Raw genomic sequence first — 57,671 nt, forward strand, 5'->3', positions numbered from 1 at the left:
TGGCGCTACCGCACCAACAAGTACAGGCGCAGCAGGCGAGACTAATGGCGCATATAGTGGTGATCTCGTCATGTTATTTGAACCATCTGCATAGAAATAAGGTTATTATCTAGTGAATTAGTAGGCACAAATCAAATTATGTTTAATGTTATTATTACAGAGTCAGAAATATGGCGTTATAAATTTAAGATGTGCCTACTAGCTATTTATGTCGGTTTATATAGCCATGGCGTAAAAGCGGATAGCACATCTTTAGTATTTAAAACTCCTCCGGGTTTTGAAAATATCAACGTGGGAAAAGCGTCAGGTTTTTTAGTAACCTATAATGGTAATGCTTTACCAGGTTATGCTACTTACAATTTAAGTACTAAAATATTATCTATTGATAGTAGACGCTATAAGGAAAATGCTTTTAATTCTAAGGATGTTAAAAATGTAAACGAAATACTGAAACGTATTAATTTTGAAAAATGTGAACGAGGTTGTGAGATTCAAGTAGATAATAACGATGTATCTATTGATAAATTAAATCAAACCATATCTATTTTTGATAAAAATTCAAAATATATTACACCTCAAACTGATTTTAGCTTAGTGCATAATCAGACTATAGATATTAAGGGTAATAATGATGGTTATCGGAGTGCTAATATATCAGGGAATGGTTATATTGGTCTTCCATCACAAATGTATGGCTATTTTAATTGGTATTATAATAATCGTACCTATCAAAATACTCAATCTAGTAACTCTGCGATATCAACTTATTACCTTCAGAAAAATTTTGATAAATACTATGTAAGAGCGGGAAAACAAAATTCACTTGATTATTATGCAGGGGCTATAAATTCTGTTATTTCGCCAAGTTATAATAGTTTTTTGACTGTAGGAAGTCAGGATAATTTCAGCCGTGAAACTAAGCAGAATGGCGCAGATGTATTAACCTTTTTTGCCATGAGCGAAGGTAGCGTTGATATTGAGCGAGATGGACGAGTATTGCTCAATCGTTCCTCTAGTGTTGGTAAAAATGAAATTGATTACCGCATGCTTCCTAGTGGTTATTATCCTGTAGAGATAATTTACTTTGATAAAAACGGTCGAGAAATAGGTCGTGAAAGCCAGATGATCAATAATGTTAATTATGGCAATCAGGGTGATAATTGGCATATTACAGCGGGGAAACAATTATACGATGATAGTAATATTTTGGAAGTTGGTGTCGGTCACGATATGCAAGGTTATTATGGTAACCTACTGGCATTAGCCGCTGATAATGGCAAATGGACGACTGATATTAATATTAACAAACCATTATTATTTGATGAGCAAGTGTTTCAGCCTACAATAGGGTTCCGAGCGGGTGAAAAAGGAATCGGTGGATATGCTAGTTTGGCTGTCGGTAATAGCGAACTTGGTAGCATTACGGCATCTTATTATCAGCAAGATGATGTATCTGATGCATATTATACGGCCAATAGCAGCTCTATTAGCTATTCTCGTAACTTTGGTGCCAATTTAGTTTCATATTCATATGGTCGTTTCTATAGCAGTGATTATCAGCAACTCCAAATTAGCCGTTTGTTTACCGGCGAGACATTTTATGCAAATACATCATTAGGTGTTAAGAGACAAACAAATTTTGGGGATGGAGTTTACCTGAATCTAACTCTATCCTATAAAGATAGTCAGACGCGCTTAAATATTTATAACTCGAGTGGTGATATTGCTTATTCAGCGAGTTATCAAAAAGAGTGGATTGATCAGTTCGGCTCTACGACTGCGAATATTGATTATGGGCATAATAAAGACAACGATAGTATTACTTTAAGTGCAGGGCGATCTGGGTCTTTAGGTGAGTTAAATACTTCAGTTGGTTTTGATCGTAATAACACTCAGAGTAGTATTTATTATCGTGGTGGATTATCTGTCAGTAAATATGGTGTTTATCCTGGCCGTTATAATAATAGTGGTTCAGTATTATTAGTAGATACCCCTGCTAATGATGGCGGTAGCTATTATGGGTTTAATGTATTTGGCAACCCTGTGAAGAGTGGGCTAATATATTCAGTTCCAATTAATAGTTATAAGCCAATCGGTTATGCATCGGTTTCAAATAATAATGCAGAAGATATTGATATGCAAATTGAGGTTCCTGTTAATGTACTTAAGAGTCATCCTGGGCAGGTTTATTACTCTAAGGCTTTAGTTAATATCAATCAAATATATAGCGGATTTATGCGTAATAAACTGGGTGAGCCTATATCCGGAACGCTTAGCAATGGGGAACCCGTTTACCGAAATGGATTATTTTCTTTCAACTCAGAAAAATTAATTAAAGATATATCTTTAATTCATGGTGACGTTAATTATAAATGTGATTTGACGTTAAAAAAAGATAATGGTTATGTTTGTATTCCACTGTAAATAGGCTATAAGGGCACGATATGCTGAGGTTATTTCTGTTATGTATTTTATTCGTTCAATTTGGCAATGCTTGGGCGGTCGGACAATTATTAGTTACACCAGCAAGTACAACTGTTGCATCAAAACAATCACGTATTATAACGATTAGAAATACAGGTGATGCGCCAATATATGTAGATGTATCGCTATTTCATGTTGAGAATCCAGGCCTGACTCCTGAGATTAAAACGTCGATTCAGGAAATGTTAGAACCAAATATTATCGCTTCACCTACTAAGATATCACTTGGTCCAGGGCAAAGTCGTGAAGTTAAGTTAGTTGGTCTAAACGCTCCAGTAAAAGAGACTGTATATCGATTATATGTACTTCCAGTCTCATCTTTTAATGTTATTGGAGGCAAGGAGGCTAATAAAAAAATTTCCGCACCCACTGTAATTTCTGTAGGTTATGGCGTTTTAGTACGGGTATTACCCGATGGTGAAGTACATCAAGAACTAACATATGAATGTAAATCGGATGGAATGTTGTTAATTAATAATGGCAACACTCGAGCAGATTTAATGAATGTGACTACAGATGATAGTAAGCAGAAGGCAATATCTCGTCTTAGTGTTTATCCGTCTACACCCGTACATTTTTCTTATAAGAGTTTTGTGGCTAAATTTAAAGGTAAAGAATTTTCTGCCTCTTGTAAATAATGGTGGTGAAAATGAGTTTTAATAAATTAGCATTATTGTTGATATTTATTAGTTTTATTTCTCAAGCGGAAGTTACTATTCACGGAAATAAAAGTATTGAAATAATAGGTGAAGTTGTAGAGGAAGACAATTTTGAAGTCACGGATGGAAATGGAGGTTGGTATAACGAGCTTGAGTTAAAGCAGCAAGAGATAAATTCTCCGTATCAAGTTGACGCACGGGTTCATGTATTATCAACCAACCCAAATTTTATGGTTACTCTGCAAAATATTGTTGTTTTAAGAAATGATTCAAAAGGTTTATCTTTTGCACCAGCTGAAGTTATTTTTTCGAGTATTCAGGGTGAGACTAAAAAATTAAAGCCAATGGAAAGTCAGAGTTTTACTAATCCGGATGTACCGGTTGGTGCTGATAGTGAAGGCGAGTATACACTTAGTATATCGGCGAATGCTCCAATCGGTAGTAATCAAGATATCTCAGGTGCTTATGTTGGTGAGATTGCACTTATTTTTGAACCTTCAGCTTCGGATTAGTTTATATATGAAATTACGATCTTATCGTTTAGTTGCAGTATTTATTTTTTTATATTCATTTAAAGTATGGTCTGCAATAGATGTCGTGCCTAAAGTATTGGAATTAACTGGTGATAGTGATCGTATTGCAATAATTAATAATGGTGAGAAAACAGAATTTATTAATATAAAACTTAAGAAGATAACTAACCCAGGAATTGATTATTCTTTTGAGGATTATATTGATATAAAAGAAGATGACGATCCGAAAATATATTATTCACCCTTTAGGATTGCGTTATCACCTAAGCAAAAAAAATATCTTACCGTAAAAAGGGTAAAGGAAGTTTTATTTGAGGAGGTTTATCGTATTGATATAATGCCTAGCCTACTTCCGGTTTCTAATGGCAATGATTCCGCTGTTATTATTAATATTGGTTTCAGTTCTATTATTCGAAATTACCCTAAGGTTATCAGAAAAGAGTTTGAGTTTAATTGCGGAAATACACAGGATGTGGCCATAAACAAAGGTAATACTCATATAACTGCAAGGTATATAAGTGGTGATTTAAAAGGTGAGGCTATCAATATTTATCCCGGTCAAAAGAAATATTTTCCTCATAAAGACGTTGTTGTGGAAAATCAAACTTGTAGGTTATAGGTATTTAGATGAAAATTAATATTCTTTGTGTTTGCTTGTATCTCATTGTCATTACACTTTTTGAATCCACTTCGGCCTGGGCAGCTTCTGTGTATCCTAAAAGGGTGGGGAACTACTATAGCTGTAGATTAGAAGATAATGGGAATAATACTAGCAAGGCAACACTTAGCATAGATTATATGGCATACCGAGGGGATTACTCCTTAACTTCACGTGCTATTGCAGTGGTATTTTATAATTTCAGTGGTAAGCCTATCGGAAGGAACCTTCAACCTAGTAGTGTGATCCTCGATGGCGTTAAGGCAACAACAGTTCATACTATCCGAGAAGTACAATATTATCGAGCGAGTCTCAGTAAGGTATGGAAAAATACCGATTATTTTGCAGCCGAAATTGTTATTGATAATATCAGTAATAAGTATTTTAAAGACTGGCCAGCTATGTCGGTTGGGCTTGCGGATCAAGATTCTAGAGGTGACTTTTATGTCAATAATACTGGGGTCGCATATCTTACTTTTGATAAAACAACGGACAGCTGCTGGCTTGTAGAACCTGAAGATCCACCTCCTCCAGAACAACAAATTACTTTTAATTTTGATTTACCGCAGCGCTGGGACTTAAAAACCATTAAACCGGGGAAGTCAGTCATCAATTTAAGTGGCACTGGGAATAACCCATTTTGTATAAATTATAACGGTATGGAAACTGCAGATAATAAATTTATTTTAATGGTTAATAGTGATAGTGAAAAAAATAATACATTTAATTTACGTAATCAAAATGATGTTTCTAAAGAGATACAGTATCAACTACGACTCAACAATGGAAGTAATGTATTAAGATTTCCTGCAATTGCAGGCCGAAGTTATTCTTTTGATAAAAATGCCACCCAAGTTTGCTTTTTGCCAATTTTTGATATTGACGCAGGAAGCAGTCCACAAGCAGGTAATTATAAAGATGTTCTTAACTTTAATATTATTGTAAAACCATAAGGAGTTTTTATGCCAAATAATTTAATGCTTAGCACAAAGGCTATTATTCTTGATGCAAGAAAGCCAGAAAATAAAATAAAAGATTTAGTGATTACTGTAGAGAATGAGTCAGGTGAACCAGTTATTGGTCTTGATGTTACTTTAACACGGCATAGAATTATAAAGTTTCCTGATGTGCCGAATAGTGATGATCCTGCAGTACCAGTGGTGGTTAAAACTGATCAAGAGGGTAGGTATACACTTAAGGTATCAATGGATTTAGACCCTGGGTTAGCTTGGGCAAGTGAAGGCTTTATTAATGTATCAGTGGTTGCAGATGACGGTAATGTTGAAAATGTCATAACATCCACAGTAAAAGTATTTTATGGTACTCGTCCAGAAACTTATTTCCTTAATATTAAAACAGACCCAGTTTCGGGGGATTTAGAGTATGACCGTTATGAGAAAGAAGATACTACATTCGTAATTGTTTATGGTACTCCACAGCCACCGGAAGCAACCTTGACTCTTAGATTATACTTAGATGGTAATATGCATGAACGGTTTCTGCCAGATCCTGTAAAACAGACAGCTATTGATTTGAGGGCTGTTTTTGATAAGAAAAGCTTTGTAGATGGTGAGCATCACCTTTATTATACTTTGTCTGGTGAGCCCGGGAATATTGCAACTTCTTTTGACCTACCATTCAAGATTAGCCGTGGGTCGACAGTCAGAGAATTGAAGTCTATCTCTATTCCAGACTTGTATAATGGTTATATTAATCAGGCCCATTGGTATGATGGTATTAGCTATGATTTTTCTGAATTGTGTAAGAGTGTCGTTTTTGATGATATTGATGCAACAGTAGAAACGCCTTTAGTGCTTCGATTCTTACCTTTCAATACTGCCGGTGATGAAGTAGAGCTTACAGCCCCTAATGAGGTCAAATTGAGTCTTGAACAAATTCAGGCAATATATGATGATCCAAAACATTTATATGTAGGCCCTCCGGGTTCTCAAGATGATATTTTCTATGCATTACAGCAAGGTTCTTTGCATATTGACTACCTTTTGAAAATAAAAAGAATTGAATATCCAAAACTTTCAGCTGTATATCGAGTCTTAGTTGATCTCTTACCGCCTGCAGTTAGAAATAAATTAATTAATAACTAATAATTAATATGCCGCATTTAAATATAATACTGAGACTGAAATATTTAAGGTTAAATGTTTTGAGATTTTAAATTAATTAAAAAGTATTTTAAGCCTGATTCATTGCTGATTTATAAAGCATGACTATTATATTATATTATATTCAGAACCTACTTGACTGGTTAGATTCAGGTATTTGAATGCGGTTTTTTTTTTACATTGGTTGGTGATTCTATGTTTAAATATTATGGCTTGTTTCCTCCTTATCTTCCACAAATGAATAATGGGATAATTAATGAGGATGATCTTTCAGTTGATAATAAAATATATGTAGAAATAGCAGAGTATCAACGGGCTGATGTTGCTGATGAAATTAGAGTTAATTTTGATAAAATTAGTTCAAAACTAAAAGTTATAACTGATCCGAGACACGAATTTCCTGTGCAAATGGTCTTTGATGCAAATATCATCCCAGACGGTGTTTATAAAATAGATTATTCTGTCACTGATTTTGCAGGAAATACCAGTGAATCACCATTTACGTTTGCCATTGTAGATAGACGGGATAGCGGAACATTGCCAGCACCTATTTTTATTGATGCTGATATTAATAATATTATTAACAATAATGATGTTATTTCTAACTTTGGAACACATATTCACGTTCCAATATATCCGAATATGTCTATTGGCGATGAAGTGGTTCTTTCATTTTGGATTATTGATGATGAAACTAATTTAGTTGCTCCCGGGTCGTCTTATACGATTAAACATCTTATTGTCGGCCAAGATATCACTGATGGTTTTGTCACTTTGGTTCCTGAAATCAATATACTCTTAGTTAAACGCGGGAAGGCTAAAGCACGCTATCAGTCAATTGATGCTAGTCAGCATGTTGAAACGTCTAAAATTGCCACTGCCATACTCGAATTAGATATCAGTGTTTCTCTTCCGGCTCCTGTGTTTATTGATAATATTCACGGATGGTTAACATCGACACAGTTGAGTAAGGGTATTAGAACAAGATGCAGTTATGATGATATGGCTATAGGTGATATTGTTACTTTGTATATTCGTGGTTATACCATGGATAATATCCCGATTAATGGGACGAGTGCCAATATCATTCACACTGTAACTTTATTTGATGTTGATGACGGTTATTTACTTCTTACCTTTTTGAAAGAAATTGCTGAAAAATTAAATTTTGGCTATTTTACTGCTTACTATAAAGTTTTCCGTGCGAATAGAACCAGATACTCCTATTTTAGCAACGTTAAAGTTGATTTGGTGCATATGAACCCATTGAGTGCGCCGGTGTTCATGCAAGCAGAAAATGGTGTTATCTATATTTCTGATATAGAAATGGACGATGGTGCTATTGTCCGAGTGTCGTATCCTGAGATGGCCTTAAATGATACCTTATCAATTTACATCCATGGAACCGATGAGAATGGTCATTTTATTAATAACTCTGGATATCAGAATGTTGTTATTTTAAATACAGGTGATGTCGCTAATCAGTATTACGACTTTATAGATCCCAAAGAAAAAGCATTACTTGTTCCTAAGAATGGGAAATTACATGCTTACTTCACCGTTATTTATGCTGATGATGGAGGGTTTTCCTATTCCGAGCAGTCTGATGTCGTTGTTGATAGCAAAATAAGCGATGTTATTACAAATAATGCTGCGCCTTATGATTATAATGTCGTACATGTCCGTCCTTATAATTACGCAAGAGTTATTGACGAGCCGGGTACAATATTAAAGCTTTCTTCACCTATTTATACTCAGTTCGTTGAATCAGGTACGAATACTCATCAGGTAACAATTAATCTAGAAGGTGAAGGACGCTTTAGATTATTATCTTCACATTCAGGTGATGCAAGGATTTCTATTGTACAAGCAGCTAACCCCATTATTAGTCGAAGTTTGATGACCCATTTTGGTAATTATATTCTTACCGACGGAAATATTGATTTTTATAATAATTCAACCAATGCATTAAGTGATGGCGTTATGCCATGCTGTATATATTTAAGAACCGCCCCTAAAGATAATATAAGTAATGTAAATATTACTAAGGTGTTTGTTCAGGTTGATGGCAATGCAAAGATTGTGGGTTCTACTGCGATTGGTGGTCAATCTGCAACAATTAATCTTAATGATGACTTTTCATGTGAAATTCAGGTTGTTAATACTGTTTCTGAATCAATCTCAGCCATAATTACTTTGCCTGAGAGTCCAGGTACGTTACTTATTTTAAATTTACTATTTCAATAGAATTTATTACACGACGAATTTTTTATTTAGAGGTTATTATGGCCCTTTCTGTAACTATTACAGCAACATCAGGAGCAGCCGCAGATGGTATTGCTGAAAATGCTGCTTTTGCTGTGTTACATGATGGTAGCATTTTAATTGATAACAAAATCTTAATTTTTACTCTTAGTGGCTCTGCTATTTTTACAGATAGTCTTACCAATACAACCAGCCGTGTGACTTCTGTTATTGGTTCTGCCAGTGTTAGTTTTACCGATCTTGTTGGTGAGACAGTTATTATTACTGCAGCTTATCAGGATGACCCTTTAGTAAGTGGTTACACTGAGTCTACTTTTGTTGATATACCACTGGTGTTAGAACCACCCTATATTGAACCATCATTTGGTAATATTATCGATTATTCAGTGATTGAAAATACTATCGATTTCATCGTGCCACCTTGGGCCAATATGAAGGTAGGTGATATTGTCCATGCTTATATTGGAAATATTACAGCATGGGATGCGATATATCGTGTGGAACAAAATGATATTGGTAATTCTATTCGAATTGTTATTAACAATGCAAAAGATTTACTTTTTCAGTATATCGATAAAACATTAGTTGCATATTATAAGGTTGGGGATATTCAATCTCCTGACGCATTATATTATGTTGTTAATGCTTATATTAGGAATGTTTCTATTATTGGCAACCGTGATAGTGATGGTTCCGCTTTACATTTATGTGCCTTTAATTCATTGACAGGAAATCCAATAAAGGTGAGGTGGCAGTATTACCTCGAAGATACTTGGCAAGAGTCTGCTCGTTTTACTGATCGACATCCGTTGAAAGAACTTCATGTTTCTCTTGCTAATCAATCAGGGTCAATCACTATTTATCCAATGAATACGGCTGCAGTAGGGGATAGTAATAATAGTATTGCTTTTGCGGTTACTTTAGCGGGTAAGCTTGTAACATGGGGAGGCCGTCTGGAATGGGCTGTCCCCCCTAGCAATGTAGCCGCTCTTTCTAACATAACGGCTATTATTGCCTCACCCAATATCGTTGCAGTCCTCGATACAAATAATACGCTTTATTCATGGGGGAATAATGCGGTTGGCGGAAATCTTACCGCTATTGTTGATAATGTTTTAACGGCAATTTGTAATCGAAGTGCGATTTGTGCGATCACTGATGGTGGCCATCTGAATGCTTGGGGCAATATTTATGCAGGCGGAAAACTCCCCATAGGACTGCCTGTTGAGAACGGTTATATGTCAGTATCTGCTGCAAGAGGGGCCTTTTGTGCAGTAAATCGACAAGGATTCGCTGTGGCTTGGGGAGAGAATAACTTCGGAGGTAATATGCCGAAGGATATACAGAATATTAATAATATTGTTGATGTTTTTGCTACAGATGGTGCTTTTGCGGTGCTTACTGATATTGGTGTTGTCAGAGCTTGGGGTAATGGTGATTATGGCGGTACATTACATAAGTCTATTAACAATGCTATAGCGATTGCATCATCGAGCAAAGCCTTCGCTGTACTCCGAAGTGATAATACTGTGACTGCTTGGGGGAATGGTTTATATGGTGGGATCGTCCCTGCAAATATCGCAGCCCTCAGGAATATAATAGCTATAAGTTCTACTGATGGTGCTTTCTGTGTGCTTTGTGACAATGGAAAAATCTATACTTGGGGAAGCAAGGAATATGCGGGCGTGATCCCGCCTGATATTGTTAATAAAGATATTTTAACTGTTTCCGGAATTAGTGGAGCATTTTCATATATCACGAATAAAGGTTCTGTATCTGGTTGGGCTAATTCAGGAACCTTCAATACAGTGAGCGACCATTTTTACAGAACAGCATATCGCTTAACGCGTAATACACCAATTAATACTTTTTTATGTATGGATTTAGATGGAAATATAGTTTCTATAGGCGATAAAGGCAGTGTTGGTAATTTACCTCCAGGAATTAATAATATGCTTCGTTATAGTGAGTTTAAATTTTAATATATAGGAGAATTAAATGATTGAAATGAAATATGCCATTAATGTTTCTGTTAAAAATAATAACGCACCTGCAGATGGTGAAAGTTTTAATAGTGTTAGTGTGATTTGTTTGGATAATAGGGACTTCAAACCCGTTGCAGGTTTGGAAGTTATTCTTAGCGCATTAAGTATTGGAGGAACGGCTTTTTTTAAAGAAACTGACACTACAGTGTATCCTGCAATTACTAATAGTATAGGCCTAGTAACCGCCGATATCGCGGATACAGTCGCAGAGAACATCGTCATTAAATGTCATGTTAAATCTGACCCTATTAGTCAGCACACCGCTGCATTAACATTCCGTAAGCCAACAAAAACGTTTGAAATCACCAGAGCAGCAAATCTTAACCGAACTTTCTTATATGGTGAGCCTACAGTATCTTGGGCAGGTGCAGAGTTTACTCTCTATACAGACGGTGGTAGTGGCGATATCGAATGGTCGACAAATAATATTACTTCTGAAGTAACTATTCGCCCTAATGCTAATCAATCGGCATCGATTATGATAAATGCAGATCCTGGGAAAAATATTCGCATTATAGCGAAAGATAGGGTTACTGGTGAGTCAGATGCTTATTCATTCTACCTTCATTCATTTATTCAGTCAGATCGTCAAAAGCATACTTTTTCAGAGGCTAAGGAAAAATTTGGCGACTATCTGTTACCTGTGAGTACTTATGAAAACGTATTTTCACAATGGGGTAACCTCATGGTTTATTACATTTGGTCAACAGCTGTTGATGACACCTATTGGACTAGAGAGTTAATTCCTAATAGTAAGCAGGCCGGTGAAAACGTAACTGATGAAGTTGAATCTCGTAACTTTGAACGTGTTATTGTTTTTGATGTTAAAACGGGTGTTAAATCAATAGCCAATACTTTATTTAATAAAAAGTATTTCATGTATGCTATTAATTAATTATTTCCACTTCAGATGGCAGGTGAGCTCAGGAATAAGACATTATTTTCTCTATATTATTGAAAATGATCCAACTGGTTTTTTATCTGTGGCTGAGCTTTCTATATATTAGCGAACGTTTATTTTACTGGGGATATTATTTATATAACTAGTTGTACAACATATTCGTTAATAATGATTTTTTATTGTTAGTCTGCTCAATAATATGGGGTAATTATATGGCTGATAATCAGTATTTAGTAAATATAAATGTGGTCAATAATAATGCTCAAGCTGACGGTAAGAGCTTTAATCAAGTAAAAGTAATTTGTATGGATTCAATTGATCTTCGACCCGCAGTTGGCTTAGAAGTCGTTTTTACTGCGATCAGTGTACGTGGAACCGCTTTTTTTCGGGAAAACAATGCTGCAGTATACCCCAGTGTGACTGATGGTATTGGTGTTGCTTCTGCAAATATCGGGGATACTATTGCTGAAGATATTGTGCTCAAATGCCATGTTAAATCGGATAATACCAGTCAAAGTTCTGTGTCACTGACCTTCAGAGCAGCAACGGGTAAATTTGAAATTACGAATGCATCTAATATTAATGCGACTTTCTCTCCTGGTGAACCAACCATTGCATGGGGAGGTGCTGAGTTTGTTATTGATACTCAAGGGGGGTCTGGGGATGTTGAGTGGTCGATCAATAATATCGTTTCTGAAATCACCATCCGAGAAGGAGCTCAGCAGAATGCATATGTCATCATTGGAGAGGACCCAAGAAAAGAAGTTCGCATCACGGCAAGAGATAGAGTGACTGGTGAATCTGATATGTATACTTTTTATCTGCGTTACTTTATTCGTTCAGATCGACAGAAACATAAATATTCGGACGCTGTGGCGAGTTTCGGTAGTTATATGCTGCCGGTGGCAGTTTATGATCAGCTTTATTCTCAATGGCGTAATCTTGCCATGTACTTTATATGGTCGACTGCTATTGATGAAACCTATTGGACTAAGGATTTGGGGGTCTTTAATTTCAATAGTATCGATGGAGTACCATTGATAGAAGGCGATAAAACTCCTCGCGCTTCATCACGTATTGTTTTTGATGTTAGAACAGGCACTAAATCAAGTAGCTCAACTTCCAGTAAATATAAAAAATATTTTATGTATTCCCTGCCTTAATTTTTCAGGATGTGAATTTTATTAGTTTATTTCAGGAAATGTTGTTATTTCACATTTCCTTTTTATTAACTTAAACTTTTTTGATTAAATTGTGATTCATCAATTTTATAATAAGGTGAAATAATGTCTCTTAATAATTATATAATAAATTTATCTGTCGAATTTAATAATGCGCCGGCTGATGGGATAAATTCTAATGTTGTTAATGTCATTTGCATGAATTCAATAGATAATTCGCCTGCTATTGGGGTTGATATTGTATTCAGTACGTTCAGTATTAAGAACTCAGCTTTTATTAGTGAGTCTGGTAGCTCGGTATATTCAACAGTGACAGATATTACAGGTAAAGCATCGGCAAATATTTGCGATACCCTTGTTGAAGATGTGCTTGCGCGTTGTCATATAAAGTCTGATTTCACTAATCAAGATACTGTATTATTAACCTTTCGTAAGGTAACTGAGAAATTTGCAATCACTAATGCTAGCAATATTAATCGTACTTTTTTAGCAGGAGAACCCACGATTGCTTGGAGTGGTGCTGAGTTTACCTTGTATACTAAAGGGGGTTCTGGTGATGTTGAATGGTCATTTGAACAAAATACTCCGGCTGTTACCCTTCGTCCTGGAGCCAAAGGGGTTGCTTATATATTAATTAAAAATGACCCTAGTAAAGAAGTCCGCATTATAGCGAAAGATAAACTCACCGGTGAGATTGATAGCTATTTCTTTTATTTAAGTAATTTTGTTCGTTCAGATAGGCAGAAGCATACTTTTTTTATGGCTAATGTAGGCTTGGGTAAGTTTATGTTGCCTGTGGTTGTTTATCAGCAGATATTTTCCCAATGGGGCGATCTTACGTATTACTTCATTTGGTCGGAAGCAGTTGATACTCCTTATTGGACAAATGAAGAAGCTCGAGTATTAGTTGAAAAAGAGGGGATGGGAACCGATAACTTTACTACTGAACATGTTGTATTTGATGTTAGAACGGGTGTTACATCAACCAGTCCTGATGGCACAACGTATGAGAAATATTTTATGCATAATCTTTCATTTAAACCAAGTGAGTTGGAATAGTAAATACAATCAAGATAATTATTTTTATTTCATCATTTTACTTTTTTGTAGTTTTTATTTGAGTTATTAAGCCAAGTACGTGAAATGGTGTGGTTTTGGCAACAAGATTATAACCAAAGCCGAACGCACGAAAGCTTAAATCACCTCCCACCATAGGCATATCGTAAACAGTTAGAAAACTCTAAGTTGAAGTGTTTCAATTAATGGGGAGTGGACAGCTCAGCGGCAGGAAATAGATTTAGTTCATAACTAGATGAGAATTATATTTATTTTCATTAGACTCCTTGAGTTGAATTGTTATTAACCTTATTTTAAATGATAGGCTACTATTTTTTTACTCTAATTAAGGGTGGTGGGTAGTTTATTGTTTTTAATTTTGGTTTGTAAATAATTATTTATGTTAACTGTGATAGTGTAGCTTCATTTGAAAACTATAATATCATTTTTTATTTATATCTATTGTGATCGTTAAATATTCAAATACAATAATAACTAATGTGAAATGAGTAAATATTGTATTTTTGATTAATATAATATTAGTTTGAATTATCGCTTTAAAATTATTTATAAATCATATTCTTTGCAAGAATATGAAGGGAGATGAGGTTTTTTAAAATTATAAAAGGTGACCGTTGCACTTTAATTAATTAAGGTATTCCTTATATTTTTCTAATTTTATCTTTGTCATAATTTAATCTGAAATATAATGAAGTTTTTATTAATTAATAACATAAAGGTTAAATTCTTACATGAAAAAAAGAAAGGATACAGTGTATTATATCAGTCAATTAGTTGGTAAATGTCTACAAGAGTACCGGCTAGAGACAGGAATGAGTGGTGAGGAAATCGCCAAAAAATTGGGTGTCAGTCAGCAACAATTATCTCGCTATGAAAGGGGTGAGAATGCATTAACTGTTGATGTTTTATTTAAATTCATTTTAATATTAGGTATTAATTTTCCAGAGTTTTATCAAAGACTATTTTATATAATTGGACAGCATCCTAAGCTTTCTCGCTATATATCTGATTTAAACGGTTTTGGTTGGGAGTTAGATGATTTAAAGTATTATTATACATCTGCTATAGTATAAGGGATTATTTTTATACTATTATGATGTTTTTGATATTTCTCTATAAATAACGAGATTAGCATTTTATTTATCCCTTCTTCATCTATGTGGTACACATACGCTAGAGCATATTTATCGTTGTATTCTATTCGCTGATTATTTTAATAATAATAAACTAATGGCTAGATGTTTATTCTGGATATCTTATTTATCTTAGTTGATAGAATAAGATATTTATTAGCTATTAATTATCAAGACTCGTCAACTAAACTATATTTTATACAAAATTAAATTTTAGGTAGATAGTGAAAATATAGTTTTTCATTGCTATCTAGGCGTTGCTTAGTATCAAACAACGCCTAGTTATCTATAAATTCAGAGAATAAAAATATAGATATGATAGAAATCAGGCGGGATATTTGTAATGGTATAATGTATGGGATAGGCTTTAATCAAATAAGCGATTAGTCACACAGTAACTGACTAATGCTTGGTTGTTATCAACACCAAGTTTTCGCATAGCTGCATTTTTTTGTAAACTAATCGTTTTATCACTTCTATTTAGTAGTTTAGCAATATCAACAATAGATTTTCCTTGGATAAATAACCTTAAGACCTCTAATTCGCGGGGTGATAATGTTTTTACTTTTTCAGGGAGTGTTACTGCATTACGGCTTTTTACTGTCATTACCATATCAGTTACAGGTAGTCGATATTGACGGCCTTGACCCGCTAATGTAATTGCTTTGATAAGATCAGCTAATGGTGCCTCTTTTGATACAACAGCAGAAACTTCAGCATCATAGAGAGATTGAATAATCATAGGATTAGACACCATAGTCAAAACAACCAATGCGATTTGCGGATATTGGCGACGTAAGAAACGTATATAATTCTGACCATCACTTGAATGGGTGTTATTTGGCATCATATAGTCGGTAACGATAACATCGACTTCATTTTTTTTCAAAAAAGTGAGTAATTCAGAGTCGTGAGTAAAGCCGCCTAAAATCTCTAAACTTGTTAATTGAGATAGTGTTTCTTTTAATCCAGATAAAACAATGGGGTGGTCATCAACTAATACTAATCTGAGTTTTTTCATTATCATTACTCGTTATCAGAAGTTCAGTATTCAATATAACACTACGAAAAAAATGTCAACTCGTGGTGTTACTTCTACATAATTAAAAAATATTAGGCTAGGAAACCCAGCCATTATAGATCTTGAGCTATAGTTGTTAATAAGAAACCACGGCCCGTATTGTTTTAGAAAAAGGTCCCGAACTAATTGCACTTCCGGGAATTTTTGTGAGAGTTGCAGTATAGGGTAAATTAACAGTAGCAGAAGGTAATATTTCACCAATATAATAATTTTCATCATAAATTATTTCTCCGTTATTGTCATTTAATACCGTTTGTAAACCATTTCCCATGTCTAAATGAGTGCCATTTATAATTGTATTGTTATTTGGCTCAAAACGAACAGAGATGTTCAAACCTGTCTCACAATCTTGTGAAACTCCCATATTCAAATTAAAAGAACGGCTAATGGCTTCTCCATCGTTCATTTGCTTGGGTGATATTGCTCCAAAGTTAACACTTCCACCATTTGAAGCTGTTACATTAACCGTAGGGCTAGGACAAAGCATTGTTAGATTGCCCACAATTCGAATATAAATAGGTGCGCCAATATTTCTTCCTTGGTAATCGACATGTGATCCTAATAAAAACACACCAGTATCAAATGGTTTTAATTTATTTTCACCTTTTTTAACTGTGAAGGTATACCTAAGGCCAATAGTGGATATTGTTTCATTATTAGGTTTTTCATTCCATGTGCCGACATACATATTAGGGATTGTAGCGTTTGTTATGGTAGCTTCTGATGATCCACCTAATGTATATCGCTGAATAACTTCAACCCCGCTGTTAAGTAAAGTTTCTTTGATTGCGGATGAAGTTGTATTTTTGAAATATACTGCGTTTTGGGTTTCTGATTGCCCAGTAAACTCACAAGTTAAACTAAAAATTGAGCTATTTGTTGTAGCTAGTGTTGCACCTTGTGCTATTGCACTTGAACTATTTGTTATATCAAAACTAACAGATAGATTAATGGAATCAGCACCAGATGAAGAACGGCAATCGTTAACAGCTGAAAATGTTTGAAAACTCAACATCATTAATAAGAACATAGCAATTGAGTTAATTGATATTATTTTTTTATAAAAAGACATCATTACCTCTTATTATTTTCATCTATTAGGTTACAGGACATGCTATGGCAATTATAGGTCAATGATTTTGGCGTACCATAATCATCAATATAGGTAATAGCTATTGATGATAATCCTTGTTGTTTTTCAGATAGTGAATATGTCACTTTATCATTAGGTTTAACTACAATTTCTTGAAAGTTTGGTACCTTTTTTAGGCTATCATTTATATTAATGATGACAACATGATAAGGTGTTGGATTAGTCAATTTTAATGATTTACCTACTTTTTCTAATTTTAATTCTTTTTGCCAATCCCCATTAGGATATTTAGTTAGTCCACTAGGGCGATAAAATAGCTTAAAACGTGATTGAATAACAATTTCAACCGCATTTTCTAATTGTGTTTTTGGCGGAATGCCGAGCACATTGAAATAGAATAATGATTCTTGATTTTTAGGCAGAGCAAGATCATTTTTAGATATGCTAATTCTAACTTGTTTCTTTTGTGCAGGCTCAATCCGTTGTAGTAGCGGAAGTGCAATTAAAGGCTCTGAAATTTTCTGTCCTTGTGAATTTTCTATCCATGATTGCAGCAAATATGGTGCATTTTTATCGATATTTTCGACAACAACACTAACTCCTTTATTAGCTTCATCATATATAATCCTAGTACGGTCAACCGATAAGGAAGCTTGTGTATATGTACTTATTAGTATAAGAGTACTAACTATTAATTTAAGTTTTTTCATCATAATTTATTCTTTATAACAGGTTAAGTTTTTTATGTTTTTAATGTCAATATTATTTGTTATTAATTGACAAGATTGGTTTTTATTCCATTTAACATTTAAGTGTTGGTTTAGTTGAATGCCAGATAAATAAACTTGGCCTTGTTCTGCAATCATTCCTAATAAATCATCTTCATTCTCACCATATACTAGGGCTCCAAACGGTGGTGTCTTACCATCCGGAAAGCTAATTGTTAATAACGCTTTTTCACCCATAATTGTTTTTAATTTTGAATAACCTACAGCACCATCAGTTAAAGCAGACTCAACAACGTTATCATCAATGCTGACATTAGATGGAATATTATTTAAATCCACATACTGAATAGCTCTATAATAGGTTGGAACATTACTTATTCCTGCTAAACCAAAATTATTTGTAATCGATTCGTTCGAGTTAATAGAAATATCTTTTGCTTTATTTGTATCAATAATCATTCTGGCTTGATTCTGGTACACTCTTTTATGTATAACAGGGCCTTGGCTAGTAATTGTCAATGATCCATCTAACGTTCCACTTAGTGAATGGTAGTCTTCACTATATGAACCATTTGTTTGTAACGTGCCATAAGGTGTATCACGATATAATGAAGCATTCATTGCTATATTTTTATAAAAATCCCTAGTAGATAATCCTAGGTCAATATTGTTACCATCATATTTCGTGTGATAATTAACATTATTGCTATATTTTTTATCTATATCGTTATATGAACCATAATATTGAATTCGTGAATCATTACCCTCACCAAATGGAATGCTTAATGAAAGAAATGCTTGCTTAGAACGATTACCTTTTGCATAGCGATTCTCACCAATTGAAAAAGATAATAATGCATTATTCATATAACTATTTTTGATGGTTTTATTAAAAGATATATTAAATGCATTGTTTTTTTCTTTCTCATTCCAATAACTTTCTCTTGAATAACTGAAACTTATATCTGAATTTAAATCAATAATTTGTTGAGTAAATGATGTTGTAAAGACATTTTTTTGTCGGTAATGCGAGTTTTTAGAATTATCTTTGAAATCAATGAAATCATTAACAGACATAAAACCTTCATTAGAAAACTGATATCCTGTTAAGTTTAATCGACTCGAATTTGAAAAACGTTTTGCATAATTAATACGATAACTTTTTCCATTATCTAATTTGGCTTCTTCTAATTTATTTTGAGATTGTGTTATATCAAATGATAATGCACCAAAATTTTCCATGTTAATACCAGTGCCTAGATTATAAGCATGATATTCATTGTTCGCAGTTATGAATGCTCCGCCATACATCGATAAATTATTTAGTAATCCCCATGAGATTTCTGTTGAGATAAAATCATTATTACTATTTTTATACCCCATCGGATTTAACTGCCCAGCATTTAGCTTATATTGCAACATTCCAGGGCGGGTCAAAAATGGGATGTTCGTTGATGATATTTGGTATTCACGAACTGAACCATTTTCTTCTGTTATTTTAACATCAATAGTACCTGATAAAGCAGAGCTTAAGTTATCTATAGAAAAAGGCCCTGGTGCCACTTTAACTTGATCTAATATACGGCCATTTTGGGATATAGTCACAGTCGCATTACTTGTTGCTGTTCCTGTGATGCTTGGTGCATAACCTCTTAAAGATGAAGGTAACATTTTTTCATCTGTAAATATACTTATCCCATTAAAACGTACTGAATCAAAAATTTGACTTGAAGTATAATGTTTACCCATGAAAATTTTTGCTGAAAGAGTTGGTAAGTCTGTAAATAAATATGATTGAATCCATTTAAAATTATTTTGTCGTGTGTTATTAAAATCTTTTTGATATTGGTAATTATTTCGTAGTCGCCAGCGCCCAATATTTGCTCCGACGGAACCAAATGAGCTTATATTATGGCTACTTTCTGTGTTTTTATATTTAACATAATTATCAATAATATTATAGTCAAAAACTAAGGCATTAACTCCTGTTTCCCTAAGCATAGGAGGTACCCAATTACTATCTTCGTAGATAAAATAGGCTTGAGGTATGGATATTAATAGTTCTTGTCTTTCATCATCAAATTGTACTTTAATATTTTCATCTTTAGCTGATAAGTCATAGCATTGCCCCTCACTCCAAAATGGAATGCTTTTAGTGAATTTTTCTTTTAATCCAATGACCTCAATTAATTCTTGAGGGATGCAGGGCTCTATTTTTTCATCTTTCTTTAAAAATTTTATTTGATTGAGAAAATTAATTCTCTTACCATTAATTAGTACATTAGAGAAATAAACTCCTTCAGATCGTGTGTTTTCTTCAAAAGGAGTTAAGTCGATATCTGTATTTCCTAAAATAGATAACGCATCCTCATTAAATTGAACAGACTCAGCATTAACATAGTATGAATAAAATAATATACTAGAAATTAAACTAGTCGCTATGCTTTTTTTTATATTGTTCATTTTATTAGTTGCGTACTCGATAAGTTAAATTTAAAAAATCCAAAGGAACACTTAAAATGCAATACATATATAAATACGCAGCATAGTCCGAGACCTTTGGATTAATTAGGCATTAATAATAATGGGATTTAAATGAATTATATTTTTAGTTTATTGATAATCTAAAACATAAGCGACTGTTGACTTAACTGTACCTGCTTTTGCTGCACCTAGTGCTTGCATACGAGCTGATAAGTTGATGGTATTCGAGCCTGCAAATAAAGTTTGTTCTACATTATCGCCTGAAACTAAATTATTACCTTGTCCATTTTGGAAAAGAACTCCGATATTTTCAGCTGTACCACTATTTGCCCATAAATTGCCTGCTGGTTCCATTTGACCTGTAAATGTTACCTTAACTTTAGAGAAATCAGTTCCACTTGCTTCTGGGTCTAAAATACAGTCTTTAAGTTCTAGGGTAAAATCAGCAGTTGGCCCTTGAGCTCCGGCTGACTGAAGTGATGCTACAGGAACAGAACCTAACTGTACTTCTTTATTAACGGATGTAGGCGCAATAGTACAAGCTCCGGTATTAACTGTGCCTTTAAACTCAATGGTGCCACTACCCAAATCAGCAGCAAATGAAGTTGAAGCAGCAGTGAATGTTAATGCGATAATTGAAGATGCTAATAGCGTCTTTTTCATATTGAAAACCTTATTAATAATATAGTTTATATAAACTAAGAAAGTTTCTTAGTTAGTTAGAATAGCTAAATCGAAATTCACATTATTGATATAGCTAGGATTTATTTTACTTTATGTGTTTTTCACTTTATTAATTGAAGTTACTGGACAACATGTACAATATATTATTCTATTATTTTAATGATAAATATAAGGGGAACCTTAAAAAATTTATCGTTTAAAAATAATGTTACTAGTATAACGTTAGTTACTGGCTAATATATTAATCTATTGTTTTAATGATAAATATAAGGAGAACCTTAAAAAACTTATCGTTTAAAAATAATATTATTAGTTATAACTTTAGTTACTGGACAACATGTACAATATATTATTCTATTATTTTAATTGTAAATATAAGGGGATCCTTAAAACTTATCGTTTAAAATAATATTACTAGTCATAACTTTAGTTAATGGGCATAAGTTACTATTAAATGTACTTATATTGTGTGTTTTGTGATCAATTGATTCAGCAACGGAAATATCTTCAAAAAAATAATGGATACTTGTTTTCAAAAAATCAGCGATAGCAACTAAGGAATCTATGTCTATTCGGTTTGTTCCTCTTTCATAGCGAGAAAACTGTTGCTGGCTAATATTTAAATGCCTAGCTAAATCTGTTCCTGTCAGACCGTATGATTTTCTTATTTTTCTTATTCTACTCCCAACTATTTTGGTAACAGGATATCTAAGCGTCATTTTATTTCCTTTATTAAGTGCATATCTTAAAAATAAATCTTGGTCTTATATGGATAATTGGAGCCAATAAATACTAATTAAATTAGACAAAAATAACAAACACCCATCCGAGTAAAAGATGAAGCTTAATTATTAATTTAGCTTAACAATAATTGATTTTTTCAGTCATAATTATTTGTTTTTTAGTTCTTATCTGCAATTTTATAAAACATTCATTAAAAAAAGCATCGTTTTCCGGATGGGTACTTTGAGTGAATATAGTTAATTGTGATGCTTAACTTGAAAATACATTATTTTATGCTTTACATTAATTACTAATAAATCTCTTGAAGTAAATATATCCTTAAAGGACTCGGATTATTAAGTTTAGTTGTTTAATTTTTAATTATTTTTACTGACAGATACTATCTATAATAATTGCTATTTTTTATCATGCTTTTTTTTGGTGTGAGAAATTAATTTTAATATACTGAATATCGGAAGATTTATTTTGGGGGTAGGGTAGTATGCTAAATTCTTTGGTGGTAAAGGTAAGTCATTACAAGTACATATAGGTTTATATATTAATAGCAGCTCTTAAAGTAACTTTTGTAAAGTAGCAAAAGATAATAAGTAATTTTAGGTTAATCATTACTTATTACCCAGTGTAAATGTAATAGCTGATCTTGCGCAATGAGCTAGGAATTTTCAAGTTTTTCACAATAGCTTATATTTGCGGTGCATTTTGAATATAAAAATCGTAATTTTTACCCTTTAAATTCAATAAGTAACATTTAGTGTTAAAACCCAAGCATGTAGTTCATCTGCTATTTTTCTATATTCATCAGATATTTGATTTAAATTTTTACTTACTATTATTTGTTCTTCTAAAATTCGCAGCTGTGTGGCTACTTCCGTTTGTTGAACGATGACTAATGCCCCTCTTAAACGGTGTGATATTTGGTTAATGCTAGTTTTCTCTTGTTGTTTTATGGCAAGAGATAATTGAGCAATATCATTTTGTAAGTATTGAATGATTTTTTCGCGTTCAGGCCCGTGTAAAGGATTAGTTATTTGTTGAGGGATTAATTTAATGTTTTCCCGTTGGTTTATGGGAAAATAGTGTTCTAATAATTGGATCAATGTAATACGGTCTAATGGTTTGACTAACCAGGCGTTCATTCCCGCAGCTAAGCAATATTCTTCTTCTTCTTTTAGGCCATTTGCAGTCACGCCTATAATTGGGCAAGTAGCACCTTCTTTGCGTAGTTGCTGCGCTAGTTCGTAGCCATTAAGGTATGGCATGTTAACATCCGTAAGTACCATATCAAAATTTACGAGACTGCTATCCCATAAAGCTAAAGCTTCTTCTCCATCATCAGCTAACGTTACCTCACACCCTAACTGCTCTAATTGTTCTTGTAAAACCAATTGGTTAATTGGATTATCTTCAGCAACTAAGATACGAATAGCATATTGCAGGGCATTTACGGGTATGGTGGAGAGAATTTGAGTATTTGGAGCAGGCTTCTTCAATGTAACCAATTGGCTAATAAGTGAAGGTAAATTGACATTTAAGGAAGGAAGTATGATTTGTTCCCCTTTCCAATGCGAGAGGGGTGTTAATGGCGCAAAGGTTAAATAAACAGGATAAGTTTTATTTTCAATCATTTCCTTTTGGGTTAACCAAACATGGGCTCCATAAAGTGTTAACCATTGTTGAAGATGATGTGTTAGCTTTTTATGCGGAGTCTCTAACCAAATATTCATTCCTGTTAAATCAGGTTTTATGACTGCACTCATCGCCAATGGAAGTGGAATACTTATCGTAAATTGGCTTCCTTGTCCTAATTGGCTATTAACATGAATATCCCCGTTCATTAAGGTGACTAAACGTTGGCTAATGACTAAGCCTAGTCCTGTTCCTCCGTATGTGTGTGAGGCTGTATGTGCTTGATAAAAGGGTTCAAAAAGACGTTCTTTTTGAACAGCGGTCAGGCCAATTCCAGTATCATTAACTGAAATAGTGACGCTATTATTTTGAGTTGACCGGACTTGAACAATAATGGAACCTTTCTGAGTAAATTTGATGGCATTGCTAATTAAGTTACCTAAAATTTGTTGTATTCGTAATGGGTCGCCAATGCGTTCAGGGTTTAATTGTGAATCGATACAAGAAAAAAGTAACAATCCTTTTTGGTTTGCTAACTCCATATAGGTTTGAAGAGTGTTATATATAACATCAAGCAGGTTAAGAGGCTGCTGCTGTAGACGTAGTTGTTCTGCGTCAATTTTACTGATATCAAGAATATCACCAATGATATGCATTAATAGTCGTGATACAGAGTCCATTTGCAGTAAATATTGAGTTTGCTTTTCAGTTAAAGTTGTCGATGATAAGAGTTCAAGGGTTCCGATTAAACCGTAGAGTGGGGTACGAATTTCATGACTCATGGTCGCTAAGAAATTTGATTTTACCTGATTAGCTTCTTCTGCCGTTAGTTTTGCTAGCGTTAATTGGCGCTCAATTTCGGCTTGAGCACTGATATCGGTGAATGCACATAAGACAACTTCACTTTGTTGGTAATGGGTATGCGCATAAGCAATATATAACGTATTTTCACCGGAAATAAAGGGTGAGAATGTTTCTTGGTGGGCAAATGGAGTAACGATAGTGAGAAGCTGTTGGTAGATAGGAGAAAGATGAGCTTCTGAAAGTATAGGAACATTTAACCATCGTTGAGCTAATGTATTGATATATAAAATATGTTGGCTTTGTTTTTCTATAACACAAAGCCCTATCGGTGTGGTATCCATTAATACTCGATTAAATGCTTCACTGTCGAGTAATGTATTTTGTGCTTTAACCGCAGGATTTAAAACATATCTCTGGTACCAGTAATGATACCCCCAACCACATAGTAAGCTAAATATGAGTGCGAAAAGTAAACTCGAGGGTAACCAGAGATTATCGTCAAAAAAAGCAGAGTAAGGAATAAGGTAATAGCCAATCCATTGGCCTGTTTTATTATTCTGCTTAAGCAATAACCCTTCTTTTGTATAATGTAGGCCTTCTTCTTCAATATTAGGGACAGGGGATTGTCCTAATAATTGACCATATTCCTTATGAACTAACCAAAATTGATGTGGCAATGTTGGATTAAGAATTCGTTCAAGTACACTAATACGTTCGCGATTGAATAAGGTGACGGCATAAATATCTTTAGGCGATAACTGCTCTCCTCGCCATAAATTATGATCAAACCCCCCAGGTAAAATACCGAGTAAGTTGTTACCTAGTTGGTCGTTATGCAGCCAAATAACTTTGTCCAATCCTTGGTTTTGGTCTTGTTCAAATTGCAATGCTAATTGTGGTAATGCATTTCGTACTGTTTCCGTCACGGTTCGATAGAGCGTGGGAGTAATAGATTCATTCCCTGTTATAGTGCCAACTGAGGGAACACTAATGCTAATGTGGTCATGTGGATTCACAAAAAAGACTGCGGCCGCGGGGAAATATGAACTTCCCCAAAATGTAGAATAATAATCGGCCAAATAGGCACCTAGTGAAAATAGGATACTGGGTACTTTATTGCACTCTAAATGAGTGCCACAGGCTAAGGTAAATGGCATTGCGACTACGGATTCTTTTCCTTCTAGCAACCGTAATGGCCATTTGGATGGTAATTTTTGATATTCGAGAGAATAATTTCGGCTTTCAATTAATTGAGAAAGATTTTGGTTTTGTTTTTTTAAGGCAGCCAAAAAAGTTTCTTGCTCGCGGAGGTAGCCAATAAAAGAGGAAAAATCGACTTGTAGTCGACGTTTTTCTTGATCAATTATTCGCTCTGCACTCCAAAGTAATGTCGCTAGTAAGACCAATAAAAGCGGAAGCGCAACAAATAATAGGCTACTGATGCGATTAGATGTTTTGGTCACTCGAGAAAATGCAGAGGGTAATAGGCTCATAGGCTAACCCGTTATCATTAGTTACACAGTGTTATTCTAGATAAAAATATAAAAATTAGATACCGCTATGCTTTAATCATTGCAAAATCACAATATTAAAGTAAAGGAGTATTGCTATCAGAATCCAGTTTATTGGCTACCTTTTTGCGACTAAATTCTTTTCTTTTTTATTCAATAAACATTCCTTGAATTTGATTCGATTAAAATATAGATGACGAAAGCTATTATGTAAAATTGTATTTTGATAACTTTAAATCATTTTTAGATTGTCGACTATGATGAAACGAATTGGCATGAATAAATTTTCAAAAATTGAATATTATAGCGAGCCGTGTAATGGATTGTTTTTATGAGTGTTATGTATATGATGAAAATAGGAATATAGCTAAAACTATGTAGTGAGGTAGTGTTAGGTTAGTGAAATGATAGACTTGGAGGCGTATTATTTTAGCGAACGCTACAAACAAAAACAGACGTCTATGACGTCTGTTAATAATAAAGTGGTGCCCGGACTCGGAATCGAACCAAGGACACGGGGATTTTCAATCCCCTGCTCTACCGACTGAGCTATCCGGGCAACGGAGCGTATTAAACCTGATTTAAGAGGGTGAGTCAAGGAACATTCTAAAAAACTTAGGTCGGATGCGCTTTTTTTCAACAGGTTAGCTAAATTTTAATCTAAATGAATAAAAAATGTGATAAGAAAACAAATGCCAACGAGAAAAAAGATTATTTTCTCGCTGGCATTTAACGTTAATGCTTATCGATGATTTTTTAACATCATCTCTTTTCAAATTAAGATGTCTTAGCGTAAATAATTTTTCTGTGCTTTATTTACCTTGATAAGGTAATTGCGTGATTCAGCGGCAGGGTGCTTAGTCGATAATGTTTCATAAACCTCACCAGGCTCTAAATTATTAATACGCTGTGCTGCTTGTTTCTTATCACTGTGGAATACGCGCAATACGCTACCAGCACCACCATTATAGGCGGTAATAACCGCGTAGCGGCGAGAGGTTTGATTGCTTACCTCGCCCAAGTAGCTGTTTTGCAAAATAGCTAAATAAGCGGCACCTGTATCGATATTATTTTGTGGGTCAAACAAATAGCTACGACTTGGTACACCTGATTTACCTTGTGAGCGGAAAACATCCTTACCAGCAGTGTTTGGCATGATTTGCATTAAACCAAGCGCATCGGAGCGGCTAACTGCATAAGGGTTAAAGCTCGATTCTATCTGCATAATGGCAAGGATCAGTGATTCATCAACCCCATATTTAGCAGCAGATTTTTTAATATAAGGCAGATATTTATGCGCACGTTTATCAAGATGGTTTGGTACCAGTTGCATGGTGACTGACCAAACGATATTCATGCCTGATTGGCGACGCTGCATTTTGTTAGTAATCAGATAATCTGCAAATTTAGTTGCGCGCCACTCCCAACGAAGGGGTTCACCCGTATTATCTAATACTTGACCAAACAAAAATGGTTCTTTGCTGTAAGGTATATCATTGGTATCAGAATAGAGGTCGATAGAATTAGGATCATCGCCCATCAATAAAGTAGTCACTATGGCTTTTTTGAGATGTTGTGCAGGCTCAATAGCTGAAATTGTTTCGACTGTGATGGTACCTGCGTCAAAGTTAATATGGCTGCGAGTGCGATATTCATCGGTATATTTCACATAGTCTTTAGGACCTGCAATAAGCACTTCTTTGATGCCCCAAATGTTTTCAATATTATGAGCAAATTGTCCCATAAGAATATCGAACCCATTGGTGTCTTTGATAAAGTCAGGGTTATAATCAGTTTTTTGATTGCTAGAACAAGAAACAATCAGTGGTATCAGCAATGTTAGCGCAAATAGTTTTTTCATACGATTCACAGTGTTAATGCAATAGGCCTACCTATAGGTAGATAGGCCAATAAGCGATTATTCAGGTGTATAACCATCAATTTGAATATCATGCCCTTCAAATAAGAATTTGACCATTTCTTGCTCAAGCATTTTACGGTCATCAGGGTTCATGGTGTTGAGTTTCTTTTCATTAATCAGCATGGTTTGTTTTGTCATCCACTGACTCCAAGCTTCTTTTGAAATTTCATTAAAAATACGTTTACCTAATTCACCTGGATATAGCTGAAAATCTTGACCATCAGCATCACGTTGTAAAAAAGTACAAAAAATGGTTCTACTCATTAATTATTTCCTCAAATATCAGGTAGTAAGGCAAGTTGTTTTAATAAACTATCAACCGGTGCTGCCAAGCCGATTGTTGCACCTAAGTGTAAGTTATACCAGAGTCCTTTGCCTTCATCCATGGCAGAATTAAATGCGTTAATATTAACTTTTACAGGAATAATATCTAGATGGAAATGGCTAAAAGTGTGGCGAAACGCAATTAATTGCTCAGGCGTATCATGACCTAGTCCTGAGTTGACAAGCCATTCATTCAATTTTTCGAAAGACTCAAATTGTGGAAAAACAAATAACCCCCCCCAGATGCCGGAAGGTGGCCGTTGTTCTAACCAAACTGAACTTTCTTGCTGCATAATTAAGAACCAAGCGCTTTTTTCAGGGATGGTTTGTTTTGGTTTTTTCCCTGGATAGGTCTGCCATGAATGATTGGCATAGGCTACACAGCCCATATTGAGCGGACACAATTCACATTTTGGTTTGCTACGAGTACAGACCATAGCACCTAAATCCATCATGGCTTGGTTAAAAAATTCGACTTCTATTTTTGGGGTCACTTTGGTGCTGATATCCCAAAGCCGATTTTCAACATCTTTTTTACCCGGCCATCCATCAACTGCATAACAGCGAGCAAGTACGCGTTTTACATTACCATCTAAAATTGGGTAATGCTGCTGTTGAGATAACGACAATATAGCACCAGCAGTGGAGCGTCCAACACCCGATAAAGCAAGAACTTCATCGAAAGTGGTGGGGAATTGCCCGTGGTATTGCGTTGAAACCATTTGAGCCGCTTTATGTAAATTGCGCGCACGTGCGTAATAGCCTAGGCCTGTCCACAAGTGCAAGACTTCATCTAAAGGCGCAGCCGCTAGGGCGTTCACATCGGGAAACCGGTGAATAAATTTTTCAAAATAAGGGATGACGGTGCTGACTTGAGTTTGTTGCAGCATGACTTCCGATAACCAGACGTGATAGGAACTTTTTTCCTGTTGCCATGGTAAGGTTTTTCGTCCGTATTTGTGGTACCAGTCAAGCACTGCACGTGAAAATTGTTGAGCTTCCATTGATATATTATTTTTATTGATATTCCAGTAATGGTGAGGATTGCAACATAGAGCGCGGTGGCTGTAAACCGCTTATTGTGTGGTTTAGTGTAAAGTTATCCAATTATCAACTGCAACTGTGTGAGACTTTTGGTAAACTCCCATACCCGTCATGCTTCAAGTTGTCTGGGTGACGATTACATTCAGCTATCCAAATCACATAAACTTATATGTTTATCGAGATAGCACAACAGTACACAGACCAACAACTCGAACTATTTAGGGTATATTGAGTCGAGTTATATTTAACTTGATTGTTGGTACATTGACTAAATTGGGCAACTAATTCTTAGAACTTTATTATGATCAATAATGTTATCTCCCCCGAATATAATGAAGAAGGGCGGATTATGCGCCGTGTGCGCAGCTTTGTTCGTCGTCAGGGGCGTCTGACTAAAAGACAAGAAGACGCATTAGAAAGCGAATGGGCAGAAATGGGTATCGATTTCATTAACAAGCCCCTTGATTTTGCTAAAGTATTTAAAAATTCAAACCCTGTGGTACTTGAAATTGGGTTTGGTATGGGTACCTCTTTGGTCACCATGGCGTCACAAAATCCAGAGAAAAATTTTTTTGGAATTGAAGTTCATGCGCCAGGTGTTGGTGCGTGCCTCGCTTTTGCTAAAGAAGAGGGTGTGACGAATTTACGTGTGATGTGCCATGATGCAATCGAAGTATTAGATTGCATGATACCGAATGAAAGTTTATCGATGGTTCAGCTATTTTTTCCTGATCCATGGCATAAAATAAAACACAATAAACGCCGAATTGTGCAAGCACCTTTTGCAGAAAAAATACGCAGCAAGCTTGCGGTCGGTGGCGTTTTTCATATGGCGACCGATTGGCAGCCGTATGCAAAACATATGCTTGGGGTGATGAACAGTGTCGATGACTATAAAAATTTATCGTCAACTAATGACTATGTTCCTCGTCCTGAAACAAGACCAGAAACAAAGTTTGAAAAGCGCGGCCAGCGGTTAGGGCACGGTGTATGGGATTTAATGTTTGAGAGGATTAATCATGGCTAAACAACCACGCAGTCGTCGTTTACGTAAAAAAATGCGTATAGATGAATTCCAAGAATTGGGCTTCATCGTAAAATGGAATTTTAAAGAAGGCACGCCGATTGAAGAAGTTGACCGTATGGTTGACCTGTTTATCGCCGAAGCTATTGAACCAAATGGCCTTGCTTTTGAAGCTAGCGGTTATATGAATTGGGAAGGTATTGTTTGCCTACAACAAATTGGTAAATGTACAGAAGAACACCGTCAAATAGTTGAAAACTGGCTAAAATCTAAAGGCATGAGCGATATCGTCGTTTCAGAGCTTTTTGATGTTTGGTGGGAATAACTGATATTGGTTTTCTATAAAGGCATCCTCTTGGATGCCTTTATTTTCTGGAGTGAAAACTTTGAGTTTAATGTTTTCTAATCAATTGCTGAACGATATTCTCGATCAAGTACGTCCAATGGTCGGAAAAGGACAGGTTGCCGCTTATATACCGGCATTAGGCAATGTTTCTCCCCATCATCTCGGTATTGCTGTGATGACCGTAGATGGTGACATATTTACCGCAGGGGATACACAGCAACGTTTTTCAATCCAATCGATTTCAAAAGTCCTTAGTTTAACTTTGGCAATGACGCGTTATGAAGAGAATGAAATTTGGAGTCGTGTCGGTAAAGAACCTTCTGGATTACCCTTTAATTCATTAATTCAAATCGAGATGGAAAAGGGAATTCCACGTAACCCCTTTATTAATGCCGGTGCTATTGTCATTGCTGATATGTTGCAATCACGCCTCAGTGCACCTAAGCAACGAATGCTAGAGTTTGTCCGAAAGCTAGCTTGTGAGCCGGATATTTCTTATGACTCCGCAGTGGCGCGTTCAGAAATGGATCATGCCAGTCGTAATGCGGCTATTGCCTATTTAATGAAGTCATTTAATAATTTTGAAAATGATGTTTTAACAGTACTTGAAACCTATTTTCATTATTGCTCTCTAAGTATGAATTGCGTTGAATTAGCGCGCTGTTTTTCTTATTTGGCATCGCAAGGAATATCGTCTTGTTCCATCGACCCTATCATTACACCTCTGCAATCTAGACAAATAAATGCATTGATGATGACATGTGGGATGTACGACGGTTCTGGTGAATTTGCATTTCGTATAGGTATGCCCGGTAAATCGGGTGTGGGTGGTGGTATTGTTTGTGTGGTACCTAATCAGTTTACCGTGGTTGTGTGGGCGCCTGAATTAGATGCAGCAGGGAACTCTTTAGTCGGTTGTGCTGCCTTAGAATTATTATCGAAACGAATTGGACGTTCGGTTTTCTAATTATCATCAATGATTGAAAGACGCTCTATTAGGAGATTTTATGCTACGTCATACATTAATTGCACTGTCATTATTCGCTTGTGCAGCTAGCCAAGCCGCTGATTACAACTGCGCGGTAACACCCAAAGATGATATTTTTATGACACCTGATAATGTACAGGTGATAGGCCGTAGTGGTGATCTGAATATCACACCAAATGGCGATATGACTCTCAATGGTAAAAACATCGCCGCAACAGATGAGCAAAAGCAACAAGCCATTCGTTACCAAGCCGCTATTCGTAATGATTTGCCGTGGATCAAATTAGAGTCAGAACAAAAATTAGCTACATCAAAGCAAACACTTGATAAAGTAGTGGCTAGGGTGATGGGCAATGACAGTAATGTACGAAATCGCTTAACCAAGCTTGAAAAAGAGCTTAACGGTCAAATAAGCCAAATTATTGAAACGCGTCCAAATGGTTATGTTTTTCATCATGAAGCGATGAAACAAGTCGAAGCAAAAGGTCGTCAGCTAGTCAACGAAAGCCTAGGCGGTATATTGCAAGATAGCATTAATGAAATGGGGCGTAAGCAGCTACTTTCAGGTGGTGATGTAAATCAAGCACTGCAAGGCGTATTAGGCAATCTTGGTGGATTGCAACAAGAGCTGGATACCGAGTGGAAAAAGCAAGAAAAAAGCTTCCAACAATTCGGCCAACAAGTTTGTTCTAAAGTGACCTCTTTAGAACAACAAAGAATTTCATTATTGAACTCAGTTAAAAAATAGTGAATTAACTGAATTTAAAACAGAATAAAGAGCAAAAGTTGGTGGCGAATTAATTTTGTCACCATTTTTTTATGGGTATTTAGGATAAGTGTGATACCGATATCATTAATGAGAATGAAAATGAAATTAATTATCATTTAATTGACATGTTTGAGTCTGACCTTAGAATACAAGGCTGGCTTAATGACTAAATGGTATTGTTTACTATGAAAAAATTCATTCCCGCTGTACTTGCTTCTCTGTTATCGTTCACCGCGCCTTATGCTCTTAGTGCCGAATCAACGACTTTTACTCCTAATGCAATCACTGCTCAAACTGCTGAAAAAGTGACTATAAAGCATCTTTCAGGTGAGACTGAGGTGACTAAAAAGCCACAAAAAGTGGTTCTATTTGACTTTGGTGTCTATGATTCAATGCAAAAATTAGGTCTAGGCGATAAAGTTGTTGCCCTGCCGACTGCAAATGCGCCAGCTTATATTAAAGGTGATATCCCGGCATCAATGGAAAATGCAGGTGGAATGAAGCAGCCTGACTTAGCACAGATCGAGCAATTAAAACCTGATTTAATTGTGATTACAGGGCGTCAAGGTGCATCGTATGAGGCTTTATCAAAAATCGCTCCAACGGTTAACCTCGGTTCTGATAGCCAAAATTATATTGATTCAGTGAAAGCAAATATTAGTTTGATTGGTGAACTTTATGGTAATCAAAAAGCCGTAGAAGCACAGTTAGCTCAGTTAGATAAAACTATTGCCGATGCTCAAAAGAAAGCGGCAGATTCCAATAAAAAAGTATTAGTGCTGCTGCATAACGATGGCAAATTGATGCCAAATAACCAAGCGGTTGTTTATAACGTGGTTAAAGCTCAGCGTGCTGAATTACCCGTACAAGATGGCGCAGATAAATCAAAACGCCGTGTTGTTGATACGAAAACTATTGCACAAGCTAATCCAGATGTGATCTTAATTGTTGATCGCAGTGAAGCGATTGGTGCCGGTAAGTTGGATAAAACCGTATTTGAAGATACTAATATTCAAGAAACTAAAGCTTATAAAGATGGCAAAATCGTTTATCTGCAATCTGATCTTTGGTACTTGTCTGGCGGTGGTTTAGTGAGTTTGACTGAACAAATTGATGCCGTTACAAAGGCGCTGTAGTTAGTTTTGAACTAAATTATTATTACCTCAAGCAAAGCCAGCTCATGTCGCTGGCTTTTTTGTTTGCATAATTTATTGATATAAATTGAGCTGAGGCGAATAAATTAATTTACTGATTAGATATCGCTACTCTTCACCAAGAAACAATTCTAATAATGAGTTAAGAAATAGTTTTCCGTGTTCAGTTATTTGCCATTCATCATGAGTTTCAAGGATATACCCCTTAGAGATAGCTTCGTCTATTGATGCTCTGACAACTGACTCTCCAAGTCCTGTATATTCGGTAAATTCACGTCTTGGCATGGCTTCAAGCAGGCGAAAACGGTTCATGAAATATTCAAATGGCCTATCTTGAGCTTCGACATCATAGGACTGATGTAAATAACGCCCTTCCATATAGCCTCGAGGGTGTTTAGTCTTAATGGTGCGTAGAATTCGCCCATCAGTAAAAGAAATTTTACCGTGGGAACCACAACCAATTCCTAAATAATCACCGAACCGCCAATAATTTAAATTATGTTGGCATTGATATCCCGGTTTTGCATAAGCAGACGTTTCATATTGCTCATAACCCGCGGCCGACAGTAATTTATGACCTTCAGAGTAAATATCCCAAAGGGTATCGTCATCCGGCAATTTGGGTGGACGAGAACCAAATTGGGTATTAGGTTCAATTGTTAACTGGTACCAAGAAAGGTGTGGAGGCGAAAGCTCGATAGCCTGACGTAAATCAGATAAACCTTCATCACGAGTTTGTGACGGAAGTCCATGCATCAAATCGAGATTAAAGCTGCGCAGATTAAGGTTTGTCGCCAAATGAGCGGCACGTTTAGCTTCATTTGGACCGTGGATGCGGCCTAACATGATTAATTTGTCATCACCAAAACTTTGTACACCAATTGATATACGGTTAATTCCTGCTATTTGATAGCCCGCAAAACGTTCAGCTTCAATTGTGCCGGGGTTAGCTTCCATGGTCACTTCAGCTTGGGGATCTAACGTGATGCGTTGACGAACGCCATCCATCAGTGCTTGCATTGATTCAGCGCTGAGTAGGCTTGGCGTACCTCCTCCAATAAAAATAGTTTTTACTGGGCGCGAGCCTATTAATTTTGCATCAATTTCAAGGTCACTAAGCAGGTGCTCAACATACTCTTGTTGAGGAATTTCACCTTTAAGCGTATGTGAGTTGAAATCACAATATGGGCACTTTTGTACACACCAAGGAATGTGAATATATAGGCTCAGAGGTGGAAGCTTAAGCATTTTTTAAGGCATCCAACATCATTGCTAAAGCTTTTCCACGGTGTGAAACCGTTTGTTTTTCAGATTTGCTCAATTCAGCGGAGGTACAATTTAGTTCGGGTACATAGAAGATAGGATCATAGCCGAAACCACCTTGACCTTGGGGTTCTTGGGTTATTATGCCATGCCAACGGCCGTGAAAAACTAGCGGCGTTGGGTCTTCTGCATGACGCATATAGACTAATACGCAGTTGAATTGTGCCTGACGTTTATCCTCAGGCACATTTTTCATTGCATCCAGTAGCTTAAGCAAATTTTGTTCATCAGAAGCATCTTCACCTGCATAACGTGCAGAGTAAATTCCTGGCGCGCCGCCGAGTGCATCAACAGAGATACCGGAATCATCCGCAATAGCGGGCAATCCCGTTTGTGCGGATGCATGACGTGCTTTTAAAATCGCGTTCTCAATAAAAGTAAGACCCGTCTCTTCTGCTGATTCAACACCAAGGGTCGTTTGCGCGACGATATCTAGGCCAAAATCACGCAATAGCTCTGCTAATTCATTCACTTTTCCGGGGTTGCCGGTTGCTAAAACAACTTTTTGCATCGTATCAAACCTGTCTTACATAATACCAATGGAATAGAGCATCGCAGTTAACGATGGGTCAATCATCAAAGAGACATCGACGCGTAAATAGTTAAGTGCAATCAAGATAAACATCACAATCATCGCTGAGAAATCTAATCCACCCATTGCTGGAATAATGCGACGAATTGGTGCCATTAGCGGCTCAGTTAATTGGAAAAGTAAGAAATCAACGGGGTTACGACCTTGGCTTACCCAACTTAGGATGGCACGAATTAAGATCATCCAAAAAATAAGTTTTCCCACATAAGTGAGTAATAAAATAATACCCATTGGTAAAATGGTAATACCTAAAGCGGGTAACATATTAGTTGCCCACATGCCAAAAACGATAGCCGCAAGGGTTAGAACAAATGCAACCAGTAAGGTGGCGGTATCAATAGGGCCAATGGCAGGAATAACGCGGCGCAAAGGGCCAACAATGGGTTGAGTTGCTTTTACAATAAATTGTGAAAATGGATTGTAGAAGTCAGCACGCACGCACTGCATCCAAACCCGCAGCAATAAGACGAAAATATAGAGCTGAATAACTGTTGTAGTGACAAAAACTAAAGTCTGCATGGTTTGTCCCGCGATTAATTAAAAAAGTTTTTCCATTTCTTCTGCGCGATCAATAGCACTTTGCATTGCATTTGCTACGACCTGCTGAAGATTTCCATTATAAAATTGCTCTAAAGCCATCGCGGTAGTACCGCCTTTAGAAGTGACTTGTTCACGCAGTGTTGAAAAGGCGATGTCCCCTTGAGATTTAGCAAGGGCAACTGAGCCCTCTATGGCATTGAGGACAAGTTCACGTGCTTGTTTCTCATCATATCCGAGTTGCTGCGCTTTTTGTTGCATGACTTCCATAAAGAGAAAGACATATGCAGGAGAACTGCCAGTGATAGCGATGATATTATTGATTTCTTGCTCTTTTTTACACCAAATTGTAGAACCTACACTTTGCATCAGTTCTTGAGCAAATTGTTTATCTTCAGTGGTGACAGATTCTTGAGCAAATAGACCACTGACGCCTTTACCGACAAGGGAAGGTGTATTTGGCATAATGCGTACTAAGTTAATCTCATGAGCGAAATAATCATTATAGCGCTGTGCAGGGATCCCTGCGGCAATCGATAATATGAGTTTTTGACTAAAATCGGCTTGATTCTGTAGTGCTTCGCAAACCTCTTTCATCATTTGCGGTTTTACCGCTAACATAATCACATCAGCTTGTTTTACCGCTGTAATATTATCACTGGTGCTTATTATGCCATATTGTTCGGCAAGTTTGTCTCGGCGTACCGGCGTAGGAGAACATACGGTTATCATGGTAGCTGGATAACCATGACTAACGAGACCTGCAATAATGGCATGAGCCATATTACCGGCGCCAATGAAGGCAATTTTACGATGTTGCATATTGTTCTCCTCTATTGATCATTTTTCAGGTTGAGCATCATACTGGCGTGCACCAAAAATGGCTGTGCCGATACGGACAAGTGTTGAACCACAATGAATGGCAGCACGCATATCATCTGTCATTCCCATGGAAAGCGTATCAACACTAGGGTAAATTTTTTGCAATTGCTTAAATGCACTTTCCATTTTATGAAATGCTACGCATTGTTTTTCATAATCAGTTTCTGGTGCAGGGATCGTCATCAAACCACGTAAAACTAAATTTGGCATTAGCGATATTTGCTGTGCCAATGGTTCCAGTTCTTCTAGTTTGATCCCAGATTTGCTGTTTTCATCACTGATATTGATTTGAATAAGCACATTTAATGGGGCTTTATCACTAGGGCGTTGATCATTTAAACGCTGAGCGATTTTTGCTCTATCTAAGGTATGAAACCAATCAAAGTATTCTGCCACTAGGCGGCTTTTATTCGACTGTAATGGGCCGATAAAATGCCATATTAGGTCATTTCTATCAGCAAAAAATTGAATTTTTTCGACACCTTCTTGTACATAATTTTCACCAAATTGGCGTTGTCCTGCCTCAATAGCGTCCAAAATGGCTTCACAAGGTTTAGTTTTACTCACAGCCAACAGTGTAATGTCTTGTGGTGAACGATGACACTCTGTTGCGGCAAGATTAATGCGAGCGATTACATCAGAGATATTATTTTGAATGGTCATTGTTTTATTCAATATAGTTTTATTCAATACAATTATGTTCAATTACATTGGGTGAATATTTAATGTTGATACTTAGTGTAAAGCAAATTGCGTGATAACGGCACCTTTGCATAGGTTGAAGGTGAAAAATAATCATAAAAATGGCTAAAAACCACGATTTTGATGATACTTTTTCGGTTATGTCATGTTTTTAACTGTTTTGTTATTTAATTTTTAACGATGTTCTTAACTCTATTTTTAACTATGCTGCTCAAACCAGCTTTCGAGAATAACGACAGCAGAAGCTGAGTCCACTTTGCCTTTACTCAATGCGCGATAACCGCCTTGTTCAAATAGCCCTGATTTTGCTTCCACAGTTGATAGCCTTTCATCATGTAATTCAACTTTAACGCCGAATCGCCCATGTATACGATTGGCAAAATTACGCGCTTGGCTAGTGACTAGTTGCTCTGTGCCATCCATATTCAGCGGTAAACCGACTACCACTAATTGTGGTTGCCATTCTTTGAGTAGTTTTTCAATTTGTAACCAGTCAGGTCGACCATCGTGCGCTTTTAATGATGTGAGGGCACGTGCTGTTCCTGTGATCTCTTGGCCAACAGCGACACCAATACTTTTAGTGCCAAAATCAAAGCCAAGTAATGTACGGCTAGACATTATGCATGCCCCGCTTGCATTGATATGGTTTGAATATTAATCCCTAAAAGATTTGCCGCCGCTTTCCAGCGTTCATTAATTGGCGTATGAAAAATTAATTTAGGATCGGCTTCAACGGTGAGCCAACTATTTTCCATAATTTCACTTTCAAGTTGACCAGGTTCCCAACTTGCATAGCCTAGCGCGACTAAAGAATAAGTAGGGCATTGTTCGCTGCCGAGTGTTTCTAAGATATCTTTTGATGTGGTTACCATCACATCGTCGTTCAGATGCAAGCTAGAAGAAAATCCAGAAATCGGGGTATGAAGGATAAATCCATGCTCTTCAGCGACGGGGCCACCGGCAATGACCATTCTTTCTAAATTACGAGTATCAATTTTATCTGAAATAGTAATATCAAGTTTTGTTAGCATGGTACTGACTGAAAAATCTTCAATCGGTTTATTAATAACTAATCCCATCGCGCCGTTTTCGTTATGTTCACACACATAAACCACAGACTGTTCAAAATAGGGATCTGTTAAGGATGGCATAGCAATTAAAAAATGGTTTTGTAGATTCAAACTCAAATTCCCCTCAAATTTTATTTTGTGCAGATTATATTTACGGCTTAACTCGCTTACTTTTAAATAATAGCTTTCAAATAATTTGTTTCAAACAAAGAGTTAAAAGGCCTACAAGAGGCCCTTTAATCAATGACAGAAGGCTTGTTTAGCGAGCTTGCTTTAAACGACGTTCAATGGCATCCATTAGCATGCCTGTAATTGAAATATCAAAAGCAGCTTCAATTTCACGTGCACAGGTTGGACTTGTAACGTTAATTTCAGTCAACCTATCGCCGATGATATCAAGGCCAACAAAAAGCAGACCTTTTTCTTTCAATATTGGCGCAACTGCTCGGGCTATTGCCCAGTCACTTTCACTGAGCGGCCTTGCTTCACCACGTCCACCGGCAGCGAGGTTACCACGAGTTTCACCTTGAGCTGGAATACGCGCTAAGCAGTAAGGAACTGGCTCACCGTCAACAACAAGTACACGCTTATCACCGTCCTTGATAGCAGGAAGGAAATTTTGCGCCATACAAAAGCGAGAGCCATGCTCAGTTAAGGTTTCAATAATAACCCCAACGTTAGGATCGTCCTGTTTTAAACGGAAAATGGAAGCACCACCCATGCCATCAAGGGGTTTAAAAATTACATCCCCGTGTTTTTGATGAAATGCTCTTAGTTGTTTCGCGTTTCGCGTCACTAAGGTATCTGGTGTTAATTCAGGGAACCAAGCCGTAAATAATTTTTCGTTGCAGTCGCGTAAACTTTGCGGTTTATTCGCGACTAAAGCACCGGCTTGCTCCGCTCTTTCCAGAATATAGGTTGCGTAGATAAATTCAGTATCAAACGGTGGGTCTTTACGCATTAAAATCGCATCGAGATCGCCTAAAGCGATATCTTGCTCACTGTGGAATTCATACCATTTGTTTGGGTTTTCTTCGACAGTGATAATTTTAGTTTGTGCGCGCGCTTCGCCCTGATGTAAATAGAGGTCATTCATTTCCATATAATGGATTTCATAACCACGACGTTGAGCTTCTAGCATCATAGCAAAACTAGTGTCTTTCTTGATTTTAATGGACGAAATAGGGTCCATGACTATACCGAGCTTGATCATTTTTTCTCCTTAACCGAGATCACCTAGACGCACTTGAAGCGCGGTGATTGCGGTTAGTGCAGTCGTTTCTGTTCGTAACACTCTAGGTCCTAACAGTATATCGATAAATTGATAATTTGCTGTCATGGCGATTTCGTCTGCTGAAAGGCCGCCTTCGGGGCCAATCAATAGCCTAACTTTTTTTTCTTCTCTTCGCAGGGTATTAATACTTTCTGTTGCGCGAGGATGTAAATTAATTTTTAATGCGCCGTCATCTTCTGCGCACCAAGCCTCAAGGGGTTGTACGGCTCGAATTTCAGGGATTCGATTTCGTCCACATTGTTCACAGGCAGCAATCGCAATTTTTTGCCATTGCTGTAATTTTTTTTCGAGTCTGTCGCCATCAAGGCGTACGCCACAACGCTCAGAAATTAGGGGAGTAATCGTATTTACACCTAATTCAACCGCTTTTTGGATAGTAAACTCCATTTTTTCACCTCGAGACATGACTTGTCCTAGGTGTAAATCAAGAGGAGATTCACGGTCATCCATACAGCTACTTATAACGTGAACGAATACATTCTTTTTAGTCGCTTCAGTAATTTCAGCGCTAAATGTTTGATTACTACCGTCAAAAAGTTCTATTTTTTGACCTGTCGTCATGCGAAGTACCCGTCCCACGTGATTTGCCGCATCATCGCCAAGCGATACCGTGGTATCGATTTGAAGTTGCTCTGGATGATAAATGCGTGGGATGCGCATAATGTTTCCTTAATGATACTGAGTTAATAATTAATATGGCTTTGATGGATATGGAGGCTGAATCTCTAAAAGCAAGGCAATGGTTCTAGTTTATAACGAATAAAAATGGTTTTGTAGTACGTCTGTGCGGTATCTAAAATCACCTTTGTCGGATAAACCGACCTTTAAACTCGGAATTAAGGTGTTGGGATATGTTTTAACTCACAGTATATTAATAAAAACCTCCATAACGGAATAAGGAGATAACATAATTATGCTTTTTCTGGATTCTAATAATGACCTAATTAATTATCACTATTTAGTAACTGAACTATTTACTCTTTTATTTTCGTGTTTTGATCGGATGCTAGATTCAATTCTCTCCATTAACTTATCCTTTCAACGATTGATTTATCCTAAAATAAAATTTTATCACTTTGATTTATATTGTTTTTTGTTGTTTTTCTCTATTATCTCTACCTTTGTGACCAATAAGATTTTAAATTCTCTCCCTGAAAAATATTTTGAGGAAAAGAATATTATTATAAGTAAAGGTTACTGTTTTATTTTCTATATATTTATTGGTTTATTTATTGTTTTTTTATTTAATGATTTATTAGCTATTATATTATTTTTTGGTTTTTTGAACTTAGTTATTCCTTTATTTATTATCGATCTTAAAACAGGTTATTTACCTGACATATTAACGTATCCACTGTTGTGGCTAGGCTTGCTTTATCAAGTTTGGATGCCTCATGGCAATGTGGTTTCTGCTATTTATGCGGTTATTTTAAGTTTTACAATGATGGTTGTGATAACGACATTGGTAGAAAAAATCAAAAAACGACCACAAATGGGGCGAGGGGATTTTAAATTGATAGCCGCTTGTGCTGCATGGCTAGGCATACTTCAACTGCCTTATCTTCTCGGATTGGCTGCATTCTTAGGATTGATACAGTATGGAATAGGGTACTTGAAATTGAAAAATAAACAGGTGGTTAGTATTCCCTTTGGTCCAGCAATTATCCTAAGTGCAAGTTTATGGCTGTATTTATTCAATGCTAATAATATATTGATATAACAGCCATAAATATGATGGTTTAGCTATTAATTCGCCGCAGTAACTAATGAATCTAAAAACTGTTGCCACTTAGTTGAGTCGCCCAAGTAATTTTGCAGTGGTACTTTTAACCATTTATCTTGTTGCTTGATTAACAACGTTGGAAAGCCAGAAGAACTTGATTGGGCCAGTAATTTTTTACTATTTTGAATATGTGCAGCTGTTTCGGCTTGTTCACTCAATACATAGTCTTGCTGGTATTTTTCGCTATCCAAACTTATTTCGTTAGCAATAGCAGACAAAGTTTGGGGCTCTTTAATATGACGACCTGAAATATAATGGGCTTTTTGAATTGCTTTCAACATTTCAACGCCTTTACCCTGCTTAGTAGCGGCTAAAATGGCAGTCTGTGGCGGAGTTGAATCCATCACTAAATTCGGCTCGTGTAACATGTTGATATAGTCATCACCAAAAATTTGTCCAGTCATTGCTGCAATGCGCTTATCTGATTGCATAATATATTGGCGAAACTGATCATCTAAGTGAAGGCGCGAATCACCTGCTAACATGCCGCCACCATGTAACTCAAGCTGGATGTTAGGGTGATTAGCCGCGATTTCAATTAACGGTGCTGCTGCATAACACCAGCCACAGTATGGGTCATAGATATAATGTAAGGTTATTTTATTCATCATTTTTCTCAGCTTAAGTGTTTTGGGTATAGGGCTCAAATAAAGTGTTCAGATAAAAAGATTAAAGTCGTTATTGAAAATTAATTTAGTTTTAGTTGTTTGTTGACAGTTAAAACGGATAGTAACAATAAACGGTAGAAAACAATATATTCCCCATGTTATCTCGTTATTTAACTAAATGTGGCGGTAACCTTAAATCACAAAATTAAATAACCACGTTAAACTATAACGAAAAATAACAGGGGGATAGAAGTTTTATCTTATTGCGGCCACTGCATTTCGCCTTTGATCACTTTAGCACTGAGCTCTAAGCTAGAAACATCATCTAATTTAGGGTAGATAGCTTCCATTTTTTGCGTTAACTCAGTGGAGTCTTTGCTAACCGCAGCTTCAGTTTCAAAAGCATTTAAATATTGTTGAGTAAAAGTGACAGTACCAATATCCATTTTAGATGGGCCAGTAAAATGTCCCGGTACAACCGTTGTCGGTTTTAATGCCTTAATATTTTCGAGTGTTTGCTGCCAGTTTTGGCGTGATTCTTTAGTTTGTGTATCTGCTATCCACACATGAATATTATCTGAAACAACCACACCACCGACCACGGCTTTTAGTGATGGAACCCAAACATAGCTTCTATCAGGAGATGCACCATCGAGGCCTTTTATTTGTAGCTTTTCACCATCAACCGTAAAACTATCGCCTTTGATCACTTCTGGAACAATCACTGTTGTTGGTGCTTCATTTTTCAGTACATCGCCCCAATAGGCTAGCTTACCGTCTTTGGTTGCTTTAATTTCTTCGACTGTTTCAGCCGTTGCGACGACTTTTGCGTCAGGAAATGCTTTGGTGATAGTTTCTAATCCAAAGTAATAATCAGGATCTGAATGGCTAATATAAATAGTGGTTAGTTTTTTATTTAATTTTTTAATTTTATTAACTAACTGTTGTGCATCGTTGTTTTGAAACTGTGCATCAATCAAAACAACTTCATGGTCACCACTAATTATTTCAGATGAAACAGGAAACACACTGTTATTACCGGGGTTATATACATCTAACGTTAAGTTTGCGGCTTGCACAAAAGAAGATGTTGTCACGAGTAAGGTTGCTGTTGCTAAAGTTGATAATTTCATTTTTTTTCCTAGAATCGGGTTAAGTATTCAATATTCGGTTGCTTGGTATGTATATTAAATTGCAATGGTAGGAAGAAAAACAGCATAATCAGTTCATGTTTGTTGCATAAATCGGTCAAATTAAATGGATAGACTCAAAGCAGTTCAGGTATTTATCACGATAGTTGAGCAAGGGAGCCTAAGTGCTACAGCTGATAAGCTGGAGATGTCACGGGCAATGGTAACGCGTTATTTATCCGAAATGGAACAGTGGGCAGGGGTTCGTTTATTAAACCGTACCACTAGAAGGCTGAGTCTGACGTCTGCGGGGGAAGGGGTATATCAGCAATCATTACAGCTTAATGCACTTTCCCAAGCGGTGCCGGTTCAACAAAAACATGATGCGAAAGAGCTTTCAGGCCTAGTGCGTATTAGCTGTTCTCAGTCGATAGCGCAAAGCGCGTTATCTATGGCTATTGCTGAGTTTTTACAGCTTTATCCCAATATGGCAATTGATATGCAAATTTCAAATAAGTCGGTTAATTTGATTGAGGAACGTATTGATTTAGCGATCCGTATTACTAATCAACTTGAGCCAAACTTAATTGCAAGACCGCTTTCCACTTGCCATTCTGTCATTTGTGCTTCTCCTGCATTTTTAAAAGGAAAAAAAATCCCAACTAAGCCAGAAGATTTAACGTTATTGGAGTGCTTAACCTATAGCTTTTTTGGTCGTAGTTTGTGGAGTTTTGAAAAAGAGGGAGAGCCATTTTCGGTTCTTGTGGATGGTCGATTAAGTGCTAATGAGTCTGTTTTTTTGGCTGAGGCGACGTTGAATGGGGCTGGCATTGCCATGCAACCTTATTATTCGGTTGCTAAATATTTAGATACGGGGCAGTTAGTTCAGCTATTACCTGATTATATCCCAATGCCTTTAGGTATTTATGGTGTGTATACTAGCCGCCAGAATATGCCAACCACACTGAGGGCCGTTATTGATTTCCTTGTTAACTGGTTCAATACATCGCCACATTGGCAATCATTGATGCAGCAAGGCCGTCGCTAGATCTGTTTCAATTTGCTTAAATGTTGCGGTTAGGTACTGGGTAAAAATATCCGTAAGTTGTGAATAAGGTCGATGAATCGGTTTAATCAGGCTGACAGTAAACGGAATTGAAAAGCTTAATGGACGAATGACTAATTTTCCCGCTGATTGTTGATGAAAATCGAGTGCAGTCAACGGATTCACAATCGAAATACCAATGCCTTTTAATGCCATCGCACAAATAGACGAAGCCGAATGGGTTTCCATGATCATTTTTCTATCAACTTGTTGCTCGGTAAAGATTGCGTCGATCAGTTGTCGATAACTATCTGTTAATGACAAACTAATAAATCGTTGATGTTGAAAATCTTTTGGCGTCAAGATGCTTTTTTTTTCAAGATGGTGTCCTGCGGGTAATACACAGACTTCATTAAGCGAGCCAAGAGTTTGCTGTTCAGTTCCGGGCGGAGTTTGAAGATGCTCCGTTAATCCAAAATCATAGCGCTGTGCTGATAGCCACTCTTCGAGTAATGGAGATTCTTGTGGGATCACCGTTAAACTGACTTCAGGGTAATTTTCCATAAAAGACTGACAAACTTGTGGAAGCAATGATTGTGCGAAAGCGGGTAGGCAGGTGACAGAAACCTGAGCATGTTCAAAGCGTCGAATTGTTTCTGCGGAATTTTTGATCCGCTCTAAACCATAATAAGAGCGTTCTACCTCTTCAAAAAAGCGTAATCCTTGCACGGTAGGATGTAAACGGCCTTTAACTCGATCAAAGAGCTTGAATTGCAATAAATGTTCAAGGCGAGCAAGTTCTCGGCTGATTGTAGGCTGAGATGTATTGAGCAGCACAGCGGCTTCCGTTAAGTTCGGTGCTGTCATGACTGCTCGAAAAATTTCAATGTGACGCCATGAAATAGTCTGCATTATCACTCTCTCTAAGACGTATATATATCAAATATGAATAGACTCTAGCAAAATAGATATTTTTTTTCCCGTTTTTTCTCTGAATAATAGAGAACAACATAATAATGATATTAAAAAAACTTGCTGACGAGAAAACCATGACTTCATTCGCTACGACCACAAGCCAGTATTTAACACCTGAATATTTACGCGAGCTACCAGTGCAATATGGTACGCCGCTATGGGTTTATGACAGTGCCGTTATTGTTGAACGTATCAAGCAGCTTCAATTATTTGATACTGTTCGGTTTGCACAAAAGGCTTGCTCAAATATTCATATTCTTCGTTTGATGCGTGAGCAAGGCGTTAAAGTTGACTCCGTTTCTTTGGGGGAAATTGAACGTGCGTTAGTTGCGGGGTTTCAAGCAGGAAGAGATAACGCAGAAATTGTGTTTACTGCGGATGTGCTGGATAAAGCAACTTTAATAAAAGTGACTGAGTTAGATATTCCTGTAAATGCCGGCTCTATAGATATGCTTGAGCAAATCGGTGAGCAAAAAGCGGGTCATCCAGTTTGGTTGCGCATTAACCCAGGTTTTGGTCACGGTCATAGTCAAAAAACAAATACTGGTGGCGAGAACAGTAAGCATGGCATCTGGTATCAAGATCTGCCAAAGGCATTAGAAAAAATTCGCCAATACAACTTATCGCTTGTTGGATTACATATGCACATTGGTTCAGGTGTTGATTATCAACATTTGGCTAATGTATGTGATTCGATGGCTGAATTAGTTATTTCTGCGGGTGTTGATATTCAGGCTATTTCAGCTGGTGGTGGTTTATCCACCCCTTACCGTGAAGAAGATGAATTAATTGATGTGCAAAACTATTACAGTTTATGGAATAGCGCACGTCAACGTATTGAACAACATTTAGGTCATTCAATTGAGCTCGAAATTGAACCAGGTCGCTATCTTGTCGCTGAGTCAGGCGTATTATTAGCAGAAGTACGAGCGGTTAAAGATATGGGCAGCCGTCATTATGTGCTGGTGGATAGCGGTTTTAATGATTTGATGCGCCCAGCGATGTACGGCAGCTATCACCATATTTCTGTTTTGCCTGAAAATGGCAATACGGTAGATAGTCGTCAACAAAAAGAAACGATTATTGCAGGGCCTCTTTGTGAATCAGGCGATGTATTCACGCAGCTTGAAGGTGGAATGGTTGAGACGCGTTTACTGCCTGATGTAAACATTGGCGATTATTTGGTATTTCACGATACCGGCGCGTACGGCGCGTCCATGTCCTCTAATTATAATAGCCGCCCTTTATTACCTGAAGTGATGTTTGTGAATGGACAAGCAAAACTGATCCGCCGCCGTCAAACTATTGAAGAATTATTAGCATTAGAATTATAAGAATTAGAATGTAGATTATATTTGTTCTTTTAAAACCAGCGATTAATAATCGCTGGTTTTTTTTGTTTTAAAATATACTGAGGTATGAAAATAACTATTATGGGTTATTTGAAAGTGATTTTTATTAATTCAAGGGCGCTATTTTAATAATTTAAATCATTATTTGGATTCTGATGAAATTATTATCATGGTGGCTTTTATTTTTGGTGTTTGTAATAGTTATGGATTTACCAAAATTGAAAAGAAAGTGAATAACTTTCGATTGCCCTCATATAGAATGTTGAATTTTTCTTTTTCTAAAGTTGAGATTAAATATAATAAAAAATTAATTTCATTACTGGTATTACCTAAAACTCCGAAGGATTTTGTTGAATTGCAAATAAAAGCAAGTAAAGGGGATGCGGCAAGTAACTATCTTTTGTTTTTTTTGTATTATGATGATTCTAATTGCTCTGAAAAAAGTACGATATTACGTAAAAATCCTCATGAAAATTGTCTTATTGCATTAGATTATCTTAATAAGTCAGTTGAACTTAATCCTAAATTTGAAGCCAGTTTATATAAGCTAGCTTATTTTAATCAACAAGGAATTGGTATGGCTGTTGATGTAAAAAAATCAGCTGATTATTACCAACAAGTAGCTATATTAGAAGGGAGTTATCGACATATTGCAATGCGAGAGCTTTCTAATATGTATCTATATGATTTTCAACAGACCGATAAGGCTAAATATTATATTAATCTTTGTGCCAAAGAAGGTGATGAGTTGTGTAAGTTTATGGATTCAAGCTGGGATAGAACATTAAAATATTCGCCTTATATTATTAAAGCAAAAGAGAGAGAAAGGCAAAGCAAGAGTGAGTAAATATTTAAGTTTTAGTATTATTGAATTTTATGATTAAAAAGGGAGCAATTAAGCTCCCTTTTTGTTAATGATTGGTGTTCGTGATTGCTAATGAATCACTTCATTAGGCCGCTTTTTTCTTCTTGGATGCTTGCGCATCTGATGGTTCATCTAATAACTTTTTTTCTGGGATGACTCCCAAATCATTAAAGTCAAACTCATCAACATTAATAGTGCGTAATCTGCTGGCTTCCGCTTTACACAGAATATCCGCTTCTTCTTGAGTGATAACTTTAGTGGTTAACATCTCCTCTGCCAGCTTATCTAAACGAGTGAAGCTAAGTTTACGTTCTTTTAAACGACAAATACGGTCGAAAATAGGTTCTGCGGCAATAATGTCATATAGCGCTTGGTTTACTAAACCATGTGGATTATTTGCTGTTGGCGTCAAGTACTGACCACGCCCTAATCTGTCTCGAGTTTCTGATGGTTCCATAATCAGTTGAGCCAATTTGTGGTCAAGTCTATCAGAAGGCATCGACATAGCACGGCCCGTAGGGAATAACGTAATACGCATTAGCCCAGCAATAACGCGGTTCGGGAAGTTTTTCAGTAAATCGTCAATGGCTTTTTCCGATTGATAGAGACAATCTTCAACTGCCCATTTTACCAAAGGTAAGTCTGCTTTTTGACGGCCTTCATCTTCATAGCGTTTCAGTGTTGCTGACGCGAGGTATAAATGGCTTAAAATATCACCTAATCGTGCTGAAATGCGTTCGCGGCGTTTTAAGCTGCCGCCAAGCACTCCCATCGCAACATCAGATAATAAGGCTAAGTTAGCGCTTTGGCGGTTCAACATTTGATAATAACGACGGGTTTCATCTTTTGTAGGCGCGCTGCTACCACGGCCGTTTGTTAATCCTAACCAGAAGCTACGGAATTGATTACTAATCACATGACCAATGTGACCAAATACCGCTTTATCAAATTTGTGTAGATTGTTGTCTTGTGCTGCTGCCATTTCTTCTAATACATAAGGGTGACAGCGAATAGCTCCCTGCCCAAAGATAATCATGCTGCGGGTCAGAATGTTTGCACCTTCAACCGTAATGGCAATCGGTGCGCCTTGATAAGCGCGAGCAACAAAGTTGGAACTGCCAAGACAGATACCTTTACCTCCAGTGATATCCATTGCATCAATCACAGCACGTTGACCACGGTGGGTACAATGATATTTTACGATAGCGGATAAAACAGCGGGTTTTTCACCTAGCATGATCCCTGAGGTAATTAAGGTTGCTGCTGCATCCATCAAATAGGTATTCCCAGCGATGCGTGCTAAGGGTTCTTCAATCCCTTCCATTTTACCGATAGAGAGCTTGAATTGACGGCGAATGTAAGAATATGCGCCAGTAGCCATTGCAATGCTTTTTAGACTACCAGTTGAATTTGATGGCAGAGTAATACCGCGACCAACAGACAAACATTCAACTAGCATTTTCCAACCTTGTCCGGCCATTTTTGGACCACCAATAATATAATCGATAGGAACAAAAATATCGTTTCCACGGGTTGGACCATTCATAAAAGGTACATTAAGCGGAAAATGGCGGTGACCAATTTCGACACCTGGTGTATTAGTTGGAATTAAAGCACAGGTGATCCCTAAATTTTTCTCGCCACCTAACAGTTTTTCAGGATCAGATAATTTAAAGGCAAGACCAAGAACGGTAGCGATAGGTGCTAAAGTGATATAACGTTTATTCCAAGTTAAGCGCATACCAAGAACTTGTTCGCCTTGCCACTCACCCATACAAACAATTCCTGAATCAGGGATTGCACCCGCATCTGAACCAGCTTCTGGGCTAGTTAATGCAAAGCAGGGGATTTCTTCACCTGTAGCAAGTCCGGGTAAATAACGTTGTTTCTGCTCATCAGTACCATAATGCTGTAATAGCTCACCGGGACCTAAAGAGTTTGGTACGCCGACGGTGATGGCTAAAATGCCGGATACACCTGCAAGTTTTTGTAAAATTTGTGATTGAGCATAGGCAGAAAAATCTAAGCCGCCATATTCTTTTTTGATGATTAAGGCGAAGAAACGGTGATCTCTGAGGTATTGCCATACTTCAGGGGGCAGATCGGCAAGTTCATGACTCACTTCAAAGTCATTGACCATGCCACAAACGGTTTCAACTGGGCCATCAATGAAAGCTTGCTCTTCGGCAGTGAGTTGTGGTTTAGGATAATTATGTAATTTATGCCAATCCGGTGCGCCACGGAATAGGTCACCTTCCCACCAAGTGGTGCCAGCATCAATCGCTTCCTTTTCGGTGCGAGACATTGGAGGCATCACTTTTTGGAACATTTTCATTCCACGGGCAGAGAAGAGTGACTGACGAACAGGTGTAAATACAAAAGGAAAAAGCACAATCGCTACAGGTAGTAACATCCAGTAGCTCCAAATATTTAACACACCCATGATTGCGGTATAAATGAGTAATAATGCGGTACTGAGTACTAAAGATGTTTTGTGGTAGCAAAGAATACCAATTAACGCGAGAAACAAAATTATGCTAAGAAGGGTCATAATGAAACTCCTGTCCACTTGTAAGAGGTCTGACCTGTTTGTTGCTTTAATCTATATCCATTAATAAACAATTAGCAACATATTTACATCTTAATTACAACTTGGCTCACAAAAACATCAAATAACAATTAGTGATAATGTCATTGGGCATGTAATTTTAGATAAGTAGTCGCATTTCTAGACGAGAAAACATTAAATTGGGGGGCTAAGGTCAATACAGCACAATCAAAAGTAGAAACAAAATGTACCCTGTGCAACAATCTGAGTACTAAAGACTTATCTCAATGACCCCTTCGTTAAATTTAAGAGGAAACCTCATGTATCAAGATTTGATCCGTGGTGAGCTATCTGAAGCAGCCGATACGCTGTCAAACTTTTTAAGTGATGATGCAAATATTAAGGCAATTGAACAAGCTGCGGTATTACTAGCCGACTCCTTTAAAGCGGGGGGCAAAGTATTATCATGCGGTAATGGCGGTTCTCATTGTGATGCTATGCATTTTGCAGAGGAATTAACCGGTCGTTATCGTGAAAATCGCCCTGGTTATCCGGCGATTGCTATTTCTGATGTTAGCCATTTATCTTGTGTCAGTAATGACTTTGGTTATGAATTTGTTTTTTCTCGCTTTATTGAAGCAGTTGGAAAAGAGGGGGATGTTTTACTCGGGATTTCAACTTCAGGTAATTCAGGAAACATTATTAAAGCTATCAATGCTGCTCGTGAAAAAGGCATGAAAGTGATTACCTTAACAGGTAAAGATGGCGGAAAAATGGCAGGCAGCGCTGATATTGAAATCCGTGTTCCTCATTTTGGTTACGCAGATCGTATACAAGAAATTCATATCAAAGTTATTCATATCTTAATTCAGCTAATTGAAAAAGAGATGGTGAAATAATTTCTTTCGAGTTTAGGAGTCTTTAAATGTGTGAATTACTTGGTATGAGTGCCAATGTACCAACTGATATTAGTTTCAGTCTTAGTGGTTTGATATCTCGAGGAGGGCAAACGGGTCCTCATAAAGATGGCTGGGGTATCACTTTCTACGAGGGGCTGGGATGTCGCACATTTAAAGATCCGCAACCAAGTTCTGTTTCGCCAGTTGCACGCTTTGTGCAGGAATATCCAATTAAGTCTGAAACTATTGTGGCTCATATTCGCCAAGCAAATCGTGGTGATGTTTCATTAGTGAATACCCACCCGTTTACACGGGAGCTTTGGGGAAGGAACTGGACTTATGCACATAATGGTCAACTTAAAGGCTATCGAACGCTAAAAACAGGGAATTATTGGCCAATTGGTGAAACGGATAGCGAATGGGCATTTTGTTGGATCTTGCATCAGCTCAATGAGAAGTACCCACGCAAGCCATCAAACTGGAAAGCCGTTTTTCGCTTCATTGCTATTCTTGCGGATCAACTTCGCAGCAAGGGGGTGTTTAATATGCTGTTATCAGATGGACAATATTTGATGGCTTTCAGCTCGACAAAATTGCATTGGATTACACGAAAATCACCGTTTGGTAAGGCTAAATTGCTGGATCAAGATATTGAAATTGATTTTCAGCAATGCACGACTCCTACCGATATTGTTTCCGTTATTGCGACTGCGCCGTTAACTGGAAATGAAAGCTGGCAAAAAATTGAGCCTGGTGAATTTGTATTATTTCATCTTGGTCAGCGCATATTGTGATTTAGAGCCTAATAACTTAGTTGGCGTCTCGGGCATATTAAGCACGGCATATTCGCCTAATAATACTGATATTTCCGCGGGCTTGCCTGTGCGATTAAAATAATCATAAGCTGGCTGTAGCTGCTTCCAAAATGTGTAATGACTTGAATTACGATAGCGTTGCATGTTTTCTTTCGTCATTTTGAAAGGATAGATACTGACATCAATAGCGGATTGGCCATTACGTAATGCACGTTCTACAGTCTGATAAATCTCGCCCATATATTCATCTGTCATTGCATAACAGCCTACAGACACACAGTCTCCATGGATCATCAAATAATTGCCATTATATCCTTGAGCCTTATCGAACTCATTAGGAAAGCCAATATTGATAGATCGGTAATACCGACTATTTGGGTTTAACTGTGATGTGGTTATTTGATAAAATCCCTCAGGGCTTTTTAAATCTCCTTCAATCTTTTTTGGACCGAGTCCGCCAGAAAATTTACATATCGGATACGTTTTGGCTAATTTGTACTGGCCGCTAGGCATTTTTTGGTAAAGCTCTAAGATTGCTTCTTGTTTAAATATTTGGATAAAAATTGACGGATCTTGATTGTTTTTCGATTTGTTATTATTCAAAAATGACTGGTTTTCAGCTGGTGTGGCTGTTGAATATAGGAAGGCAAAGGTAATAATTGCACTGATAAAGTTACTTTTTTTCATTCTTAAACCAAATATAAAAGATAGCATTGATTAAAAATAGCACCTGTTTAAAGCATTTTAGGTGGCTAGATAAGAATGTAATATAGCATGTTAATAGTTTTCAATTGAATCTTTATTGTTTGAAAAACAATCAAAGCTCGATAAACATGATGTAATGCATCGTCAATACCGAGTTGTTAAAAATATATTTCAAATGTTATTACGATTTGCTTGAACTATGTCACTTCTATAACCGGACATAGGTCAAGGGAACTGATAAAATTACGACCGGCGAAATAAGAAACTTGAGTAAAAATATTTGAGAATTACGTGCTTAAGTCATTAACGTGACTTGAGTTGTTTTTATTAATGAGTCGCTATCATTCATTGTTGAATCGTTAGCATAGGGTTTAACTAATAAACTTGTGCAGATCTTATGATTAAAATTAAAAAAGGCCTCAACCTTCCTATTGCAGGTGAGCCAGCCCAAGTGATAGAAGACGGCCCGAAAATTCAACACGTAGCTTTGCTAGGTGAAGAATATGTCGGAATGCGTCCTTCGATGCTGGTTAAAGAAGGTGAGCGTGTCATAAAAGGACAGATTCTTTTTGAAGATAAAAAGAATCCAGGCGTGATGTTCACGAGTCCAGCCTGCGGTAAAGTTGTTGCTATTCATCGCGGTGAGCGTCGAGTTCTTCAATCTGTCGTTATTGAAATCGATGGGGATGAGCAAGAAACTTTTACTGCTTATAATCGAGATGAACTTGCAACGATAGAAAGTACAAAGGTTGAAGAAAATCTTTTAAAGTCAGGTTTGTGGACATCTTTACGAACGCGTCCATTTAGTCGCTCTCCACAGCCGGGCTCATCACCTGCTGCTATTTTTGTGACAGCGATGGATACAAATCCTCTCGCGGCAGATCCGATGATTGTTATTCGTGAAAATGAACAAGCATTTAATGATGGGCTGGTGGTGCTTAGTCGTTTAACTGAAGGTAAAGTTCATGTTTGTCATGGAATGGGAGAATTACCAAAAGTTACTTCGAGTTCACAAATTAGCTATACGCAGTTTGTCGGTCCACATCCGGCGGGTTTAGCGGGAACACATATTCATTTTCTTGAGCCTGTGAGTATCAAGAAAAAAGTATGGAGTCTTAATTATCAAGATGTTATCGCGATAGGTAAGTTATTCATTACTGGGTATCTTTATACAGATAGAGTTATTTCTTTAGCAGGACCGCAGGTTGAAAAGCCTCGTTTACTGCGCACTTGTTTAGGTGCAGATCTGTATGAACTCACCAAAGGTCAGCTTAAAGATGGGGAAAACCGTATTATTTCCGGTTCCGTGCTTTGGGGGGTTACCTGTGATGAAACGCATCATTATCTTGGCCGTTTTCATAATCAAGTCTCTGTTTTATCTGAAGGCCGTGATAAGGAACTATTTGGTTGGATCATGCCGGGTGCGGATAAATTTACGATTACACGCACGACTATTGGGCATTTTCTCAAAAATAAGCGCTTTAATTTCACCACAACAATGAATGGCGGTGAGCGTTCAATGGTACCAATTGGTAATTATGAGCGTGTTATGCCACTCGATATCATGATCACCCATCTGCTACGTGATCTCCTTGTTGGGGATACGGACACATCTCAAGAGTTGGGTTGTCTGGAGTTGGATGAAGAGGACTTAGGGCTAAGTACGTATGTATGCCCGGCCAAATATGAATATGGTCCAGTACTTCGTGACGTTCTGACTAAGATTGAGCTAGAAGGGTAATTCCATGGGTCTGAAAAATTTATTTGAAAAGTATGAGCACCATTTTGAACCCGGTGGAAAGTTAGAGAAATACTATGCGTTGTTTGAAGCTGTTTCGACCGTTTTTTACACGCCGGGAACTGTTACTAAGGGTCGTTCTCACGTTCGTGACACCATTGACCTGAAGCGTATGATGATTTTAGTTTGGCTTGCCGTATTCCCTGCGATGTTTTGGGGAATGTATAACGTTGGTAACCAAGCTATTCCTGCATTACATCACCTATATAGTGGCGTTGAGTTGCAGCAAGTGCTTGCCGGTGATTGGCATTACAGTGTTGCTCAATTTTTAGGTGCATCATTGACGCCTGATGCGGGCTGGGGAAGTAAAATGCTGCTTGGTGCAGTGTATTTTCTTCCTGTCTATCTAGTTGTCTTTCTTGTTGGAGGGTTCTGGGAAGTTTTATTTGCCATGATCCGTGGGCATGAAATCAACGAAGGCTTCTTTATTTCCTCAATATTATTTGCGCTAATTGTTCCACCAACCATTCCATTATGGCAGGCGGCGTTAGGGATAACATTTGGTGTTGTGGTTGCGAAAGAAATTTTTGGTGGAACAGGGCGCAATTTCTTAAACCCTGCTTTGGCAGGCCGAGCTTTCCTTTTCTTTGCTTATCCTGCACAGATTTCAGGTGACTTGGTTTGGACTGCGGCTGACGGTTTTTCGGGTGCAACTCCATTATCACAGTGGGCAACTGGCGGTGAACATGCGCTGATGAACACGGTGACAGGTGAACCCATTACTTGGATGCAAGCATTTCTAGGTAACATGCCGGGTTCTATTGGTGAAGTCTCGACATTGATGATTTTCATTGGCGGTGCACTTATTATTTTCTTCCGTATTGCTTCTTGGCGTATCGTTGCTGGAGTGATGTTAGGCATGATTGCCATGTCTTACTTGTTCAATCTAATCGGTTCAGACACCAATCCATTATTTGCTATGCAATGGTGGTGGCATATGGTTTTAGGCGGCTTTGCATTTGGTATGATTTTTATGGCGACAGACCCCGTTTCTGCATCATTTACAGATAAAGGTAAATGGGCATACGGTATTTTGATCGGTGTAATGTGCGTGCTTATCAGGGTTGCGAATCCAGCCTATCCAGAAGGAATGATGCTAGCAATCCTGTTCGCCAATCTGTTTGCTCCTCTGTTTGACTATATGGTCGTTCAAGCAAATATTAAGCGGAGAAAAGCCCGTGGCTAATGAAAAACCAAACAATAAAGATGGTATCGGAAGAACATTTCTAGTCGTTTTCATTTTATGTCTAGTATGTTCTGTCGTGGTAGCCGGTGCTGCTGTTGGGTTAAAACCTCAACAACAAGAACAAATCTTGTTAGATACACAACGTAATATTTTGAGTGTTGCGGGTTTGTTGAAACCAAATATGACTGTTGACGAAATTCAACAAGTTTATCGTGAACGTATTACACCTAAACTTCTGAATTTTAAAACTAATGAGTTATCCGATAGCACTAGCCGATATGATTTGAACAATGAGTTACGCAGTGATGAAACCAGTATTGCACTTTCACCTGCTGAGGATATTGCTAAAATTCGTCGTCGTGCAAAAAGCGCTGAAATTTATCTGGTTAAAGATGAAGCGGGTAAAGTTTCTCAAATCATTTTGCCAGTATATGGTTCAGGTTTATGGTCGGTGATGTACGCATTTGTAGCAGTGGATATTGATGGCGTGACATCTCGCGGTATTACTTACTATGCACATGGTGAAACACCGGGCCTAGGTGGTGAAGTTGATAACAAACAATGGATAGCACAATGGCCAGGTAAAAAATTGTTCAACGAACAAGGTATGCCTGCGATTAAAATCGTGCGTAGTGGTACAACCGATAGCCCATATGGTATTGATGGTCTTTCAGGTGCAACGCTGACATCAAACGGAATTCAACACACATTTGATTTCTGGATGGGTGATAACGGCTTTGGTCCGTTCCTGAAAAAAGTACGAGAAGGAGCGCTGAATAATGGCTGATTCAAAAGAAGTAAAACGCGTCCTACTTGGGCCGTTATTTGATAATAACCCAATTGCATTACAGGTTTTAGGTGTGTGTTCTGCATTAGCTGTTACCACTAAGATGGAAACCGCACTGGTTATGACTATCGCTGTAACCTTGGTTACTGCGTTCTCTAACTTTTTTATCTCACTGATTAGAAATTATATTCCAAGTAGTGTGCGGATTATCGTACAAATGGCAATTATTGCTTCACTGGTAATTGTTGTTGACCAAATTCTACGCGCTTATGCCTATGAGATATCAAAACAGCTTTCTGTCTTTGTTGGTTTGATTATCACCAACTGTATCGTTATGGGACGCGCTGAAGCTTATGCAATGAAAGCGCCACCTATTGAAAGCTTTATGGATGGTATCGGTAACGGCCTTGGTTATGGCGTTATTTTAGTTTTAGTGGGTTTCTTGCGTGAGTTATTTGGCTCAGGAAAACTGTTTGGTATCACGGTATTTGAATCGCTGCAAAATGGTGGTTGGTACATGCCGAACGGCTTGTTCCTTTTAGCGCCAAGTGCGTTCTTTATCATCGGCATGCTGATTTGGGGATTACGAACCTTGAGACCAGCTCAGATAGAGAAGGATTAACCTGATGGAACATTATATTAGCTTGTTTGTTAAAGCCATATTCATTGAAAACATGGCATTAGCGTTCTTTTTAGGTATGTGTACATTCCTTGCGGTATCGAAAAATGTCAAAACAGCTTTTGGTCTTGGAATTGCAGTTACTGTCGTTTTAGGTATCTCTGTGCCTGCAAATAACCTCGTGCTTAATTTAGTATTGCGCGATGGTGCTTTAGTTGAAGGAGTGGATTTATCATTTTTAAATTTCATTACCTTTATCGGGGTGATTGCAGCACTGGTTCAAATTCTCGAAATGATTTTGGATCGCTATTTCCCATCACTGTACAACGCATTGGGTATCTTCTTACCGTTGATTACCGTTAACTGTGCAATTTTTGGTGGTGTATCTTTCATGGCCCAGCGTGATTATAACTTTAGCGAATCCATCGTGTATGGCTTTGGTTCAGGTATTGGCTGGATGTTGGCGATTGTATTAATGGCCGCAATTCGTGAAAAAATGAAATATTCAGATATCCCAGCGGGTCTAAAAGGTTTAGGCATCACCTTTGTGACGACCGGTTTAATGGCATTGGGCTTTATGTCCTTCTCCGGCGTGCAGCTATAAAGGCGAGAAGAATTCATGGAAATTATTATTCTAGGTGTAGTGATGTTCACCCTGATAGTTTTGGTTTTGACAGGTTTGATCCTGTTTGCAAAATCTAAACTTGTCAATACAGGGAACATTAAGGTTGAAGTAAACGGTGACCCAGAGAAAAGTTTTGATGCGCCAGCA

The 57,671-nt window shown here is 37.1% G+C and carries 54 protein-coding genes, 1 tRNA gene and 1 pseudogene (2 of these 56 only partly in view); 31 read left to right on the forward strand and 25 right to left on the reverse strand.

What is annotated here, in order from left to right; genetic code table 11:
* From DD649_RS15890 to DD649_RS15955, 14 genes and pseudogenes are all read left to right on the forward strand, one after another.
* Positions 1-94 carry the end of a hypothetical protein gene (locus tag DD649_RS15890; RefSeq protein ID WP_294108718.1) on the forward strand. Its footprint begins 440 nt before the window's first position, so only the last 94 of its 534 coding nucleotides appear in the window; its start codon lies beyond the left edge, outside the window; its stop codon occupies positions 92-94.
* Positions 95-138: 44 nt separating this feature from the next.
* Positions 139-2,424, forward strand: a complete 2,286-nt coding sequence (locus DD649_RS15895; RefSeq protein ID WP_294108721.1) for a TcfC E-set like domain-containing protein — start codon at positions 139-141, stop codon at positions 2,422-2,424.
* Positions 2,425-2,444: 20 nt separating this feature from the next.
* Positions 2,445-3,122, forward strand: a complete 678-nt coding sequence (locus DD649_RS15900) for a hypothetical protein (RefSeq protein WP_294108723.1) — start codon at positions 2,445-2,447, stop codon at positions 3,120-3,122.
* Positions 3,123-3,133: 11 nt separating this feature from the next.
* Complete coding sequence (locus DD649_RS15905) at positions 3,134-3,655, forward strand: hypothetical protein (protein WP_294108725.1); 522 nt, start codon at positions 3,134-3,136, stop codon at positions 3,653-3,655.
* A 7-nt stretch (positions 3,656-3,662) separates the two neighbouring features.
* A complete protein-coding gene (locus tag DD649_RS15910) occupies positions 3,663-4,295 on the forward strand; it encodes a hypothetical protein (RefSeq protein WP_294108727.1) in 633 nt (210 codons plus the stop codon).
* Positions 4,296-4,303: 8 nt separating this feature from the next.
* Entirely contained in the window at positions 4,304-5,287 is a 984-nt protein-coding gene (locus tag DD649_RS15915; protein ID WP_294108731.1) for a hypothetical protein, read from the forward strand.
* 9 nt (positions 5,288-5,296) lie between these two features.
* Entirely contained in the window at positions 5,297-6,439 is a 1,143-nt protein-coding gene (locus DD649_RS15920; RefSeq protein ID WP_294108733.1) for a hypothetical protein, read from the forward strand.
* Between the two features lie 213 nt (positions 6,440-6,652).
* Positions 6,653-8,704: a hypothetical protein gene (locus DD649_RS15925; RefSeq protein ID WP_294108734.1), complete on the forward strand. Its 2,052-nt coding sequence runs from the start codon at positions 6,653-6,655 to the stop codon at positions 8,702-8,704.
* Positions 8,705-8,742: 38 nt separating this feature from the next.
* Positions 8,743-10,704: a hypothetical protein gene (locus DD649_RS15930; RefSeq protein WP_294108735.1), complete on the forward strand. Its 1,962-nt coding sequence runs from the start codon at positions 8,743-8,745 to the stop codon at positions 10,702-10,704.
* A gap of 16 nt (positions 10,705-10,720) precedes the next feature.
* Positions 10,721-11,662 (forward strand): hypothetical protein, encoded by a 942-nt coding sequence (locus tag DD649_RS15935; protein ID WP_294108737.1) that lies wholly within the window; start codon positions 10,721-10,723, stop codon positions 11,660-11,662.
* A gap of 218 nt (positions 11,663-11,880) precedes the next feature.
* Positions 11,881-12,831 (forward strand): hypothetical protein, encoded by a 951-nt coding sequence (locus DD649_RS15940; protein ID WP_294108739.1) that lies wholly within the window; start codon positions 11,881-11,883, stop codon positions 12,829-12,831.
* Between the two features lie 123 nt (positions 12,832-12,954).
* Positions 12,955-13,908 (forward strand): hypothetical protein, encoded by a 954-nt coding sequence (locus tag DD649_RS15945; RefSeq protein WP_294108741.1) that lies wholly within the window; start codon positions 12,955-12,957, stop codon positions 13,906-13,908.
* A gap of 51 nt (positions 13,909-13,959) precedes the next feature.
* Positions 13,960-14,064 (forward strand): annotated as a pseudogene (locus DD649_RS15950) (integrase core domain-containing protein); the annotation flags it as partial.
* Positions 14,065-14,657: 593 nt separating this feature from the next.
* Entirely contained in the window at positions 14,658-14,999 is a 342-nt protein-coding gene (locus DD649_RS15955; protein WP_294108743.1) for a helix-turn-helix transcriptional regulator, read from the forward strand.
* Between the two features lie 427 nt (positions 15,000-15,426).
* Here the strand turns inward: DD649_RS15955 and DD649_RS15960 are convergent, their stop codons facing one another.
* From DD649_RS15960 to mutY, 11 genes are all read right to left on the reverse strand, one after another.
* The gene (locus DD649_RS15960; protein ID WP_294108745.1) at positions 15,427-16,080 is read right to left on the reverse strand and encodes a response regulator; all 654 of its coding nucleotides are present in this window, start codon (positions 16,078-16,080) and stop codon (positions 15,427-15,429) included.
* Between the two features lie 136 nt (positions 16,081-16,216).
* The gene (locus DD649_RS15965) at positions 16,217-17,212 is read right to left on the reverse strand and encodes a fimbrial protein (RefSeq protein ID WP_294108747.1); all 996 of its coding nucleotides are present in this window, start codon (positions 17,210-17,212) and stop codon (positions 16,217-16,219) included.
* Positions 17,213-17,214: 2 nt separating this feature from the next.
* Entirely contained in the window at positions 17,215-17,946 is a 732-nt protein-coding gene (locus DD649_RS15970; RefSeq protein WP_294108749.1) for a fimbria/pilus periplasmic chaperone, read from the reverse strand.
* A gap of 3 nt (positions 17,947-17,949) precedes the next feature.
* On the reverse strand, positions 17,950-20,424 hold the full coding sequence (locus tag DD649_RS15975) for a fimbria/pilus outer membrane usher protein (protein WP_294108751.1): 2,475 nt from the start codon (positions 20,422-20,424) through the stop codon (positions 17,950-17,952).
* Between the two features lie 150 nt (positions 20,425-20,574).
* Positions 20,575-21,108: a fimbrial protein gene (locus tag DD649_RS15980; protein ID WP_294108753.1), complete on the reverse strand. Its 534-nt coding sequence runs from the start codon at positions 21,106-21,108 to the stop codon at positions 20,575-20,577.
* A gap of 407 nt (positions 21,109-21,515) precedes the next feature.
* Positions 21,516-21,848 (reverse strand): helix-turn-helix transcriptional regulator, encoded by a 333-nt coding sequence (locus DD649_RS15985; RefSeq protein ID WP_294108755.1) that lies wholly within the window; start codon positions 21,846-21,848, stop codon positions 21,516-21,518.
* Between the two features lie 759 nt (positions 21,849-22,607).
* Positions 22,608-25,796 (reverse strand): ATP-binding protein, encoded by a 3,189-nt coding sequence (locus DD649_RS15990; RefSeq protein WP_336430954.1) that lies wholly within the window; start codon positions 25,794-25,796, stop codon positions 22,608-22,610.
* 501 nt (positions 25,797-26,297) lie between these two features.
* A tRNA-Phe gene (locus DD649_RS15995) sits at positions 26,298-26,373 on the reverse strand.
* Positions 26,374-26,601: 228 nt separating this feature from the next.
* Positions 26,602-27,675, reverse strand: a complete 1,074-nt coding sequence (gene mltC, locus DD649_RS16000; protein ID WP_294108759.1) for a membrane-bound lytic murein transglycosylase MltC — start codon at positions 27,673-27,675, stop codon at positions 26,602-26,604.
* 57 nt (positions 27,676-27,732) lie between these two features.
* Positions 27,733-27,999 (reverse strand): oxidative damage protection protein, encoded by a 267-nt coding sequence (locus DD649_RS16005; RefSeq protein ID WP_294108761.1) that lies wholly within the window; start codon positions 27,997-27,999, stop codon positions 27,733-27,735.
* Between the two features lie 11 nt (positions 28,000-28,010).
* Positions 28,011-29,063, reverse strand: coding sequence for an A/G-specific adenine glycosylase (mutY, locus tag DD649_RS16010; protein WP_336430955.1), 1,053 nt, complete (start codon positions 29,061-29,063; stop codon positions 28,011-28,013).
* A gap of 341 nt (positions 29,064-29,404) precedes the next feature.
* On the opposite strand from mutY, the gene trmB reads away from it, so the two are divergent.
* The 5 genes from trmB to DD649_RS16035 all read left to right on the forward strand — a co-directional run bounded on the left by trmB (position 29,405) and on the right by DD649_RS16035 (position 33,366).
* Positions 29,405-30,130, forward strand: coding sequence for a tRNA (guanosine(46)-N7)-methyltransferase TrmB (gene trmB / locus DD649_RS16015; protein ID WP_294108765.1), 726 nt, complete (start codon positions 29,405-29,407; stop codon positions 30,128-30,130).
* Entirely contained in the window at positions 30,123-30,452 is a 330-nt protein-coding gene (locus tag DD649_RS16020; protein ID WP_294108767.1) for a YggL family protein, read from the forward strand. Before trmB ends, DD649_RS16020 begins: the two co-directional genes overlap by 8 nt.
* Positions 30,453-30,513: 61 nt before the next feature.
* Positions 30,514-31,440, forward strand: coding sequence for a glutaminase B (glsB, locus tag DD649_RS16025; RefSeq protein WP_294108769.1), 927 nt, complete (start codon positions 30,514-30,516; stop codon positions 31,438-31,440).
* A 40-nt stretch (positions 31,441-31,480) separates the two neighbouring features.
* A complete protein-coding gene (locus tag DD649_RS16030) occupies positions 31,481-32,209 on the forward strand; it encodes a DUF2884 family protein (RefSeq protein WP_294108770.1) in 729 nt (242 codons plus the stop codon).
* A gap of 206 nt (positions 32,210-32,415) precedes the next feature.
* Positions 32,416-33,366 carry a siderophore ABC transporter substrate-binding protein gene (locus DD649_RS16035; RefSeq protein ID WP_294108772.1) on the forward strand — a complete coding sequence of 317 codons (951 nt, stop codon included), beginning with the start codon at positions 32,416-32,418 and terminating at the stop codon, positions 33,364-33,366.
* Positions 33,367-33,492: 126 nt separating this feature from the next.
* Here the strand turns inward: DD649_RS16035 and hemW are convergent, their stop codons facing one another.
* The 9 genes from hemW to rsmE all read right to left on the reverse strand — a co-directional run bounded on the left by hemW (position 33,493) and on the right by rsmE (position 40,444).
* Entirely contained in the window at positions 33,493-34,632 is a 1,140-nt protein-coding gene (gene hemW, locus DD649_RS16040) for a radical SAM family heme chaperone HemW (protein WP_294108773.1), read from the reverse strand.
* A complete protein-coding gene (locus DD649_RS16045) occupies positions 34,625-35,218 on the reverse strand; it encodes an XTP/dITP diphosphatase (RefSeq protein ID WP_294108775.1) in 594 nt (197 codons plus the stop codon). The genes hemW and DD649_RS16045 overlap by 8 nt, the downstream gene beginning before the upstream one ends.
* 15 nt (positions 35,219-35,233) lie before the next feature.
* A complete protein-coding gene (locus tag DD649_RS16050; protein WP_294108777.1) occupies positions 35,234-35,818 on the reverse strand; it encodes a YggT family protein in 585 nt (194 codons plus the stop codon).
* Between the two features lie 18 nt (positions 35,819-35,836).
* Positions 35,837-36,658 (reverse strand): pyrroline-5-carboxylate reductase, encoded by an 822-nt coding sequence (proC, locus tag DD649_RS16055; RefSeq protein ID WP_294109165.1) that lies wholly within the window; start codon positions 36,656-36,658, stop codon positions 35,837-35,839.
* A gap of 18 nt (positions 36,659-36,676) precedes the next feature.
* Positions 36,677-37,381: a YggS family pyridoxal phosphate-dependent enzyme gene (locus DD649_RS16060; protein ID WP_336430957.1), complete on the reverse strand. Its 705-nt coding sequence runs from the start codon at positions 37,379-37,381 to the stop codon at positions 36,677-36,679.
* Positions 37,382-37,618: 237 nt separating this feature from the next.
* Complete coding sequence (gene ruvX / locus DD649_RS16065) at positions 37,619-38,038, reverse strand: Holliday junction resolvase RuvX (protein ID WP_294108782.1); 420 nt, start codon at positions 38,036-38,038, stop codon at positions 37,619-37,621.
* Entirely contained in the window at positions 38,038-38,601 is a 564-nt protein-coding gene (locus DD649_RS16070) for a YqgE/AlgH family protein (protein ID WP_294108784.1), read from the reverse strand. The genes ruvX and DD649_RS16070 overlap by 1 nt, the downstream gene beginning before the upstream one ends.
* A gap of 148 nt (positions 38,602-38,749) precedes the next feature.
* A complete protein-coding gene (gene gshB, locus DD649_RS16075) occupies positions 38,750-39,703 on the reverse strand; it encodes a glutathione synthase (RefSeq protein ID WP_294108786.1) in 954 nt (317 codons plus the stop codon).
* Between the two features lie 9 nt (positions 39,704-39,712).
* The gene (gene rsmE, locus DD649_RS16080; protein ID WP_294108788.1) at positions 39,713-40,444 is read right to left on the reverse strand and encodes a 16S rRNA (uracil(1498)-N(3))-methyltransferase; all 732 of its coding nucleotides are present in this window, start codon (positions 40,442-40,444) and stop codon (positions 39,713-39,715) included.
* Positions 40,445-40,697: 253 nt separating this feature from the next.
* Here rsmE and DD649_RS16085 point away from each other — a divergent pair, with 253 nt between their 5' ends.
* The gene (locus DD649_RS16085; protein WP_294108789.1) at positions 40,698-41,504 is read left to right on the forward strand and encodes an A24 family peptidase; all 807 of its coding nucleotides are present in this window, start codon (positions 40,698-40,700) and stop codon (positions 41,502-41,504) included.
* A gap of 26 nt (positions 41,505-41,530) precedes the next feature.
* Here the strand turns inward: DD649_RS16085 and DD649_RS16090 are convergent, their stop codons facing one another.
* Positions 41,531-42,175 (reverse strand): DsbA family protein, encoded by a 645-nt coding sequence (locus DD649_RS16090; RefSeq protein WP_294109172.1) that lies wholly within the window; start codon positions 42,173-42,175, stop codon positions 41,531-41,533.
* A gap of 260 nt (positions 42,176-42,435) precedes the next feature.
* Positions 42,436-43,308 (reverse strand): MBL fold metallo-hydrolase, encoded by an 873-nt coding sequence (locus DD649_RS16095; RefSeq protein ID WP_294108791.1) that lies wholly within the window; start codon positions 43,306-43,308, stop codon positions 42,436-42,438.
* A 124-nt stretch (positions 43,309-43,432) separates the two neighbouring features.
* Here DD649_RS16095 and DD649_RS16100 point away from each other — a divergent pair, with 124 nt between their 5' ends.
* Positions 43,433-44,353 (forward strand): LysR family transcriptional regulator, encoded by a 921-nt coding sequence (locus tag DD649_RS16100; RefSeq protein WP_294108793.1) that lies wholly within the window; start codon positions 43,433-43,435, stop codon positions 44,351-44,353.
* Here the strand turns inward: DD649_RS16100 and DD649_RS16105 are convergent.
* On the reverse strand, positions 44,327-45,262 hold the full coding sequence (locus DD649_RS16105; protein ID WP_336430958.1) for a LysR family transcriptional regulator: 936 nt from the start codon (positions 45,260-45,262) through the stop codon (positions 44,327-44,329). The genes DD649_RS16100 and DD649_RS16105 overlap by 27 nt on opposite strands.
* A 137-nt stretch (positions 45,263-45,399) precedes the next feature.
* Between DD649_RS16105 and lysA the strand changes: the two genes are divergently transcribed.
* Complete coding sequence (gene lysA, locus DD649_RS16110) at positions 45,400-46,659, forward strand: diaminopimelate decarboxylase (RefSeq protein ID WP_294108795.1); 1,260 nt, start codon at positions 45,400-45,402, stop codon at positions 46,657-46,659.
* A 187-nt stretch (positions 46,660-46,846) separates the two neighbouring features.
* A complete protein-coding gene (locus DD649_RS16115; protein WP_294108797.1) occupies positions 46,847-47,524 on the forward strand; it encodes a hypothetical protein in 678 nt (225 codons plus the stop codon).
* 103 nt (positions 47,525-47,627) lie between these two features.
* Here DD649_RS16115 and fadE read toward each other — a convergent pair whose 3' ends face one another.
* Positions 47,628-50,093, reverse strand: a complete 2,466-nt coding sequence (fadE, locus tag DD649_RS16120) for an acyl-CoA dehydrogenase FadE (protein ID WP_294108798.1) — start codon at positions 50,091-50,093, stop codon at positions 47,628-47,630.
* Positions 50,094-50,410: 317 nt separating this feature from the next.
* Between fadE and lpcA the strand changes: the two genes are divergently transcribed.
* Both lpcA and DD649_RS16130 read left to right on the forward strand, forming a co-directional pair.
* Positions 50,411-50,989 carry a D-sedoheptulose 7-phosphate isomerase gene (gene lpcA / locus DD649_RS16125; RefSeq protein ID WP_294108800.1) on the forward strand — a complete coding sequence of 193 codons (579 nt, stop codon included), beginning with the start codon at positions 50,411-50,413 and terminating at the stop codon, positions 50,987-50,989.
* 26 nt (positions 50,990-51,015) lie between these two features.
* Entirely contained in the window at positions 51,016-51,783 is a 768-nt protein-coding gene (locus tag DD649_RS16130; RefSeq protein WP_336430959.1) for a class II glutamine amidotransferase, read from the forward strand.
* Here the strand turns inward: DD649_RS16130 and DD649_RS16135 are convergent.
* Positions 51,754-52,491, reverse strand: a complete 738-nt coding sequence (locus tag DD649_RS16135; RefSeq protein WP_294108804.1) for a murein L,D-transpeptidase family protein — start codon at positions 52,489-52,491, stop codon at positions 51,754-51,756. The genes DD649_RS16130 and DD649_RS16135 overlap by 30 nt on opposite strands.
* 415 nt (positions 52,492-52,906) lie before the next feature.
* On the opposite strand from DD649_RS16135, the gene DD649_RS16140 reads away from it, so the two are divergent.
* The 6 genes in view from DD649_RS16140 to nqrF are tightly spaced (at most 15 nt apart) and all read left to right on the forward strand, a layout consistent with a single transcriptional unit that may run on beyond the window.
* Positions 52,907-54,250 carry a Na(+)-translocating NADH-quinone reductase subunit A gene (locus DD649_RS16140; protein WP_294108806.1) on the forward strand — a complete coding sequence of 448 codons (1,344 nt, stop codon included), beginning with the start codon at positions 52,907-52,909 and terminating at the stop codon, positions 54,248-54,250.
* Positions 54,251-54,254: 4 nt separating this feature from the next.
* Positions 54,255-55,493 (forward strand): NADH:ubiquinone reductase (Na(+)-transporting) subunit B, encoded by a 1,239-nt coding sequence (locus DD649_RS16145; protein WP_294108807.1) that lies wholly within the window; start codon positions 54,255-54,257, stop codon positions 55,491-55,493.
* On the forward strand, positions 55,486-56,280 hold the full coding sequence (locus DD649_RS16150; RefSeq protein ID WP_336430960.1) for a Na(+)-translocating NADH-quinone reductase subunit C: 795 nt from the start codon (positions 55,486-55,488) through the stop codon (positions 56,278-56,280). The genes DD649_RS16145 and DD649_RS16150 overlap by 8 nt, the downstream gene beginning before the upstream one ends.
* On the forward strand, positions 56,273-56,902 hold the full coding sequence (locus DD649_RS16155) for an NADH:ubiquinone reductase (Na(+)-transporting) subunit D (RefSeq protein ID WP_294108810.1): 630 nt from the start codon (positions 56,273-56,275) through the stop codon (positions 56,900-56,902). Before DD649_RS16150 ends, DD649_RS16155 begins: the two co-directional genes overlap by 8 nt.
* Positions 56,903-56,906: 4 nt before the next feature.
* The gene (gene nqrE, locus DD649_RS16160; protein ID WP_294108812.1) at positions 56,907-57,503 is read left to right on the forward strand and encodes an NADH:ubiquinone reductase (Na(+)-transporting) subunit E; all 597 of its coding nucleotides are present in this window, start codon (positions 56,907-56,909) and stop codon (positions 57,501-57,503) included.
* A 15-nt stretch (positions 57,504-57,518) separates the two neighbouring features.
* Positions 57,519-57,671, forward strand: the 5' end (the start) of a protein-coding gene (nqrF, locus tag DD649_RS16165; RefSeq protein ID WP_294108814.1) for an NADH:ubiquinone reductase (Na(+)-transporting) subunit F. Its footprint extends 1,074 nt past the window's final position; only the first 153 of its 1,227 coding nucleotides appear in the window; the start codon lies at positions 57,519-57,521; the stop codon falls past the right edge of the window.

The sequence above is a fragment of the Providencia sp. genome (assembly GCF_003533305.1).
GTDB lineage: Bacteria > Pseudomonadota > Gammaproteobacteria > Enterobacterales > Enterobacteriaceae > Providencia.

Coding starts and splice junctions, on each gene's coding strand:
- rsmE (WP_294108788.1), bottom strand. CDS start 40,444: ATGCGCATCCCACGCATTTATCATCCAGAGCAACTTCAAATCGATACC.
- mutY (WP_336430955.1), bottom strand. CDS start 29,063: ATGGAAGCTCAACAATTTTCACGTGCAGTGCTTGACTGGTACCACAAA.
- DD649_RS16100 (WP_294108793.1), top strand. CDS start 43,433: ATGGATAGACTCAAAGCAGTTCAGGTATTTATCACGATAGTTGAGCAA.
- ruvX (WP_294108782.1), bottom strand. CDS start 38,038: ATGTCTAGCCGTACATTACTTGGCTTTGATTTTGGCACTAAAAGTATT.
- DD649_RS15920 (WP_294108733.1), top strand. CDS start 5,297: ATGCCAAATAATTTAATGCTTAGCACAAAGGCTATTATTCTTGATGCA.
- DD649_RS16050 (WP_294108777.1), bottom strand. CDS start 35,818: ATGCAGACTTTAGTTTTTGTCACTACAACAGTTATTCAGCTCTATATT.
- mltC (WP_294108759.1), bottom strand. CDS start 27,675: ATGAAAAAACTATTTGCGCTAACATTGCTGATACCACTGATTGTTTCT.
- DD649_RS16035 (WP_294108772.1), top strand. CDS start 32,416: ATGAAAAAATTCATTCCCGCTGTACTTGCTTCTCTGTTATCGTTCACC.
- DD649_RS16130 (WP_336430959.1), top strand. CDS start 51,016: ATGTGTGAATTACTTGGTATGAGTGCCAATGTACCAACTGATATTAGT.
- DD649_RS15895 (WP_294108721.1), top strand. CDS start 139: ATGTTTAATGTTATTATTACAGAGTCAGAAATATGGCGTTATAAATTT.
- DD649_RS16045 (WP_294108775.1), bottom strand. CDS start 35,218: ATGCAAAAAGTTGTTTTAGCAACCGGCAACCCCGGAAAAGTGAATGAA.
- DD649_RS15985 (WP_294108755.1), bottom strand. CDS start 21,848: ATGACGCTTAGATATCCTGTTACCAAAATAGTTGGGAGTAGAATAAGA.
- lysA (WP_294108795.1), top strand. CDS start 45,400: ATGACTTCATTCGCTACGACCACAAGCCAGTATTTAACACCTGAATAT.
- DD649_RS15945 (WP_294108741.1), top strand. CDS start 12,955: ATGTCTCTTAATAATTATATAATAAATTTATCTGTCGAATTTAATAAT.
- gshB (WP_294108786.1), bottom strand. CDS start 39,703: ATGATCAAGCTCGGTATAGTCATGGACCCTATTTCGTCCATTAAAATC.
- DD649_RS15900 (WP_294108723.1), top strand. CDS start 2,445: ATGCTGAGGTTATTTCTGTTATGTATTTTATTCGTTCAATTTGGCAAT.
- DD649_RS16030 (WP_294108770.1), top strand. CDS start 31,481: ATGCTACGTCATACATTAATTGCACTGTCATTATTCGCTTGTGCAGCT.
- DD649_RS15955 (WP_294108743.1), top strand. CDS start 14,658: ATGAAAAAAAGAAAGGATACAGTGTATTATATCAGTCAATTAGTTGGT.
- DD649_RS16085 (WP_294108789.1), top strand. CDS start 40,698: ATGCTTTTTCTGGATTCTAATAATGACCTAATTAATTATCACTATTTA.
- nqrE (WP_294108812.1), top strand. CDS start 56,907: ATGGAACATTATATTAGCTTGTTTGTTAAAGCCATATTCATTGAAAAC.
- DD649_RS16005 (WP_294108761.1), bottom strand. CDS start 27,999: ATGAGTAGAACCATTTTTTGTACTTTTTTACAACGTGATGCTGATGGT.
- DD649_RS15960 (WP_294108745.1), bottom strand. CDS start 16,080: ATGAAAAAACTCAGATTAGTATTAGTTGATGACCACCCCATTGTTTTA.
- DD649_RS15975 (WP_294108751.1), bottom strand. CDS start 20,424: ATGAACAATATAAAAAAAAGCATAGCGACTAGTTTAATTTCTAGTATA.
- DD649_RS15925 (WP_294108734.1), top strand. CDS start 6,653: ATGTTTAAATATTATGGCTTGTTTCCTCCTTATCTTCCACAAATGAAT.
- trmB (WP_294108765.1), top strand. CDS start 29,405: ATGATCAATAATGTTATCTCCCCCGAATATAATGAAGAAGGGCGGATT.
- DD649_RS15915 (WP_294108731.1), top strand. CDS start 4,304: ATGAAAATTAATATTCTTTGTGTTTGCTTGTATCTCATTGTCATTACA.
- DD649_RS16060 (WP_336430957.1), bottom strand. CDS start 37,381: ATGACCATTCAAAATAATATCTCTGATGTAATCGCTCGCATTAATCTT.
- DD649_RS15965 (WP_294108747.1), bottom strand. CDS start 17,212: ATGTCTTTTTATAAAAAAATAATATCAATTAACTCAATTGCTATGTTC.
- DD649_RS15940 (WP_294108739.1), top strand. CDS start 11,881: ATGGCTGATAATCAGTATTTAGTAAATATAAATGTGGTCAATAATAAT.
- DD649_RS16145 (WP_294108807.1), top strand. CDS start 54,255: ATGGGTCTGAAAAATTTATTTGAAAAGTATGAGCACCATTTTGAACCC.
- DD649_RS15990 (WP_336430954.1), bottom strand. CDS start 25,796: ATGAGCCTATTACCCTCTGCATTTTCTCGAGTGACCAAAACATCTAAT.
- DD649_RS16090 (WP_294109172.1), bottom strand. CDS start 42,175: ATGAATAAAATAACCTTACATTATATCTATGACCCATACTGTGGCTGG.
- DD649_RS15930 (WP_294108735.1), top strand. CDS start 8,743: ATGGCCCTTTCTGTAACTATTACAGCAACATCAGGAGCAGCCGCAGAT.
- DD649_RS16020 (WP_294108767.1), top strand. CDS start 30,123: ATGGCTAAACAACCACGCAGTCGTCGTTTACGTAAAAAAATGCGTATA.
- lpcA (WP_294108800.1), top strand. CDS start 50,411: ATGTATCAAGATTTGATCCGTGGTGAGCTATCTGAAGCAGCCGATACG.
- DD649_RS16140 (WP_294108806.1), top strand. CDS start 52,907: ATGATTAAAATTAAAAAAGGCCTCAACCTTCCTATTGCAGGTGAGCCA.
- DD649_RS16135 (WP_294108804.1), bottom strand. CDS start 52,491: ATGAAAAAAAGTAACTTTATCAGTGCAATTATTACCTTTGCCTTCCTA.
- DD649_RS15935 (WP_294108737.1), top strand. CDS start 10,721: ATGATTGAAATGAAATATGCCATTAATGTTTCTGTTAAAAATAATAAC.
- DD649_RS16115 (WP_294108797.1), top strand. CDS start 46,847: ATGGTGGCTTTTATTTTTGGTGTTTGTAATAGTTATGGATTTACCAAA.
- DD649_RS16105 (WP_336430958.1), bottom strand. CDS start 45,262: ATGCAGACTATTTCATGGCGTCACATTGAAATTTTTCGAGCAGTCATG.
- DD649_RS16155 (WP_294108810.1), top strand. CDS start 56,273: ATGGCTGATTCAAAAGAAGTAAAACGCGTCCTACTTGGGCCGTTATTT.
- proC (WP_294109165.1), bottom strand. CDS start 36,658: ATGCAACATCGTAAAATTGCCTTCATTGGCGCCGGTAATATGGCTCAT.
- DD649_RS15980 (WP_294108753.1), bottom strand. CDS start 21,108: ATGAAAAAGACGCTATTAGCATCTTCAATTATCGCATTAACATTCACT.
- DD649_RS16095 (WP_294108791.1), bottom strand. CDS start 43,308: ATGAAATTATCAACTTTAGCAACAGCAACCTTACTCGTGACAACATCT.
- DD649_RS15905 (WP_294108725.1), top strand. CDS start 3,134: ATGAGTTTTAATAAATTAGCATTATTGTTGATATTTATTAGTTTTATT.
- hemW (WP_294108773.1), bottom strand. CDS start 34,632: ATGCTTAAGCTTCCACCTCTGAGCCTATATATTCACATTCCTTGGTGT.
- DD649_RS15970 (WP_294108749.1), bottom strand. CDS start 17,946: ATGATGAAAAAACTTAAATTAATAGTTAGTACTCTTATACTAATAAGT.
- DD649_RS15910 (WP_294108727.1), top strand. CDS start 3,663: ATGAAATTACGATCTTATCGTTTAGTTGCAGTATTTATTTTTTTATAT.
- fadE (WP_294108798.1), bottom strand. CDS start 50,093: ATGACCCTTCTTAGCATAATTTTGTTTCTCGCGTTAATTGGTATTCTT.